Annotated in this window: 29 protein-coding genes and 1 tRNA gene (1 of these 30 running past the window's edge); 25 read left to right on the forward strand and 5 right to left on the reverse strand. The window is 61.3% G+C overall.

Annotated elements, in window-relative coordinates:
- Positions 1 to 361, reverse strand: the 5' end (the start) of a protein-coding gene (locus tag NBH09_RS06025; RefSeq protein WP_250787346.1) for a type III pantothenate kinase. It extends 413 nt beyond the left edge of the window; only the first 361 of its 774 coding nucleotides appear in the window; its start codon is at positions 359 to 361; the stop codon falls past the left edge of the window.
- Positions 362 to 558: 197 nt separating this feature from the next.
- Here NBH09_RS06025 and NBH09_RS06030 point away from each other — a divergent pair.
- From NBH09_RS06030 to NBH09_RS06070, 9 genes are all read left to right on the forward strand, one after another.
- Positions 559 to 635 (forward strand) — tRNA-Met (locus tag NBH09_RS06030).
- A 447-nt stretch (positions 636 to 1,082) separates the two neighbouring features.
- Positions 1,083 to 3,113 (forward strand): bilirubin reductase, long form, encoded by a 2,031-nt coding sequence (bilR, locus tag NBH09_RS06035; RefSeq protein ID WP_250787347.1) that lies wholly within the window; start codon positions 1,083 to 1,085, stop codon positions 3,111 to 3,113.
- Between the two features lie 449 nt (positions 3,114 to 3,562).
- On the forward strand, positions 3,563 to 3,958 hold the full coding sequence (locus NBH09_RS06040) for a helix-turn-helix domain-containing protein (protein WP_035136573.1): 396 nt from the start codon (positions 3,563 to 3,565) through the stop codon (positions 3,956 to 3,958).
- A 287-nt stretch (positions 3,959 to 4,245) separates the two neighbouring features.
- A complete protein-coding gene (locus NBH09_RS06045) occupies positions 4,246 to 7,128 on the forward strand; it encodes a proton-conducting transporter transmembrane domain-containing protein (protein ID WP_138113712.1) in 2,883 nt (960 codons plus the stop codon).
- Between the two features lie 12 nt (positions 7,129 to 7,140).
- The gene (locus tag NBH09_RS06050) at positions 7,141 to 7,761 is read left to right on the forward strand and encodes an NADH-quinone oxidoreductase subunit B family protein (RefSeq protein ID WP_138113714.1); all 621 of its coding nucleotides are present in this window, start codon (positions 7,141 to 7,143) and stop codon (positions 7,759 to 7,761) included.
- A complete protein-coding gene (locus NBH09_RS06055; RefSeq protein ID WP_138113716.1) occupies positions 7,761 to 8,480 on the forward strand; it encodes an NADH-quinone oxidoreductase subunit C in 720 nt (239 codons plus the stop codon). The genes NBH09_RS06050 and NBH09_RS06055 overlap by 1 nt, the downstream gene beginning before the upstream one ends.
- A 5-nt stretch (positions 8,481 to 8,485) precedes the next feature.
- On the forward strand, positions 8,486 to 9,574 hold the full coding sequence (locus tag NBH09_RS06060; RefSeq protein WP_138113718.1) for a hydrogenase large subunit: 1,089 nt from the start codon (positions 8,486 to 8,488) through the stop codon (positions 9,572 to 9,574).
- Positions 9,575 to 9,581: 7 nt separating this feature from the next.
- Complete coding sequence (locus tag NBH09_RS06065; RefSeq protein WP_138113720.1) at positions 9,582 to 9,923, forward strand: 4Fe-4S dicluster domain-containing protein; 342 nt, start codon at positions 9,582 to 9,584, stop codon at positions 9,921 to 9,923.
- 719 nt (positions 9,924 to 10,642) lie between these two features.
- Complete coding sequence (locus tag NBH09_RS06070; RefSeq protein ID WP_250787348.1) at positions 10,643 to 16,969, forward strand: Spy0128 family protein; 6,327 nt, start codon at positions 10,643 to 10,645, stop codon at positions 16,967 to 16,969.
- Between the two features lie 603 nt (positions 16,970 to 17,572).
- Here the strand turns inward: NBH09_RS06070 and NBH09_RS06075 are convergent.
- The gene (locus tag NBH09_RS06075) at positions 17,573 to 18,202 is read right to left on the reverse strand and encodes a response regulator (protein ID WP_250787349.1); all 630 of its coding nucleotides are present in this window, start codon (positions 18,200 to 18,202) and stop codon (positions 17,573 to 17,575) included.
- Positions 18,199 to 19,344: a sensor histidine kinase gene (locus NBH09_RS06080; RefSeq protein WP_250787350.1), complete on the reverse strand. Its 1,146-nt coding sequence runs from the start codon at positions 19,342 to 19,344 to the stop codon at positions 18,199 to 18,201. Before NBH09_RS06080 ends, NBH09_RS06075 begins: the two co-directional genes overlap by 4 nt.
- A gap of 210 nt (positions 19,345 to 19,554) precedes the next feature.
- Here NBH09_RS06080 and NBH09_RS06085 point away from each other — a divergent pair, with 210 nt between their 5' ends.
- From NBH09_RS06085 to NBH09_RS06110, 6 genes are all read left to right on the forward strand, one after another.
- Positions 19,555 to 20,493: an ABC transporter ATP-binding protein gene (locus NBH09_RS06085; protein ID WP_250787351.1), complete on the forward strand. Its 939-nt coding sequence runs from the start codon at positions 19,555 to 19,557 to the stop codon at positions 20,491 to 20,493.
- 9 nt (positions 20,494 to 20,502) lie between these two features.
- On the forward strand, positions 20,503 to 21,690 hold the full coding sequence (locus tag NBH09_RS06090) for an ABC transporter permease (protein WP_250787352.1): 1,188 nt from the start codon (positions 20,503 to 20,505) through the stop codon (positions 21,688 to 21,690).
- Entirely contained in the window at positions 21,677 to 22,882 is a 1,206-nt protein-coding gene (locus NBH09_RS06095; RefSeq protein ID WP_250787353.1) for an ABC transporter permease, read from the forward strand. The genes NBH09_RS06090 and NBH09_RS06095 overlap by 14 nt, the downstream gene beginning before the upstream one ends.
- 326 nt (positions 22,883 to 23,208) lie before the next feature.
- Positions 23,209 to 23,922, forward strand: coding sequence for an ABC transporter ATP-binding protein (locus NBH09_RS06100; protein WP_250787354.1), 714 nt, complete (start codon positions 23,209 to 23,211; stop codon positions 23,920 to 23,922).
- Between the two features lie 8 nt (positions 23,923 to 23,930).
- On the forward strand, positions 23,931 to 26,597 hold the full coding sequence (locus tag NBH09_RS06105) for an ABC transporter permease (protein WP_250787355.1): 2,667 nt from the start codon (positions 23,931 to 23,933) through the stop codon (positions 26,595 to 26,597).
- A gap of 109 nt (positions 26,598 to 26,706) precedes the next feature.
- Entirely contained in the window at positions 26,707 to 27,912 is a 1,206-nt protein-coding gene (locus NBH09_RS06110) for a DUF362 domain-containing protein (protein ID WP_250787356.1), read from the forward strand.
- A gap of 133 nt (positions 27,913 to 28,045) precedes the next feature.
- Here NBH09_RS06110 and NBH09_RS06115 read toward each other — a convergent pair whose 3' ends face one another.
- A complete protein-coding gene (locus NBH09_RS06115; protein WP_250787357.1) occupies positions 28,046 to 29,011 on the reverse strand; it encodes an alpha/beta hydrolase in 966 nt (321 codons plus the stop codon).
- Positions 29,012 to 29,197: 186 nt separating this feature from the next.
- Here NBH09_RS06115 and trhA point away from each other — a divergent pair, with 186 nt between their 5' ends.
- From trhA to NBH09_RS06155, 8 genes are all read left to right on the forward strand, one after another.
- The gene (trhA, locus tag NBH09_RS06120; RefSeq protein WP_006235740.1) at positions 29,198 to 29,881 is read left to right on the forward strand and encodes a PAQR family membrane homeostasis protein TrhA; all 684 of its coding nucleotides are present in this window, start codon (positions 29,198 to 29,200) and stop codon (positions 29,879 to 29,881) included.
- A 110-nt stretch (positions 29,882 to 29,991) separates the two neighbouring features.
- Positions 29,992 to 31,365 (forward strand): hemolysin family protein, encoded by a 1,374-nt coding sequence (locus tag NBH09_RS06125; protein ID WP_055285343.1) that lies wholly within the window; start codon positions 29,992 to 29,994, stop codon positions 31,363 to 31,365.
- Between the two features lie 24 nt (positions 31,366 to 31,389).
- Positions 31,390 to 32,235, forward strand: a complete 846-nt coding sequence (locus NBH09_RS06130) for a cyanophycin synthetase family protein (protein ID WP_250787358.1) — start codon at positions 31,390 to 31,392, stop codon at positions 32,233 to 32,235.
- A gap of 136 nt (positions 32,236 to 32,371) precedes the next feature.
- Complete coding sequence (locus tag NBH09_RS06135) at positions 32,372 to 32,761, forward strand: YtxH domain-containing protein (RefSeq protein WP_250787359.1); 390 nt, start codon at positions 32,372 to 32,374, stop codon at positions 32,759 to 32,761.
- Positions 32,761 to 33,516 carry a PRC-barrel domain containing protein gene (locus NBH09_RS06140; RefSeq protein WP_117776631.1) on the forward strand — a complete coding sequence of 252 codons (756 nt, stop codon included), beginning with the start codon at positions 32,761 to 32,763 and terminating at the stop codon, positions 33,514 to 33,516. Before NBH09_RS06135 ends, NBH09_RS06140 begins: the two co-directional genes overlap by 1 nt.
- 72 nt (positions 33,517 to 33,588) lie before the next feature.
- On the forward strand, positions 33,589 to 34,995 hold the full coding sequence (locus NBH09_RS06145) for a polysaccharide deacetylase family protein (RefSeq protein ID WP_250787360.1): 1,407 nt from the start codon (positions 33,589 to 33,591) through the stop codon (positions 34,993 to 34,995).
- Between the two features lie 328 nt (positions 34,996 to 35,323).
- Positions 35,324 to 37,168, forward strand: a complete 1,845-nt coding sequence (locus tag NBH09_RS06150) for a magnesium transporter (RefSeq protein ID WP_035136597.1) — start codon at positions 35,324 to 35,326, stop codon at positions 37,166 to 37,168.
- Positions 37,169 to 37,242: 74 nt separating this feature from the next.
- On the forward strand, positions 37,243 to 38,439 hold the full coding sequence (locus NBH09_RS06155) for an Nramp family divalent metal transporter (protein WP_138114439.1): 1,197 nt from the start codon (positions 37,243 to 37,245) through the stop codon (positions 38,437 to 38,439).
- Positions 38,440 to 38,955: 516 nt separating this feature from the next.
- On the opposite strand, the gene NBH09_RS06160 is transcribed toward NBH09_RS06155, so the two are convergent.
- On the reverse strand, positions 38,956 to 41,172 hold the full coding sequence (locus NBH09_RS06160; RefSeq protein ID WP_250787361.1) for an acyltransferase family protein: 2,217 nt from the start codon (positions 41,170 to 41,172) through the stop codon (positions 38,956 to 38,958).
- 186 nt (positions 41,173 to 41,358) lie between these two features.
- Between NBH09_RS06160 and NBH09_RS06165 the strand changes: the two genes are divergently transcribed.
- Both NBH09_RS06165 and NBH09_RS06170 read left to right on the forward strand, forming a co-directional pair.
- A complete protein-coding gene (locus NBH09_RS06165; protein WP_250787362.1) occupies positions 41,359 to 42,321 on the forward strand; it encodes a ribokinase in 963 nt (320 codons plus the stop codon).
- A gap of 30 nt (positions 42,322 to 42,351) precedes the next feature.
- On the forward strand, positions 42,352 to 43,326 hold the full coding sequence (locus NBH09_RS06170) for a nucleoside hydrolase (RefSeq protein WP_148332915.1): 975 nt from the start codon (positions 42,352 to 42,354) through the stop codon (positions 43,324 to 43,326).
- Positions 43,327 to 43,459 lie beyond the last annotated feature (133 nt).

The following is a 43,459-nucleotide window of genomic DNA, read 5'->3' on the forward strand; positions in this document are numbered from 1 at the left end:
CGTAGAAAGTCTCGGCCGCAACGGCGTTGGCGACGCGATCGGCACCTACGGCCTGGGGGCGCGCCGCGCGCAGCTTGGTTACGGCGGCCGTCTGCGGCCCGATGACGATGGCGTCCGCGGCAATGCGGTCGGCCACGGCGTGCCACTCGCGCGAGAGCTGCGGCACCACGCCCGCAAAGGCGATTGCGTCGACCGCGTCGAGCGAAAGGCCGTACATCTTAAAGAAACCCATCAGGCGCACATGGATCTCGTCGGCGGTATAGGAGCGGTCGGTGGGCATGCGCCACGACTGCACCAGCTCGTCTCCGTCAAACAGGCCCATGGCCGTCTGCGTGTTTCCCATATCGATAGCGAGCAGCATGTCTACTCCCGGTGTTGGCATAAAAGGACGCGCACCATTGTATACGCGCCGTCGACGGCGCTCGGCCGCGATTCGTTTACAGTGATAGGGGCTGAGGGGTTTTAAATATGAAGGAATTATGCTCTACGAGATTTTCCTTGCCGTTTACCGAACTCCCGCGTAATATTCTTTTTTGCGCACATGAGGCGCCCAGACATTGCGGGGTGGAGCAGTCTGGTAGCTCGCCGGGCTCATAACCCGGAGGTCGTAGGTTCAAATCCTGCCCCCGCGACCAAGAACTTGCAGCTCGTCGGCCTAGCCGGCGAGCTTTTTTGTTATTTCGGGACCGTGTTTTCGGTCCAATTCTCGGCCTCTCAAACAAAATCTCGATCTGTAACATCTAGACCCGATTTGGGCGGCTAGGTGTTACAGGTCGAGATATACCGGTGGGTTGGGTCGTGTTTGTCTAAATCTGTAACACGAGGGACGGATTTTGCCGAGTTGTTGTTATAGATTGAGATTTTCTAGCAGGCGGGTTTGGTTTGTCTCGATCTGTAACAGTAAGACCCAGTTTTACCGCGTAACTGTTACAGATTGAGACAAACCGACGGGCCGCCCCGCCCCATCCACCTGTCGCTACCTGCTGTCTGCCGATTTCCGTTGCGCCGCTGTGCCCCCATGCCATATCCTCTAGACAACTACGCGGCACCATCGCCGCCGCGTCTACAAGAGAGGAATGTCCATGACCGCACCTGCATCCAAGCTGCTCCAGCCCATTACGGTTGGCCCCCTTGAGCTCAAGAACCGCATTATGTTCCCGCCGCTGACCACCGGCTACGAGGAGCGCGACGGCTCCATTGGCGAGCGCAGCCTGGCTTTTTACGAGCGCCTGGCCCGTGGCGGCGTGAGCTACATCGTCATCGGCGACGTCGCTCCCGTTATGACCGCAAGCCCCACGCCCAAGCTGGCGACCGACGCCCAGATCCCCACGTTTAAGGCGCTGGCCGACGCCGTCCACAAGCACGGTGCCAAGGTCGCGCTGCAGCTGTTCCACCCCGAGTACGACGTGCCCGGCGTCGGCCGCATGGTCATGGGATCCATGGCCGCCGCCAAGGCCGCGCAGGAAGCCAAGGCCGCCGGCGACGAGGAGACCTTTGCCGCCAAGATGGCCGAGTCCAACGAGATCCGCAAGCAGGCATATGCCAAACTGCACCACGACATGCAGCACTTTGTGAACGAGGCGAGCGTAGAGCAGCTTACCCAGATCAAGGAGGCCATCGCCGCCTCGGCCGCTCGCGCGCAGCAGGCCGGAATCGACGCCATCGAGGTCCACGGCGACCGCCTGGTGGGTTCGCTGTGCTCGGCCATCCTCAACAAGCGCACCGACGAGTACGGTGGCTCGTTTAAGAACCGCGTTCGCTATGCGCTCGAGGTCGTCGCTGCCATTAAGGAAGCCGCGCCGCAGCTGATGGTGGAGTACAAGCTCCCCGTGATCATGGAGAACCCCGACGGCACGCCGCGCGGCAAGGGTGGCCTGCAGCCCGACGAGGCCTGCGAGTTTGCCAAGCTGCTCGAGGGCGCGGGCATCGACATGATCCAGGTCGCACAGGCCAACCACACCGGCAACATGGGCGACACTATTCCGCCCATGGGCGCCATGCCCTACAACTGGACGCTGCCGGTGGCCGAGCGCGTCAAGGCCCTGGTCTCCGTGCCGGTGGCAACCGTCGGCCGTGTTGTCTCGGTCGAGGCGGGCGAGAAGATCCTGGAAGACGGCTCGGCCGACATCATCGCCTACGGCCGCTCGCTCATGTGCGACCCCGACATTGCGCTGAAGGCCGCCACGGGCGAGCCCATCCGCGAGTGCCTCAACTGCAACAAGGGCTGCGTCGATGCGATTCAAAACCGCAAGTACATCTCGTGCGTGCTCAATGCCGAGAACGGCGACGAGGCGACCATCGCCATCAAGCCGGGCGAGGGCGACAAGAAGATCGCCGTCGTGGGCGGCGGTATTGCCGGCCTGGAGGCCGCGCGCGTGGCGGCCAAGCGCGGTTACGACGTGACCGTCTACGAGGCGAGCGATCATCTGGGCGGCCAGATTGTGCTGGCGGCCGCGCCTCCGCGCAAGGACGAGATCATGCGCTCGGTCGAGTATTACGAGAAGATTCTGCCCGGCCTGGGCGTGAAGGTTGAGCTCAACCATGCCGCTACCGCTGAGGACCTCAACGCCGCCGACGCCGCGATTGTGGCCGTGGGCGCACATGACGTGGTCATCCCCGTTCCGGGCGCCGACTCGGAGAAGGTCGTCTCGAGCTGGGACGTGCTGGCCGGCAAGGTGGAGCTTACGGGCCGCGTCGTCGTCATTGGCGGCGGCCTGGTGGGCACCGAGACTGCCGAGTACCTGCTGCAGCACGGCTGCGAGGTGGCGATTGTCGAGATGCTCGACAAGATTGCCGCGGGCGAGTCCGAGACCATTCTGCCGCTGATCATGAGCGACTTTGCCGAGCACAACGTGGAGCAGCACGTGAAGACCCGCCTGACCGCCATTACCGATGAGGGCGTGGAGGCCATTCGCACCACCGAGGACGGCGCCGAGGAGCCGGTGAAGATCGCCTGCGATTACGTGGTGATGGCCGTGGGCTCCAAGGCCAACGCGTTTGACCTTGATGGCGTGACGGTGCCCGTGACCTGCGTGGGCGACTGCTCGGGCGAGCGCACCGCCGACATTGCGAGCGCCATTCGCACGGCATATCACGCGGCCAACGAGCTGTAGTTGAACATCGCGGCCAGGCGGGGCGGTAGCACGGATCCGTCTCGCCCGGCTGTGTCCCGTTGGGTGTCAACCGGTGCGGGGCCTGCAAGCGCAGCAGGTCCCGCCCTTTTTGTTTTGCTCCGGTGGATGGCAATGCGCGGTAATCATGAGGAGTGAGGAGGTCTACTGTCCTGCAGATCACTCAAAATTATTGGGGGAGGGGTTAATAACTATATCCTCTATACCAAAGGACATAAAGAGATGCCAATTTTGTTGACAAGCGAATGACGATTAGCTGCGAGTCAGCTACCAGCGTAAATAATCGATAAAGAAATGTCGTAATTTGGTGCCAAATGCCCAGATAACGCCGCGTCTATTTTAATTAACTGCTTTGAGCAAACGCTAAAATGCTACTATCTAACTTGCACGTAAGAAAGCAGATTAACGGTTAAGGCTAAGAAGTGGCAGGTATGTCGGAAGCAACTAGGACTCGCACGCATGCGCCCGAGGTTAGGCAGCGCGCCGTCGAGATCCTTCAAGAGGGGGTCGGTCATCGCGCCCTCGCCGCGGAGCTTGGCATTCCCCAGGCCACGGCTCGTCAGTGGGCCCGCGCGTATGCCGTGGGCGGTGCCGACGCCGTTCTCAATGCCGGTTCGCATCATCACACCTATTCGTACGACGTAAAGCTCGCTGTGGTTAAGGACCGTCTGGAAAACGGCTTGACGGTTCGCGAGGCCATGATCAAGCACAAGATTCCCAGCGAGTCTTCGGTCAAGGCTTGGTGCCGTCAGTACCGCGAGAGCGGTGAGGCCGCACTGGTCGATAAGCCGCGCGGTCGCAAGCCGCGCGTTAAAAAGGCGGAATAGCAAACGGGATGGTGCGCCCACAGGGGCGCATTTTTCTTGCCGCGCCAACTTTTTGGACCGCCGCGAGCCTATCGGGACATCCTCCAAAATGGCCAATAAACCGCGCGCAGTGGCCCGCGCGCCTGTCGCTGCGATAGGGGGAGCGTCGCCCCTTTGCTCCAATGCGGACAGACTCCTTGCCCCGTACGCCTAAAACTCCCCAGTTGACCGAAAACCCGCTGCCGCTACTCATCAATTGAGCTATAACGTTAAACAATTGCAGCGTTTTTGCATGGGGGAGTGATGGTATGACGCTACTGTATTTCCTTACCCTGTTTCCGCTGGTACCGGCGCTGGGCATGCTGTTCGCGCGCGGCGACCGCGCCCGCGATGCGGTGGGGCTCATAGGTTCCGGCATTATTATGGCGGTGACGGTTGTAGTCGCCGTCATGTTTTTTGGCACGGGTCCGCAGAGCTTTGAGGTTGCCCCCGGTACCTCGCATGTGCTCTCGATCATCAGCTCCGTCATCGACGTCATCCTGTGCGCCGTCATCCTATACAACGCGTACAAATATAGGAACGCGCTCACCACGGTGCTCGGCATAGTCCAACTGGTGGGCTCGCTCGCCTTTGCAGCCATGACGCTGCCCGCGACCGAAGCCGTCACCGCAACCCCGCTCTACCTGGACTACATGAGTGTGATCATGGTGCTCGCCGTTGGCATTGTCGGCAGCCTTATCTGCGTGTATGCCCTGGGCTACATGAAGGACTTCCAGGCCCATGACGAGCACGAGGCCGCGCTGCGCGGGCAGACCGCGCCCGACCGTCGCCCGCAGTTCCTGGCGCTCATGTTCCTGTTCCTCTCGGCCATGTTCGTCATCGTGACGAGCGACAACCTTGAGTGGCTGTTCTGCGGCTGGGAAATCACCACCGTGTGCTCGTTCCTCATGATTGGCTACACGCGCACGCCCGAGGCCATCAAAAACGCCTTCACCCAGATCATCCTCAACATGCTGGGCGGCATCGCGTTTTTGGCGGGCCTTATGTTTCTGCACGTCAACGGCATGCCGCTGACCATCTCGGGCATGATCGAGCTTTCCGGCGCCGGTACCGCGCAGTCCGCACTGCTGGTGATGCCGGTCGTCCTGCTATCGCTCGCCGCCCTTACCAAGGCCGCACAGATGCCGTTCCACACTTGGCTGCTGGGCGCCATGGTTGCCCCCACGCCCACGAGCGCCCTGCTGCACTCGTCAACCATGGTCAAAGCCGGCGTGTTCCTGATGGTCAAGCTGAGCCCGCTCTATGCCATCTATCCCGTGACCGGCTTTATGGTCACGAGTGTGGGTGCCATCACGTTTTTGCTCGCTGCCCTCATGGCCATCTCGCAGAGCAACGCCAAGCGTGTGCTCGCGTACTCCACCATTTCCAACTTGGGCCTCATCAGTGCCTGCTTGGGTGTCGGCGCGCCCGAGGCCGTATGGGCGGCCATCTTCCTGATCCTGTTCCACACGGTGGCAAAGTCGTTGCTGTTCCTGTGCGTGGGCACGGCCGAGCATCATATCGGCAGCCGCAATATCGAGGACATGGACGGTATGTTCAGCCGCATGCCGCACCTGACGCGCCTGATGATGCTGGGCATCATGGGCATGTTTGTGGCGCCGTTTGGCATGCTCGTGTCCAAGTGGGGCGCCCTGGTGGCGTTTGCCCAGACCGGCAACGTGCTCATGATCATGGTTCTGGCCTTTGGCTCGGCCGCGACGTTTTACTTCTGGGGCAAGTGGCTTGCCAAGCTTTCGGGCGTCGACCCCACGGCTCAAAACGTTGAGGTCAATGTTCATAAGACCGAATGGATGGCCCTCAACACCATCGCCGCGCTGCTGATTCTGTGCTGCGTGGCGTTCCCGGTTATCTCGAGTGGTCTGGTGTCGCCTTACTTGGCCATGGTGTTTGGCCGCGTGCCGTACGTTATCGGCAAGGACGCCATGTATCTGATGGTGGTTATCGTGGCGTTTATCGCCGTGGTGCTGCTGACTTCATTCCGCGTGAGCAATAAGCCGCACGTCAACGTGTACCTTTCGGGCGTGGGAACCGATAAATATCGCCATTTCCGCGGCTCGATGGGACACGAGGTAAAGGCTGAAAAGCGCAATTGGTACTCGGAGGACGCCCTTGGCGAGAAGCGTATTGGTCCCGCGGGTAGCGTCGTGTGCTGCAGTATTATCTTGTTTGCGCTGCTGTGTTGCGCGTGGATTGGGCCCGAGCGGCTTGCCATGAGTGCGCCCTCGGTGCTGCGCGGCAAGTATTTTGAAGGCTCGGGCGTCGTGGGCATATTTATTGGTACCGTGGTGTTTGCCCTGCTGGCGCCTTTGGTTGGTGGCCTGATCGACGGCGTTGACCGCAAACTTTCGGCCCGTATGCAGGGCCGCGTGGGCCCGCGCCTGCTCCAGCCTTTCTACGACGTTGCCAAGCTGCTGCGCAAAGCCCCTGCCAGCGTAAACACCATGGACGATACCTATATGGCGTGCGCGCTCATCTTTACCGTCGTGGGCGGCGGCATCTTTGTGTCGGGCTCTAACACGCTACTGTGCGCTTTTATGGTGACGCTCGCCGCGATCTTTGTGGTGTTGGCGTCCGCCTCGACGCAAAGCCCGTTTGCCCAGGTTGGCGCCGATCGTGAGTTACTGCAGGTTATGAGTTACGAGCCCGCCGTTTTGCTGATGAGCGTGGGCCTGTACCTTGCCACCGACAGCTTTGATTCCATCGCCGTGACGGGGCAGTCGGCCCCCATCATCGTGTACAGCGCGCCCATTTTCCTGGCGCTGCTCGCGGTGCTTACCATCAAGCTGCGCAAGTCGCCGTTTGACCTTTCGTACTCGCATCACGCGCATCAGGAGATCGTCCAGGGCGTCGCCACCGAGATGAGCGGCGGCACGCTGGCCAAGATGACCCTTATGCACTGGTGCGAGACCGTGCTGTTTTTGATGTGGGTGGGCATGTTCTTTGTTTGGGACAACCCCGTGAGCTGGGTTGTAGCCCTGGTCGTGATGGCCGCGACGTATTTTGTCGAGGTCCTGATCGACAACACCTTCGCACGCAGCACCTGGCGCAGCTGCTTTAGGCTCGGATGGGGCGTGGCGCTGGTGTTTGGCCTGCTCAACCTTATGCCCATCCTCGTTGACGTGTTTATTTAGGAGGCGGCATCCATGGATCATAAAATGTCGCGCTCGCCGTGGGTCATTCATTACGACGGCTCGAGCTGCAACGGATGCGATATCGAGGTGCTGGCCTCGCTCACGCCGCTGTTCGATGCGGAGCGCTTTGGCGTGGTCAACACCGGCAACCCCAAGCATGCGGACATCTTTTTGGTGACGGGGTCGGTCAATGCCCAGAACCTGCCCGTCGTGCGCCAGATCTACAGCCAGATGCTCGAGCCCAAGTGCGTGGTGGCGTGCGGCATTTGCGCGTGTTCGGGCGGCGTATTCCGCGATGCCTATAACGTGATCGGCGGCGTGGACCGCGCGATTCCCGTGGACGTGTATGCGCCCGGGTGCGCCATTCGTCCCGAGACCGTGATCGATGCCATCGTGGAGGCGTGCGGCATCCTTGATCAGAAGGAGGCCGTGATGCGCGCCGGCGGTGACCCGCTTACCGTGGGCGGCGCTGCTACCTGGGATGGCGGCGTCGAGTTGGGCGAGGACGGGTTCGTGGCTGCAGCTGGGGCCGGGGCTGACGGTGCCGGTGACGCGCCTGCCGAGAAACCCGCAGCGCCTGCCGCTGGTGACGCACCTGCTGAGACGCCCGTCGCTGCAAAGGAGGCCGAGTAATGCAAAAGGCTATCTATACCACCGTCGGGCTCGACGAGCTCCTGCCGCATGTGCAGGCGCTCAAGGGCGTCGGCGCGCGCTTTGTGCAAATGCACGCCGAGCGCTGTGTGGACGACGGATCGTATCGCCTGGTCTATACGTTTATCAACGTCCGTGCTGCTCAGGAGCAGATTGCGCAGGACGGCAGCTATGCGATCGAGAACCTGGTGGTTGAGGGAATTAATCAGTACCAGGAGATTCCGTCCATCAGCTCGTACTATCCGGCAGTATTCCCGTTTGAAAACGAAGCGCACGACCTGTTTGGTTTTGCCATTACCGATATGCAGATTGACTTTAAGGGCTTTTTCTACCAGGTCTCGACTGCCGAGCCCATGAGCGTTATCACGCCCGAGGTGAAGGCCGCGCGCGAGAAAGCCATGAAGGTCCGTGCCGCTGCCGAGGCCAAGGCGCGCAAGGCCGCGGCCGAGAAGGCTGCTACTGCCACGGCCGCTGCGGGGGAGGGCACTGCGGGCGCTGGCGATGCTGCGGGCGCTGCCGTCGCTCAGCCCGCTGCGGCTGCCGGCTCCGATGCTCAGCACGATGAAACTGCTGCGAAGGCCGCGCTCAAGGCTGCCGAGATGGAGGCAAAGCTCGCCGCCATGGATCCCGAGAAAGCGGCCAAGGTCCGCGCGGCGCTTGCCGCCAAGGCCGCCCGCGACAAGCAGAAAAAGGAGGCGTAAGGTCCATGGCACATCGCTCCGTTATTCCGTTTGGCCCGCAGCACCCGGTGCTGCCCGAGCCGCTTCATCTGGACCTGGTAATCGAGGACGACCGCGTCATCGAGGCAATTCCGCAGATCGGCTTTGTGCACCGCGGGCTCGAGAAGCTCGCCGAGAAGCGCGACATGCACCAGTTTGGCTACATCGCCGAGCGCATCTGTGGCATCTGCGCCGTGGGCCACAGCTACGGTTATGCCAGCGCCTGCGAGCGCATGCTCGACATCGAGGTGCCCGGCCGCGTGCAGTATATCCGCACCATTTTGCACGAGCTTTCGCGTATTCATTCGCACCTGTTGTGGCTGGGTCTGCTCGCCGACGCCTTTGGCTTCGAGGCACTGTTCTATCGGTCGTGGACCCTGCGCGAGCAGATTCTCAAGATCTTCGAGAGCACGTGCGGTGGCCGCGTGATTCTGTCGATTAACGAGATCGGCGGCCTTAAGCACGATATCGAGGACTCCGAGCTGGCCGGAATTGTCCAGACGCTCGATGCCATGCGTCCCGACTACGAGGCCCTGGTGCATACGTTTTTGGACGATGACAGCTGCGGCGAGCGCTTGCATGGCGTGGGTGTGATCAGCAAGAAAGATGCGCTGGATCTGTCGATGGTCGGCCCGTTTGGGCGCGCCTCGGGCGTGGATTACGACGTGCGCATGTTTGGCGACGGTGCCTATGCGGATCTGGTTGCGTTTGAGCCCATCGTTGCTACCGATGGCGATTGCTATGCCCGCTGCCAGGTGCGCTGTGCCGAGGTCACGCAGGCCATGGACATCATTAAGGAGCTTGTGGGCAAGATTCCGCACGACGGGATAGGCGGGCGCACCAAGCTTACACCGGCCGACGGCGCACGCGGCGAGGTTGTGATTGAGCAGCCGCGCGGCGAGGCGTATTACTATGTGCGCGGTAACGGCACCAAGAACCTGGACCGCTTCCGCGTGCGCACGCCGACGTCGCAGAACCTGGCGGGTCTGACACATGCGCTGCAGGGCGTGCTCCTTGCCAACGTGCCCATGATTATCCTGACCATCGACCCCTGCATTAGCTGCACGGAAAGGTAGGCGCGGCATGAGTTTACTGACATTTGCCAAGACGGCCTTAGGTTCTATGGTCAAGCAGCCGGTCACGGTGCGCTATCCGCAGGAGAAGCTGACGGCACCCGAGCGCTTGCGCGGGCATATCGTCAACGACATGGACGTGTGCATCTGCTGCGGCATGTGCGCGCGCCGCTGCCCGGCGGGCGCGCTCGCGGTCGATCGCAAGGGCGGTACCTGGTCGATCGACCCGTACGCTTGCGTGGTGTGCGGCGAGTGCATCGAGAGCTGTCCTAAACACTGCCTGACTATGGACACTGCCCGCACTCCAGTCGCGGCGGACAAGACTCCCACGGTAGAAACCAAGCCGGAGTAACGCTGGGATAGAACTGGAATAGGGGCCGGTGGGGCAATTTTGCCCCACCGGCCCCGCACTTAAACGCGCGGTTGGGCCGCCACGAACAAAACTATGCCGGATTACGGGGCTGGATAGCGGACCCTCGGCCATACCGAAAATCGCAAAAACAAAACCGCAGGTAGATAGCCTGCCGTTTTTCAAAAAATGAGGGTATGGATGAGGGTTCCGACTTTAGCCCCGTAATCCGGCATAGTTTTGAAATGGCACCATATCCGTAACAGCCCTTGATCTCCCGGGGACGGAGGAAAACGGGTCATTTTGGCCTTGCGAGGGCTGCCACGTGACCCGTTTGCCACGAAATGGGCCCATCTACTACGTTTAGGCTGCTACCCTCAACCATGGCGAACAACGCAAAAACAAAACCGCAGGTAAATTGCCCGCGGTTTTTCATGAAACGCGGCTATGGTCAGGGGTATCGGGTCAAACGTAGTAGACGGGCCGGTTTCGTGGCGAGCGCCATCGACTGCCCCCTTTGGGGACGGAGGAAAGCGGATCATTTTTGCCTGATGGCTCCGAGTCGCACCCGTTTTCCTGCGAAAACGCCGTGTCTCAACTTTGGTGAGACATTTGTCTCACGCCCAAAACAGAATCTGGAACATGTGTCACCTGCCCAAATTGTGTCTCATTTCGTAACTTTAGGCTGTTGCAAGGTCTGAGACCGCGAGAAGGGAGACGCGATGAGTAAGTACACGAGGGGTCTCTTGGCGGTGATACTGGCCGTAGTGCTGGTGTTGCCAGCCGCAGCATTCGCCATGCTGCCCGAGGCCAACGCCAGGTCCAGCACAGGAATGGACGGACCGATAATGACCGGAAAGGTCGCCGACCCCGACACCAGCGGTCGCTGGGAAATCTGGGCGGCAGGCCACGGTGGCAATAAGGTAACGACCCAAAACGTCGGCCGAATCTGGACCGACAAGACGGTCGAGGCAACTGAGGAAAACGAAGAGTCGGATTTTCTGACCACGCTTTCGGCCATGTCCTCGACGTCTAATTCAACCGTGACGGTTACTACGCCGCTCGACATCGTGATGGTGCTGGATGCATCTGGCTCGATGGATGATCCTATGGGTGGCGGAGATCGCACTAAGCGTATCGATGCACTGAAGAACGCTGCGAACAGCTTTATCGATACCATCGCCAAACAAAACGAGAGTATCGAGGGTGTCGATAGGCAACATAGGGTTGCCATTGTTAAGTTTGCGGGCGAGAAGTCCAACAATATCGGCAACAATATGTATCGCGACGGAGGGTACTCCTACAATTACACCCAGGTTATGAAAGAATTGACCTACTGTTCCGGCAGCAATGCGGATGATCTCAAGAAGAATACAATTAATAAAATTCAGCCTGCCGGCGCCACGCGCGCCGACTATGGCCTAGAGCTGGCCGAGAAAATCACTACCACTTATGGCCGCAAAGATGCCAAGAAGATTATTGTGTTCTTTACCGACGGTACGCCAACAAAGCAAAATAAATTCGATGCGGGTGTCGCCAACGCTGCCGTGACAGCTGCTAAGAATATGAAGGACGGCAAGGCCACCGTTTATACCATCGGCATCTTTGATGGCGCGAACCCCAAAGCCAGTGTCCAAGATTCGAAGACAAGCCAAGAGAACAAGTTCATGCAGGCCGTTTCGAGCAACTACCCCAATGCCACGGCATGGGATGCTCATGGTGCACGCGCGGAAAACTCCGACTACTACAAGTCGGCGACCGATGCCGAAGAGCTCAAGAAGGTCTTCGACGACATCTCACAGGCCATTACGTCAGAGGCGCCTTATCCGACCGAAATTGATAAGGGCTACGACGCGACCAAGTCCGGCTACATCACGTTTACCGACGAGCTGGGCGACTTTATGCAGGTCGACAGCTTCACCGAGGTCGTCATCAACGGCACGCCGTTTACCAAGACGGACAAAACGGTCAATAAAGAAACCAATACCGACACCTACGAGTTCACCGGCAAGGCAAAAGACCTGCTCATTACCGTGCAGCGTGCTGGTGATGACAATCCCCAGAAGGGCGATGTCGTAACGGTCAGCATTCCTGCGTCGTTGATTCCGCTGAGCCACTTTAAGACCGTAGACGGCAAGCTTTCGGTCGACAGCGCTCAGCCTATCCGCGTGAAGTACACCTCGAGCGTGAAGAGCACTGCACTCGACAACCTGTTTACGCCCGAGAAGGTAACGGGGCTCAAGGATTACATCGAGAACAATACGACCGTTGCCAACGGCGCCAAGACCGTGAATTTCTACGCGAACAAGTGGGCTGCCGGCGATCTGGGCAATACGGTTGCGACCTTTGAGCCGGCCGACACCAACCGCTACTACTACTTCCAGAAGCAGACGCCCATTTACACGGACAAGGGCTGCACACAGCCTGCAAAGAATTCACTGACAGATACCGGCACCTATTACTACAAGGATGAGTTTGAGGAGCGGGGCGAAAACGGCGAGGCCAAGCCTGCCGCCGCCGTCATCGAGTTTATCGGCGGCGACGCTGCGAAGTTTGACGGCGCTATTGTTGCTGACGAGGGTGGCAACCTTTCGTTTAGCGTGGGAACCGCGCGCCTAGCCTTTATCGACGAGCTTCACACCACCAAGGAGAGTGTGGGCGGCAACAACACTGGCACCGCGACCGACGTTCTTAATCCCAAGTGGAACAACGTGTCCGCCAAGGCGACCGCGACGCATGTCAATTCCTACCTGGGCAACAACGGCAAGATCAGCTTTAACGTGACGCCGACAACGGTGGATACCAAGGCCAGCTTTGGCCTGACCAAGGTGCTCGAGGGCCGCAGCTGGACGGATGCGGACGAGTTTAAGTTTGAGCTCTCCGCGACGCCCAAGAATGACGCTCCGATGCCTGCATCCACGGACACGACCGTGCACAAACCCGACCCGGACGGCAAGGCAGCCATCGACTTCGGCGAGATCACCTACAACAAGCCGGGCGAGTACACCTATGAGGTCCGCGAGGTCAAGGGCGACGCCGGTGGCATTACCTACAGCAAGAACGTTGCCACGTTCAAGGTGACCGTGGCGGTTAATGCCACGGGTGGGCTTAAGGCTGACGTTGAAAAGATCTCGGGCGAGACCGAGTTCAAGAACACCTATAGCGCCAAGATGGAAACTCCGCTGACCCTTGAGGCAACCAAGACGCTCACGGGGCGCCCGATGGCTGATGACGAATTTAAGTTTGCGCTGAGCTATGCGGGGCACGACGAGGTTCTGCTGGATGCAACCAACAAGGGTGGCAAGGTTGAGTTCGGTCCGCTGACGTACACGACCAAGTCGCTCGCCAAGCTGGTCGAGGAAGACAAGGCATCGCTTGATGCTAGCTCAGACAAACCGACGTGGACCATTCATTACATTGCTGCCGAGCAGACCGGCAAGCTGCCTGCGGGCGTGAGCGCCACCGTGTCGGCAATTGACGCATGTGTAACCGTTGTCGACAACGGCGATGGTACCCTGACGGCGACGGCTGTCTACGGCGATGCCGGCAACGAGTTCGTGAACACCTACACTGCCGCGCCTGCCGAGGCATCGCTTGTGGGCAAGAAGAATCTGCAGGTTCCTAAGGGCCTGACCCCGGCTGACATTGCCGGCAAGTTCACCTTTACCGTGACCGGTGAAGATGGTGCACCCATGCCCGCGAACGCGAGCGTGACCAATCATGCCAAGGGCAAGGTCGACTTTGGCAAGATCACCTTTACACTCGACGACCTTAACAAGGCTCTGGGCGAGAAGCCCGAGAAGCGCGAGCACACCTTCACCTACACCGTGACCGAGTCCGGCGAGGTCGCTGGCGTGACCAACGACGCCAAGCTGTCGCGCGAGGTTTCCTTCACCGTGATTGATGACGGCAAGGGCAATCTGAGCGTATCCCACAAGCCGGACGGCGATGTGGCATTTACGTTCACCAATACCTATAACGTGACGCCTGTCGAGACGAGCGTCACCGACCAGATTACCGCGAACAAGGTTCTGATCGGCCGCGACCTCAAGGAAGGCGAGTTCTCCTTCGAGCTCGTCGAGGGCAACAAGGTCGTTGCCACCGGCATCAACGACGCCGAGGGCAACATCACGATGAGCGCCGTGAAGTACACCGAGGCCGGCGAGCACACCTACACGCTGCGCGAGGTCAACGGCGGAACCATCAGCAAGGGCATCACGTACGGCGACGCCAAGTACACCATCGAGACCACCATTACCGACAAGGGCGATGGCACGCTCAAGGCTGAGCATGTCCTGAAGGACGCCAAGACCGCAACCTTCAAGAACACCTACAGCGTGACCCCGACCGATGCAGACCTCGACTTTGACCTGAGCAAGGCCATCGACGGTCGCGAGTGGACGGATGGGGACGAGTTCAGCTTTACCATTACCGCCCCCGATGGCGCCCCGTTACCCGATCCTGCAACCGTAACCGTGAGCAAGCACGATGCGAAGGACGGCATTGCCGCCATCAAGTTCGGCAAGATTCGCTACACGGCTGCCGGAACCTACAAGTACGAGATCCGCGAGAACGCGGGCAATACGGTCGGCATGACGTATGACTCCCACGTCGCGACCGCCGAAGTAACCGTGACCGAGAACGGCGATGGCAACCTGACCGCCAACGTCACCAAGAAGGAAAACGGACGCTTTACCAACAAGTACCGCACTGAGCTTAACTACACCGCGGCCGGCGGTCTGTGGCTCAGCAAGTATCTGGACGGCCGCCCCATGACCGAGGGTCAGTTCACCTTTACCGTGACACCTGCTGACGACGCTTCGGCTCGCGCGCTCGGTCTGCTGCCCGGGGCTAATAGCTTCAAGTCCCCCGCAGCGGCAGAGGCAACGGTCGGACTGATCGACATTCTGGCTGGTCATGAGGTTATATTTACGCAGGCTGACGCCGGCAAGACCTTTACGTACACCGTGGCCGAGAAGAACGACGGCCAGCCCGGTTACACCTACGACGACGCCGTGCGCACGGTGACGATCGCCATCGCCGACGACACCGCCGGCACGCTCACTGCTACGACGACCGTTTCCGGCGGTCCCGAGGGCACGCATGAGACGGTCCACAAGAGTGGCGAGAACAAGGTCGAGAAGGCCCTGGTGCCGTTCCACAACAGTTACAGCGCTACGACCAACACGCCTGGCGGCACCGCCGCTCAGGTCGTTGCCACCAAGACTCTGGCCGGCCGCCCGATGGCCGACGGCGAGTTCTGGTTCGGCATCGCCTATCAGGGTGAGCTTGTGGCATACGAAAACCTCAAGCCCAATATCGGCGGGCACGTGAGCTTTGATACGCTGCACTACGACACTAAGATGCTTGCTAATCTTGAGGCTGCTGGGCTTGCTTATCGTACCGATAAGGACGGTAAGCTTGCCTGGACCATTAACTACACGGCCTACGAAGATTTATTCGGGCTGCCGAATGGCGTTTCCGCTACAACGTGGAGCTTTGGCTTTAAGGTTATCGTCGTCGACAACGGTGACGGTACCCTGACGGCAACGGTCGACTACGGCGGCGTCGAGCCCTTGTTCGAGAACGTCTACGGCGCCGAAGCCGTCGATGCCGCGCTCACCGGCACTAAGAAGCTCCAAGCTGCCGAGGGCCTGACCCCGGCTGACATCACGGGCAAGTTCACCTTTACCGTGACCGCCGACGAGGCTGGTGCCCCGATGCCCGAGCGCACGACCGCAACCAACGACGCGGCTGGCAACGTGGACTTTGGCAAGATCCACTTTACGCTCGAGGACCTCAACCGCGCTCTGGGCGTGACGGACGATGCGACCGATAAGGCCGAGGCAGACGAAGCTGACGAAGCCGAGGCCGACGAGGCAGAGGCCGACGAGGCAGAGGCTGAAGAGGCCGACACCGATGCCAACGCCGACGAGCCCAGCGACGAGCCCGAGCCCGCAGCCCCCACCGCTCCGCGCTCGCACACCTTTACTTACACGGTGACCGAGTCCGGTAGTGCCCCTGGCGTGACCAATGACACCAACGCCACGCGCAAAGTTTCCTACACCGTGTCTGACGACGGTGCCGGGCATCTGAGCGTCAAGCGCGAAGGCGACGACGGTGCTGCCTTCACGTTTACCAACACCTACGGCGTGGCACCTACCGATTCGTCCGTGACCGATCAGGTCAAGACAGTCAAGCGCCTGACTGGACGCGACCTTGCAGCAGGCGAGTTCACGTTTGAGCTGCTCGAGGACGACGTGGTTGTCGCTAACGGCACCAACGACGCTAACGGCACCGTGACGCTGAGCCCGATTCGCTACGAGGCACCCGGCACGCACACGTACACGCTGCGCGAGGCTTGCCCCAACGCGCTCGGCCTGTACAAGGGCGTCACCTATGACGGCACGACCTACACCGTCGTGACCACCGTCTCCGACAACGGCGACGGCACGCTGACCGCGACGCACAAGCTCGAGGGAACCACCGAGTCGGCTGGCTTTACCAACAAGTATCACGCCATGCCTACGCAGATTTCCATCGGCGCTATCAAGGTGCTCGAGGGACGCGAGCTCAAGAAGGACGAGTTTAGCTTTAAGCTCGTTGGCGAGGACATCGAGTCTACGGTTACCAACGATGCCGACGGCAAGATCAACTTTGACAAGTTTGAGTACGACGAGCCCGGTACGCACGCCTACACCATCAGCGAGGTCAAGGGCGACGAGGTCGGTATGACCTACGACAAGTCCGTCTTTACCGTGACCGTCAACGTGGTCGATGACGGCGAGGGCAACCTCAAGGCGAACGTCGCCTTTACCAAGGGCGACAAGAGCGTCGAGGGTATCGTGTTCAACAACACGTACAAGAAGCCCGAGACGCCCGTGCTGACGCCCGATCCCGGCACGCGTAAGACCGTGACGAACATCGTCAAGACGGTCAAGGGTTTCCTGCCCACCACAGGCGACCAGCAGGCTGCCGCATTGCTCATGGCATTCGTCATTGCCATGGCCGGCGTCGGTGCCCTGGTCTGGGGTATCCGTAAGCGCTAGGCACGCTGGCAGCGCCCGGGGCCAAAAGGCCCCGGGCGGCCGGCAGGGCTAAATCCCGACCTACTCCTACCCCCAGCCGCCACGGAGGCATCTCCCTCCTCCGTGGCGGCGCTTTTGTGCGTAGGCGAGAAGGGCCTGCCACGAAACCGGCCCATCTACTACGTTTAGCCCCTTACCCCCAACCATGCCGAAAAGCGCGAAAACAAAACCGCAGGTAGAACGCCTGCGGTTTTGTTCAAAACGAAGGTATGGTCAGGGGTATCGAGTCAAACGTAGTAGATGGGCCGGTTTCGTGGCGAGCGCTGCCAAATGATCCCCCGGGGACGGAGGAAAACGGATCATTTTGGTCCCGCGAGGCTTGCGGAGGTACTCGTGCAGGGCCGCCCGAACAAAACTATGTCGGTTTACTACGACGAATTCGACATTCCCGACCATGGCTGCATTTTTCTAAATATTGCAAACGTTCTACCTGCGGTTTTGCAAGCGCGCAATTTGCTGTGGTCGGAGACGGGCGATTCATCGTAGTAAACCGGCATAGTTTTGAAATGGCATTAAATCGGTAGCAGCCATTTTACTCTGCTGGGGCGGTCGGTCTTCGGGCAACTACCCTCGCAGGTAGGCGATGGCGATTTGGGTGCGGTTGCGCAGGCCCATTTTGGCAAGGATCGAGCTGATGTGGTTTCGCACGGTGCCTTCGCCCATATAGGCGGTGGCGGCAATCTCCTTGTTATCGAGACCGCGGGCGATGAGCTCGGCGACTTTGAACTCGCGGTCGGTCAGGCTGGCAAAGGCCGCGGGCCGGCGGGTCGTGCCGGCCTCGACGCCCGCCCCATCAAAGTCGATATCCTCGATCGCCTTACCCTCGAGCATGCGTTTGCCATCCATGACCTGCGCCAACGCCGGCGGAATGGCGGCGACATCGGTTTTAATCAGGTACCCGCGCGCACCCAGTTTCAGCGCCGACACAATGTACTCGTCATCCGAGAATGTCGTCAGAAACACCACGCGCGCCGCAGGGTCGCGCTCAAGGATTTCGCGTGCCGCCGAAAGTCCGTCGCGCCCCGGCATCTGAATGTCGAGCAGCGCGATATCGGGTGCGTGTTCGGCATAGAGCGAAACCGCGTCGTTGCCGTTGGCGCCGGTGCCCACTACCTCGATCTGCGGCTGGGCGCCCAGGATAATCTTGAGCGAATCGACCACCAAGCGGTCGTCGTCGACAACGATGAGCCTCATCGGCCCTCATCTCCTTGCTGTTTGGGAACGGTGGCAAACACACGCCAGCCGCCGGTGCCGGCGCGCGGGCCGGCGGTGAAGGTGCCGCCAAGCGCCTCGACGCGCTCGCGCATGGAGGCGAGCCCCATGCCCTCCGCAGCGCCGCGGCCGCTTGCTTGGACCCCGCCCGCGCCATCGTCGGTAACGACAAGCTGGTAAAACGACGGATGTTCCATGCATCGTACGGTGACGGTTTGGGCGCAAGCGTGGCGCATGGCGTTGGAAAGCGCCTCGCGCAGCACCGCCGCAAAGCAGTTGGCGACGTTGGCGGGCGCATGCTCGGCCAAAACCTCAAGCTCAATCTGCGGACCGCTGTCCGAGCGTGCGCCTTCAACGATGCGCTCGAGCTGCACGGAGAGGTCAGTTGCATTGTCGTTGAGCGCGTGGACGCTGGCGCGCACGAGCTGGAGCGCCTCGTCAACCGTGCGTTTGACGTCGGCGAAATCGGCGGCGACGCCGGGCTCATCGGCATGGACCACGCGCAGGGCCTCGGCTTGAAGCGAAGCGCGCGTGAGCTGGTGGCCCACGTTATCGTGGATCTCGCGCGCGATACGGGCGCGTTCGGCGAGCGTCGCGAGCTCGACTTCGTAGTCCTGGCGGTCGGCGAGGTCGCGGTTGCGTGCCTCGAGTGCCAGGGCGCGTTCTTGCAGCTTGTCGCGGGTGCGACGCATGCGTTCCTGTTCGCGCTCCAGCTGCGCGGTGCGCAGCGACAGCAACGTGGCGGCGACCGAAAGGATGGCGGTTAACAGCAGCGTTCGGGTGGTGAGCACGCCACCACGAAGGTCCGCGACAAGCGCGCAGACAAACACGGCGCCAATCGCCAGCGCGGGCCAGATTCGTTCACGGCGAACGCGTCGCGCGATGTCATAGAGAGCGAGAGGCGCAAACGGCACAAACGGCGGCACGAAGACAGCCGCGATGATGCAGGCGTAGCTCGCGGCCTCGCTCACACGGCGGGCGCGGTTTCCCTGTACGACCTCGGCCAGCGAGGTGGCAATAACGCCAAGGCAAAACGCCGCGACCAGGCGAGCGTCCACAGCAAGACCCATGGCGGCCGCAATACAGCACGCCAGCACGATCGATTTGTCGAAAAGCCTGTTCATACGGGTATTGTACGCGAAGGCGCGCGCGGTGGAGGGGCTGCCTGCGCAACCGTGACATTCCTCCCGCGCGGCAAAGCGGCGTCGATCGCTCGCGCGAGCGGGGGTTTCACCTCTGCCCCCTCGCACTCGTGACAAAGCTCACTGGCGTGCGCCGGCGGCTCCTGCGATGATGCAATCGTACCGGGCCGCAATCAACGGAAGGGCCGCCTCATGACAGACATCGTCCACGTCGAAAACCTCGTCAAGCGCTACGACGATCTTATTGCGCTCGACCACTTTAATCTGAGCATCGCCCCCGGCGAGATCTTTGGCCTGCTGGGCCCCAACGGCTCGGGCAAGACCACGTCCATCAACTGCATTCTGCAGCTGCTCGCCTACGACAAAGGCACCATCGAGCTGTTCGGTGAACCCATGACGCCCACGCGCTACGACCTCAAGCGCCGCATCGGCGTGGTCCCACAGCAAGTTGCGGTGTTCGACGAGCTCACGGTGCGCGAGAACATCGACTATTTCTGTAGCCTGTACGTCAACGACCGCAAGCGCCGCCGTGCGCTGGTAGACGAGGCGATCGACTTTGTCGGGCTGGGCGACTTTGCTAAGTTCCGCCCTGGCAAGCTCTCGGGCGGCCTGGCGCGTCGCCTCAACATCGCCTGCGGCATCGCGCACAAGCCTGAGCTCATCTTCTTTGACGAGCCCACGGTGGCGGTCGACCCGCAGAGCCGCAACGCCATCCTGGAGGGCATCTGTCGCCTGCGCGATGAGGGTGCCACAGTGGTGTATACCAGCCATTACATGGAGGAAGTCGAGCAAATCTGCAGCCGCATCATGATCATGGACGGCGGGCGCGTGCTGGCTCAGGGCACCAACGACGAGCTCAAGCGCATGATTCAGATGGGCGAGCGCGTGACTGTCGAGGTTGGCGCCGTAGAGACCGCCACGGTCGAGCGGCTGCGCGCCCTCGAGCACGTGCTTTCGGTTGAGCTGTCCGGCGGCGAGCTCATCTGCACCTGCGAAGCGAGCCCGCACAATTTGGTCGACATCCTCGACACGCTGCGCGCTGCCGACGTTGCGCTCGGCCGCGTGTGGAGCGAGCCGCCGACCCTCAACGACGTGTTCCTCGAGATCACCGGCCGCGAGCTGCGCGACTAGGGGGCAGCCATGTTCAACACCATCATCACTACGGTCAAGACGCTGCTGCGCCGGCCGAGCACGTGGGTCTGGGGCGCTCTCTTTCCCATCGTACTTTCCACGATGTTCATGTTTATGTTTGCGAACCTCAGCTCCGACGGCACGGTCGACCCGGTGCCGGTGGCCGTCGTGGCGGACGAGGCTTGGGACGCTTCGACCTTTAAGGGCGTGGCGACGTCGCTTGCCAAGGAAGGCGGCGATCAGCTGCTCGAGATCCACGAGCTCGACGACGCAGCCGATGCGAACCGTGCGCTTAAGGCCGGCGAGGTCGCGGGCATCTATACGGTCGACGATGCGGGCACGCCCAAACTCACGTTGCTTTTGAGCTATGGCAGCTCGCGTGCGACGTCGGTGCTCACCGACCGCAGTATTCTGGAGACGGTGGCAAGCTCGTATACACAAAATGCCAAGCTCATGTCCCAGATTGCCCAGGACAACCCGGCGGCGCTCGCCGACCCGGAGGCGGTTGCGCGCGCTCTATCGCTCGAGGGCGGTACCCGCCGCGTAAGCCTGACACGCACCACGCCCGATGGCACGGTCATCTACTATTACGCGCTTTTTGGCCTGGTCGCGATGATGTCTGCGGAGTTTGCCGCCTTGAGCGTCGTCGACCTGCAGCCCAATCTGTCGGGCCTTGGCGCACGTCGCTGTGTGGGCGGTCTTTCCAAGACGGCATCGCTGACCGGCATCTTTGTCGGCTCGTGGCTGGTCTCCTTTGCCTCGATGACGATCGCGATCGGCTACGTGCGCCTGGTCGTGGGCGTCGACTTTGGCGGGCGCGAGGGGCTGTGTCTGGTGGGTGGCGCCGCTTCCGCGCTTGCCGCCACGGGCTTGGGCCTTTTCGTGGGCACACTTCCCGTTAAGGGCGGCAAGGCGTCCAAGTCCGGCATCCTCACGGGCTTTGCTACCACGTGCGCCCTGTTCGCCGGCCTCTACGGCGAGCCGGCGATGGCGCTTGCCGACGACGTCGCCCGCGCCTGCCCGGCCGAGTGCTGGCTCAACCCCGTCAAGCTCATCTGCGACATGTTCAACCGCCTGTATTTCTTTGAGGACCTGGGACCTTTTGCCGTTCGCGCTGGCGCGCTGGTCCTCATGACGCTGGTGTTTGTCGCCGCCGCTACGCTGATCTTTGGAAGGAGCCGCTATGAGCACCTTTAAGACTGCGCTTCGCATGGCGCTGGCGCACCCGTTCTACCTGCTCATCTATACGGTGTTCATCTCGCTCATGGGCGTATTCATCGCGGCATCGGTGAGCTGGAACTCGTCGCAGCTTACCGAGTACAAGCCCTACGATACCAACGTGATTGTGGTCGACCGCGACGGCAGTGATCTTTCACGTGCGCTCACCAAGCACCTGGGTTCGCGTTTTGACCTGGTCACGGGCATCGGCGACGACGCGTACGACCTTGCGGTCGCGCTCTCCAAGAGCAACAGCGCTAAGGGCAGCGCCGACTGCGTGTTCTTTATCCCGGAGGGGTTTGAGGGCGACCTGGTCGCGGCCGCCCGCGCGGGGGAGTCCCTGCCCAAGCTCGATGTGACCTACGGCGCCGGCACCATGGCGGCGGCGCTTTCGTCTGCCGAGGCCTCGCGCTGGATCTCGCTCGCGGGCGCTGCGGCGGCCCTAGAGCCCGCCGTCTCTAATGGCAGCGTCGCCAAGGCCGCCGAGCATGCCGCCGCCAAGCGCGCCGAGGTCCAGATCGAGCAGGTCAAGGTTGGCTCGACTGCCGCCGCCACGCTCAAGTCGTATTTCAACTTTGGCGCGTACGCGATTATCTCGTCGGTCATCGTATCGGTGGGGCTGGTGTTCTCGGGCATGAATGAGCCCGAGCGCGTGCGCCGCATGGAAGCCGGCCCGCTCTCCGAGCGCCAGCGTTCACTCGCCGTGTTCGCGGCTGCCGCGGTGCTCACCGTCTGCATTTGGCTCGTGTCGAGCATGATGGGCGTCGTGGGCTTTGCCGGCGCGGTTGCCGAAGTCGGCGTGGGCCGTGTGTGCCTGGCGCTGGCGGCGACGTTTGCCCTGGCGTGCACGCCGCTGGCCGTTGGCTTTGCGCTGTCGAGCCTGGGTGCGCGCGAGGAGCTGCTCAACGGTGTGGGCAACCTGCTTGGCATGCTCATGACGTTTTTGGGCGGCGCTTGGATGCCGCTGTCGCTGATGGGCCCGGCCGTGCAGACCGTGGCGCACTTTGTGCCGACATATTGGGTGAACGACGCGATCGGCAAGGCGCTCGCGTCGGACCTGACGTCTGCCATGTTGGGCGACATCGCCTGCGACCTGGGCGTCACCGTGCTCTTTGCCGTGGCCATCGCCGCCGCAGGCCTGGCCCTCTCACGCACCAAATCCCACGCCTAGCCACCTAGTCATCGGGTACTCATTGGGGACAGACTTAAACGACCAAGAGTGGTCATTGGGGACAGACTTAAACGACTAGTCATTGGGGACAGTCTTTGCCGAACCGCCGGCTTGCCGGCCGGGTTGCCAAGGACTGTCCCCAGCTGCCGGCAGAAAGGGAACGTCCCTAACTGCCGGGTGGCGAAAGAGTGTCCCCAACAGCTAGTCATTTAAGAACGTCCCCAATGACTAGCCTTGAAACAAATCCCCACTCTCGCCCCAAAATAGTTCGCCAAGGTTTACTATTACGTTCATAAAGTAGTACGAGGCTAACAATGGGGGATGCCATGGCAACGCAGAAAGCCTATGTCCAGGTCAAAGGGCTCAAAAAGCACTACGGCGACGGTGATGCGCGCCTGACGGTACTCGATGGCATCGACACGTCCATCAACCGCGGCGAAATCTGCGTCATGCTGGGTCCCTCGGGCTCGGGCAAGTCGACCTTTCTCAACCTGATCGGCGGCCTGGAGGATGCCGACGCCGGCTCCATCATGGTGGACGGCTGCGACCTCACGGTGCTCAAGCCCGCCGACCTGGGCGAGTATCGCCGCCGCGAGCTGGGCTTTGTCTTCCAGTTCTACAACCTGGTGCCTGATCTCACCATCAAGGAAAACATCGAGGTCACGGCGCACCTGTCCAAAAACCCGCTCAGCGTCGACGACCTGCTGCGCTCGCTGGGCCTCTACGAGCACCGCAACAAGTTCCCGTGCCAGGTCTCGGGTGGCCAGCAGCAGCGCTGCGCCATCGGCCGCGCACTCGTCAAAAACCCGGGCCTGCTGCTGTGCGACGAGCCCACGGGCGCGCTTGACTATAAGACGTCCAAGGAAATCTTGCAGCTCATGGAAGATGTCAATCACGAGTACGGCTGCACCATCATCATTGTCACCCACAATGCCGCCATCGCGCGCATGGCCAATCGCGTGCTGCGCCTGCGCGACGGGCGCATCGTCGAGGATGAGCTCAACGAGTCGCCCGTCTCGGCCGCCGAGCTCGATTGGTAGGCGGCGCCATGACACCTCTCGCAAAACGTCTCCCACGCGAGCTGCGCCGCAATACCGGCAAGTACCTGGGCATCTTTTTGCTTATGTGCGGAAGTATCGCTCTCACCTCGGGCTTTTTGCTCGCGGCGCATTCCATCGGCTGCCTCATCGATGACATGCGCGATGCGTACACGATTGAGGACGGCCGCGTGACCACCTCCTTCGAGGCGACCGAGGAGCAACTCAAGGCAGCCGAGGACGCGGCCGACGACGTCGGCGGCGTCACGCTCTACAAGAATTTCTCCATCGACGCCATCATCAAAAAGACCGCCGGCGACGACGGCACCAAGCGCACGCTGCGCACCTATGCGCACCGCACCAAGGTCGATATCGCGTCCTACTGTGAGGGCAAGGAGCCCAAGACGGACGATGAGGTAGCCATCGACCGTGTCTTCGCCACCAACAACGACCTCGCCGTGGGCGATAAGGTTGAGCTTGAGGGCCGCACCTACATCATCTGCGGCATCATGACCCAGCCCGACAGCCAGGCGCTGTTCCTCAACAATTCGGACTTTACGGTGAACACCATCACGTACGGCGTGGCCGAGGTCACCGATGGCGGCTTTGCCGCGCTCGAAGATGCCGGCGGCGCGCCCGCCTACACCTACTCCTTCACCTTTACCGATCGCGACCTCCCCACCGCGGACCGCATCGACGCCGAGCAAGATATGGTCGAGGCACTGACCGACGCCGATGCGCGCGTGGACGATCTGATCGACGCCGATTCCAATCAAGGCATTGGCTATGCGCGCGATGACGTGGACGGCGACTCTATGATGTGGATGACGCTGCTCGACATCATCATCGTGATCATGGCGTTCGTCTTTGTGGTCCTTACCGACGCCACCATCGAGGAGGAGAGCGCCATCATCGGCACACTGCTCGCCAGCGGCTATCGCCGTCGCGAGATCGTACTGCACTACCTCGCGCTTCCCGCCATCGTGGGCATGCTCGCGGCGCTGTTGGGCACCGCGCTCGGCGTTGCGTTCTTTACCGAGCCCATGCGCGGCCTCTATTACGGCTCGTACAGCCTGCCGCCCTTCCAGGTGTACTGGAGCTGGGAGATCTTTGTGAAGTGCGCCGTGGTTCCCGCCGCCGCGCTTATCCTCATTACGCTGGTGGGCCTGCTCCGCAAAATGGGCAAGACGCCGTTGCAGTTCCTCCGTCACGAGGCGGGCGGCAAGTCGGGCACCAAGCGCGGCCTGCAGCTGCCGGAGCGCATGGGCTTTGTCTCGCGCTTCCGCCTGCGCATCTTCCTGCGTAATCTGGGCAACTTCGCCACGCTTTTCGTGGGCATTGCGTTTGCCTCGCTGCTACTGCTCTTTGGCCTGGCGATTCTGCCCACGATGACGCACTACGCGGACAACCTCGAGACAAGCCTGGTCGCCGAGCACCAGTACACGCTCAAGGCCCCGCTGGAACTCGAGGGCACCGCCGAGGAGCGCGAGCAGTGGTCGGCACTCGAGCGTTTGCAGTCGGTTGACGGCGCACTGCTTTCTGCCGCTCAGGATGCCGATGACGAGCTTGACGACGCGGCCGATGCAGCGCAGGCAGCAGCCGATGCCGCGACCAGCGCTCCGTCTGCCGAGAGCCTGGCCGCGGCGCAGGACGCGCTCGCCAAGGTCCAGGACAAGAAGGATGCGCTTTATGCGCGCCTCGATGACCTTGCCGATGCCCTCGGCTGCGACCGCGACGAGGCTATCGACCTGATCGACAAGGCCTCTAAGATCGACACTGACAACGATGATATCCACCCGGTCAATACGACCGACAACGGCGCGGGCGCAATCGCGCAGGCCGAGAAATATGCCGTTTACCAGCTGCAATACGACCGCGGCGATAGAAATGGCGAGGAGACGATTTCCGTCTACGGTATTTCATCCGATTCGCGCTATTGGAAAGACCTCAACGTCGGCGATGGGCGCGTTGTCTTTGGCGGTGGCCTGCTCGACAAGTTTGGCTGGAGCGAGGGCCAGAAGGTCACGCTCCGCGACAAGTACGAGGGCGAGCATTATTCCCTTGAGTACGCGGGCGAGGACTGTGCCTGGGGCTCCAAGTCGGACATGAATATCTATATGAGTATCGACGACTTTAACGAGCTGTTCGACAACGACGCCGCCTACTTTAACGGCTATGTGAGCGACGAGAAGCTCGACCTCGATTCGCGCTACTTTGCCGGCGACACCACGCCCGACGACATGCGCGCCGTGGGCGACCAGTTCATCGGTATGATGAGCAAAATGATCGGAATGATGATTGGTCTCGCGGTGTTTATCTTCCTGCTGTTTATGTACCTGCTGACCAAGGCTGTGATCGATCACAGCGCCCGTTCGATCAGCTACATGAAAGTCTTTGGCTATCGCGATAGCGAGATCTCGCATCTGTATATCCGCTCGATCACGCTGTGCGTGGCGGCGTCGCTCGTGTTGAGCCTGCCGGTCATTATTGGCTCGCTCACGGCCATCTTCCGCTCGATGCTGCTCGCCTACAACGGCAATATCGAGATCTACGTGCCCGCTTGGTCCATGGCTGCGTGCGTGGGCATTGGCTTTGCGACCTACCTGGTCGTGGCGCTGCTACACACGCGCTCTATCAAGCGCGTCAGCCTGGCCGAGGCCCTCAAAGTCCAAGAGTAGTCATTTAAGTCTGTCCCCAATGACTAGGTGCCGCGCTTGACATTAACTCTGCTTTAACTGGTACCATCCCTTATGTCTGTAACGCCATATAGACCGAGGGGATAGATCTATGACCGCAACTGCACCCGCAGCACCCGCTAAGGTGTACTTCACCAACCTGCGCACGCATGCTCGCGAGAGCCAGCTCGACAAGCTCAAGCGCCTCATCCGTCACGCCGGAATTGAGCAGATCGACTTTGAGAACAAGTTCGTTGCTATCAAGATTCACTTTGGCGAGCTGGGCAACCTGAGCTTTTTGCGCCCCAACTACGCCCGCGCCGTCGCGGATGTCGTCAAGGAGCTGGGCGGCAAGCCCTTCCTCACCGACTGCAACACGCTCTATGTCGGTAGCCGCAAAAACGCGCTCGAGCACATCGATACCGCCTACCAGAACGGCTTTACCCCGTATGCCACGGGCTGCCAGATCATCATCGCCGACGGCCTTAAGGGCACCGACGAGGCGCTCGTCCCGGTCGAGGGCGGCGAGTACGTGCACGAGGCCAAGATCGGTCAGGCGCTCATGGATGCCGATATCGTGATCAGCCTCACCCACTTTAAGGGCCATGAGCAGGCCGGTTTTGGCGGCGCCATGAAGAACCTGGGCATGGGAGGCGGCAGCCGTGCCGGCAAGATGGAGCAGCATGCCGCCGGCAAGCCGAACGTCGCGACCGAGCACTGCGTTGGCTGCCATGCCTGCGAAAAGATCTGCGCGCACAACGCTATCTCGTTCGACGGCACCCGCGAGCGCGAGCTTGCCAGCGGCGCTACTCGCACGGTGCACGTGGCTGCCATCGACCACGATCGCTGCGTGGGCTGCGGACGCTGCATTGCGGCATGCAACCAGGACTGCATCAAGCCCGGTTATGAGGCCGCGGCCGACGTGCTCAACTGCAAGATCGCCGAGTACACCAAGGCCGTCGTCGACGGCCGCCCGAGCTTCCACATCTCGCTTGCCATGGACATCAGTCCCAACTGCGACTGCCATCCCGAAAACGATACGCCTATCGTCAACGACATCGGCATGTTCGCGAGCTTCGACCCGGTCGCCATCGACCAGGCCTGCGCCGACGCCGTCATGGCGTCTGAGCCGCTGCCCAACACCGAGCTCACCGATAGCGCGGCCAAGATGGAGCATAACCACGAGCATCTGGAGGGCGAGCAGGCCAAGGATCCCTTCTGCATCACGCATCCCGACACCGACTGGCGCGTGTGCATCGCGCATGCCGAGAAGATCGGCCTGGGCACGAGCGAGTATGAGCTCATCGAGGTCAAGTAGCACCTAGCTATTAGACAAAACAAGCGCCTTTGTAGCACAACTGTTAGCAAAAGCCGCCCGTGAGCACAGTGCCCACGGGCGGCTTTTCGGAAGTGCTAGGGGGTCAGATAGGCCAGTAAACCGTACTATTTGCCTAAAAATACTCGTCGAGGAAGTCGTCGACCGTGTTCCAGTAGAGTTTGGGGTTGACCTGCGCGCTCTTGGCGTGGGTGGCGCCATGGACGGTGAGCTTTTGCTTGACCTTGCTGGCGCACGCGTCGTAGTTTTGGTCGAGCATGCTGTACGGCACAAAGGTGTCTTGGTCACCGTGGATAAACAGCATGGGAACCGTCGCGCGCTTGAGCTGTTCCACGCTGCTCGCCTTATGAAAGTCGTAGCCCGCGCGCACGTTGCACACCAAGTTTGCTACATCGAGCAAGGGAAAGCTGGGCAGGCCGAACACGTCCTTGAGCTGCAGAGAAAACTCGTCCCAAACACTCGTATAACCGCAGTCCTCGATAATGCATTTCACGTTTGCGGGCAGAGATTCCCCTGCGACGTTCATGGCGGTCGCCGCGCCCATGGATTCGCCAAAGACCAGGATGCGCGCCTTGGGGTCAGCCTGAACGATTCGCTCGATCCATGCGACGATGTCGAGGCGCTCGGGCCAGCCCATGCCGATATAGTCGCCGCCGGAGCGCTCGTGGGCGCGGGCGGCGGGTGCGAGTACGTTCATGCCACGGTCGTGGAAGCGTTTGGCGTATCGGGCCATACCGATGGGCTCGTTGGTATATCCATGCAGGCAGACGGCGTAGTCGTGCGTGCTCTCCGACGCAGCAAAATACCAGGCGGCAAGCTCGGTCCCGTCGTCCGCGGTGAGGTTGCTGCTCTTGCGGTTCTCTTTAAACCATGCCCGCGCCTCGGTATCCTCGGCATCCGGCTGCTCACCTTCTTTGTCGTTCTTGCTATCCTGCATCATCTTCATGGTGTATGGCGCGCGGGGATTCAGCGCGAAGTCAAACAGAAAGTTGCCGGCAAATCCGAGCAGCGCAACGACAACCACCAGTGCAACGATGCCGGCTATCTTGAGCTTTCGATGGGAACGTGCGTTTTGAGCCATGCGGTATTCTCCTATAAGATGTTAATACATCAACATTTAATGCAAGCGCATTATGGACGTTCGCCGTTGATGCGTCAACAGGCAAAGAATGGGTAAACAAAGGGTCACGTATGGTGCAAATTTCGCACGTACCTAGACGCTTTGATATAGTGTTGAGAACTCTTTACGTTGGAGGATGTAACCGGCATGTCCGATTCGAGCGACAGTTCTAAGCCGCGACCCAAGACCGCGGTCGTTCCACACTACACAGTGGGCGAGGAGATCATGAACTCCGTCACCCATGGTGTCGGCTGCCTGCTGGGTATCGCGGGTCTGGTGCTCCTGATCGTATTCGCCGCCCTGCGCGGCGGAGGCCCGGCCCATATGGCCGCGGCGATTGTCTATGGCGTCAGCATTATCCTCGAATACCTAGCCTCCACGCTCTACCACGCGATTCAGCCCGCGCGCGCCAAGCGCGTGTTTCGCATCATCGACCACAGCTGCATCTACCTGCTCATAGCCGGCAGCTATACGCCGTTTTGCCTCATCACGCTCGCAAACGACGGCGGCGCTGTGCTGTTCTTTGCCGTATGGGCCATCGCCATCATCGGCATCGCCCTCGAGTGCTTCCTACGCGAGCGCCAGCCGCATTGGGTAAGCGGCCTGGTCTACCTGCTGATGGGCTGGCTCGTTGTCTTTAAGCTGCCCGAACTTGTTGCGCTGCTCAACCCCGTGGCACTTGCCCTGCTCGCCGTCGGCGGCGTGTGCTACACCGCGGGCGTGCCGTTCTATATCGCCAAAAACGTGCGCTATCTTCACAGCGTGTTTCACCTGTGGGTGCTCGCCGGCAGCATCTTCCAGTTCATGGCGGTGATTCTCTTCGTAATCTAGCGACCACGCCTGCGCACCCGCGTCCTTGTTTGGGCGCCGGTGCAATTGCCGTATCCGCCGTCAACGTTTTAATCCGACGTCCCGAATCTTGGAGGTTCGAGAAACTCCCGATGGACATAACCATCTCCCTTATCACCACCCTCGTTTTGACCCTCATCAACGGTTACTTCTCTATGTCAGAGATGGCGCTCACCACGGCCAAGCGCGCCGTGCTGGAGCACGAGGCCGAGGAAGGCGACAAACGCGCCGAGCGTGCCATTAAGCTGGCTGCCGACTCCGACCAGCTGCTCGCCACCATCCAGGTCGCCATCACGCTCGTGGGCTTCGCCTCGTCCGCCGTCGCCTCGACGAGTCTGTCCGACCCGCTCGCTACGTGGCTCATGAGCTTTGGCATCGCGCCGCTCTCCGCCATCGCGCGCGGCCTGGCGCCGGTCATCATCACCGTCGCGGTCGCCTTCGTGTCCATCGTGATCGGCGAGCTCGTCCCCAAGCGCATCGGCCTGGCCAATGCCGAGGGCGTGTCCAAGCAGGTCGTGGGACCGTTGTCGTTTTTCCAAAAGATCGCCCGTCCGCTCGTGTGGCTGACCGGTGCTTGCTCCGATGGCCTGGCCCGCATCCTGCGCATCAAGAGTGCCGACGACCGCCAGAACGTCTCGGAAGAAGAGATCAAGTACATGGTCTCGGAGCAGGACGACCTGCTCGACGAGGAAAAGCGCATGATCCACGAGATCTTCGACCTGGGCGACACCGTTGCCCGCGAGGTCATGGTGCCGCGCGTGGACACCACCATGTGCGAGGACGACGAGACGGTCGCCGACGTGCTGTCCACCATGCGCCAGACCGGCTTTAGCCGCATCCCCGTCTATCACGAGGATCCCGACAACGTCGCCGGCATCGCGCACATCAAGGACCTGATTCAGCCCGCGCTCGACGGCAAGGGCGACCAGCCCATCGCCGGCTTTTTGCGCGACGCCACCTTTGTGCCCGACACCAAGGACATCCTGCCGCTGCTGTCCGAGATGCAGACCTCGCACGACCAGATCGTGGTGGTCGTGGACGAGTACGGCGGCACGGCCGGCATCATCACCATCGAGGACATCGTCGAGGAGATCGTCGGCGAGATCGAGGACGAGTTCGACCCCGACAACAAGTATCTCACGCGCCTTTCGCGCCGCGAGTGGCTCGTTGATGGGCGTTTTTCGTGCGATGACGCGATTGAGCTTGGTTGGCCGCTTGAGGAAAGCGATGATTATGAAACCATCGCCGGCTGGATTTTGGAGCTTTGCGACTCGGTGCCCGACATCGGAGAGGTGTTTGAGGTCGCGGGGTACAAGTTTAAAGTGCAGTCGATGCGTGGCCAGCGCATCTCGCTCATTCGCGTGATCGCTCCGGCCGAAACCGATAAGAAGGATTCCGAGTCTTCGGTAGACGAGCCGACGACGTCGGGTGCGGGTTCCGCGAATCCGCACGACGGCGACGAGTAGGACAAGGAAGAGTAGGGGAGAGTTATGGCAGGCCTGTTTAACATCCTTAAGGTCACCGTCAGCGAGGACAAGATCTGCGCGCACGTGCTGGTGAACCCTGGCATGCCGCTCATGACCTCGGAGGATATCGAGGCCACGGCGCGCGTGTATTACCTGGTGCCGGCGATTGCCAAGCACCTGTGCCTGGGTGATTCCGGTCGCGAGTTCCAGGACTGCATGGGCCAGACCGAGCTTTGCCATCTGCTTGAGCATGTGACGGTCGAGCTCATGAACGAGACCGGTCTTGCCGGTAGCATCTCGTGCGGCCGCACGCGCGTAAGCGAGCACGACGAGCGCGTCTTTGAGGTTGAGCTTTCGTGCCCCGACGACGCGCTGGCCATCGGTGCGCTGTCTTCGGCCACCTTTATGATGGACTGGGCCTATCTGCACGCCGACCAGCCTGCCCCCGACGTGGAGGGCACGGTCGCGGGCCTGCGCAACCTGGTGCTGGGCATGCGCGCCGAGGCCGAGGGTAAGGATCCTCACGAGGCCGTCGCCGCTGCGAACGGCGAAGATGCTGCCGAGGACGAGGGCGCTGACGAGGGCGCTGACGAGGGCGATGCGCCGGTCGACGCCGAGCCCGTTTCCGATGCGACCGCCGAGCCCGTTTCCACCGAGCCCCAGGGTGTCCCCAACTTTGACGACGAGCCCCAGGTGGCGATTGATACCGAGGGCGCGGTTGCCGAGAACCACGAGGCCTCCGCTGCCGTCTTTGGCGGTGCGGCGACGGTTCCGGCAGGGCCTGCGCATGAGGGCGGCCTGCCGCTCGTGGACGGCGCCGGCGAGGACCCGGGTGCCACGGTGGCCATGCCGGCTATGCCCCAGGAGTAGGCCTACGCGTTTATCACCATCACGTACCTGCGCCTTTGCCGTACGCAGATGAGCGGAGCGGCAAGTGATGCGCTGCGGGTATAATGGACAGCATTCAAACGGTGGGCACCGACGTGCCCGCAGGAGAGGAATGATCATGGGTAAGACTTTCAGCTTTGTCTCCGGCGCACTTTTTGGTGCCGCTGCCGGCGCTATTGTCGGCGTTGCTCTGGCCCCGCGCTCGGGCGCCGAGACCCGCGCCATGGCTGCCGATATCGCCAACGACGCCTGGGACAATATGCGCGACACCTACGAGCACAGCGCCGAGGAGGCCCGTGCTGCGGTGAATGACTTTGGCCCGATGGTCGACGCCAAGACCGACGACCTGCGCGCCAAGGTCGACCTGGCCCGCGAGCGCATGGACCAGCTGCGCGAGCAGCTCAACGACGCCATTTCGGGCAGCAACGTGACGCCTGCCGCCGACGTCGTGGTCGAAAACGCCGTCGAGGCTGATACCGAGGCTGCGGAGCCCTCGACCGAGGCATAATGCGCGCCGGGGATTTTGTCGGCGCCAAGATCTATCGCAAGCCTACTGAGGACAAGCGTACCAAAAAGGACGGCACACCGCGCAGCCCTAAAAAGCTCGGAAAGATTCACTTTCCGGTCTTTACCCCGGGCGGTACGCGCGTGGTCGGCTTTATGGTCCGCCAGTCCGATATCGCGGGTATGATCGAGCGTCCCGACCGATTCGTAGCGCTCGACGCCATTGGTGTCTACGAGGGCGCCATCGCGGTTGACGACGTCAAGGGCACCTACGATACCGCTGCGGCCAAGCGCCTCGACATCAACCTGGACGATTGCATCATCTGGGTCGGTATGGACGTGCGCACGGAATCGGGCGACGTCGTGGGCTATTGCTCGGACGTTGAGTTCAAGCCGCGCTCGGGCATCGTGCAGGCATTCTATGTGACCGCCGGTGCTGCTTCGAGTGTTTTGGTTGGTGACACGCAGGTGCCGCCGACGATGCTGCGCGGCTACGAGAACGGCGCGATGGTCGTCTCGGACGAGGTCAAGTCGCTCGGGTATTCGGGCGGTGCGGCTGCCAAGGCCGCCGAGGCCAGCGTCGTGGTGGGCGACAAGGTCAAAAAGGGCGCCAAGGTGCTCGACGACAAGGGATCGGTTGCCGTGGACAAGGGCAGTCGCGCACTGGGCAAGCAGCTCGGCAAGACGCGCGGTATGTTCAAGGCCTTTAAGGACGAATATCAAAAGGCGAGCGGGGGCTCGTCAAAAGCTAGCAAATAGCGACGTACCAATTGATGGGAGGCAAGCCGGAGACCTGTTGCTCCGGCTTGCTGCCTTTATGGGGGAGGGCATATGCGCCAAAACGGATCTAACTTAAACGGGCGCTCGGGTGCGCGTCCGACGGCGCGCCGCGACCTGGGGCAGCTGCCCAGCGGTCAGCGCAAGCGTCACCGTAAGCCCGGCGCGATGTATCTCAACCATAGCCGCGGCTTTAGCGACCGCAGCGCTCGCATCGGCAACGGCCGCACGCCCCGTCGTCCGTCTCGCCTGCCCTATGCGCTCATCGCCGTGGGCTGCGCGCTCGTGCTGTTTGTCGCCGCCGTTGTGGGCTACGTCAACCGCAGCGTGGATGTCGTCCTCAACGGCCAGGAGACTGCAGTGCGCGTCGGCTCTACGCTGCAAAATCTCATCGACGACCAGGAGCTGACCGATACCTACGACGCTGGTGATCTGCTGGCCGTTGACGACAGCGTGCTGACCCGCCATGGCGGCGAAAAGCTGTCGGTAAAGGTGGACGGCAAGCGCATAAAACAGGGCAAGTGGAAAAGCCGCGAGCTTACGGGTGGCGAGAAGGTGACGGTCAAGGACGGCCGTGACACGTATGAGAAGCACGAGGTCCAGGCGACGGTTATCGAGCCCAAGCTCAAGGTCGAGGGCACGGGTGCCATCGAGTACGTCAAGACGTGGGGTATCCAGGGCCGCTCCGAGGTGTGGGTCGGCGAGCAATCGGGCAAGACGCAGGACCGCGGCGAGGTCGTGCCCGCCACCGATTGCGTGGTCGAGTGCGCGAGCGTGGCACCCAAGGGCAACGAAAAGTACGTTGCGCTGACGTTTGATGAGGGTCCGAGCGGAGCGACCAAGCAGATCTTGCGGGTGCTTAAGGAAAAGGGCGTCACCGCGACGTTCTTCCTGTCGGGTGATGCGGCCGAGGCCTCGCCCGCCACGGCCAAGGCGATTGTCGATGCCGGCTGCGAGGTCGGCTCCAACAGTTACAGCGACGAATCGCTCAAGGGCCAGGACCGCGATGCGGTGCGCGAGCAGGTTTCGAAGGGCACCGAGGCGATCAAGTCCGCGACCGGAACGTCGACGATGCTTTTGCGTGCTCCCTACGCAGCCTTTGACGAGCAAAACTGGATTGATGCGATGGACCTGGTGTCTGCCGTGGTCTCGTGGAATATCGATTCGGGCGACTGGCTGCTCAACGGTGCCGACGAGCAGGTCTCGACGGTGCTCGATTCGGTGACGCCGGGCAACATTGTGTTGCTGACCGATAACGATGAATGCGCCGAGCAGACGCTCGAGGCGCTGCCGCAGATTATCGACGGGCTTATTGCCGACGGCTACAAAATCGTGACATTGAGCGATCTGGTCAAGACGGATACATCGCTGAGCAAAAAGCTCACCTCGCTGACGAAGGCCGCCATGCCCAAAAACGCCGTGTTCCCCCAACTTGCCGAGGACGACGACACCACAGAGTAGTCATTGGGTAGTCGTTTAAGAACGTCCCCAATGGCTATGTCACGGATGCGTCAGCGTTTGGTATGCCTGCAATGTGCAGCGCATAAATTCGATGCCGCAGGGCGATGCTGATGCTATAGTTACTGCGGTTAATGAGGGTCAAGAGAAAGGTTACAGGTGAAATCCAAACCTCGACCATACAGTCGATGACCCCATGCAGGTGCTTTTTGCGCATGCACGGGGTGTAAGCGTCGAGCGGCGTGCCGCCCGCGCATGCGTATACATATCCAGAAGCCCCCGGACGCCGCACATGCGGCCGCGTTCGGAGGAATAATGATGGGGAGCACCATTGAATTATCTGAGTGAGATGCTCAAATTGCCGGTCTTGGACGTCGATGGCGAAAAGCTCGGCGTGGTCAACGATTTTGGTATTGCTACCGGCGAAGTTTTTCCACACGTGACGTCGCTCGCGTTCCGCGGTCCCGGCAAGACGCCGTTTATGATCAGCTGGCGCAAATGGGTCGACCGTATCGACGAGACGGGTGTACACCTTAAGACGTCGGCCACCGAAATCCGTTTTTCGTACCTGCAGCCGACCGAACTCTTGCTTGCCCGCGACGTGCTCAACAAGCAGATTGTCGACACGCAGGGCATGAAGGTCGTGCGCGTAAACGACATCAAGTTTTCCATGTCGGGCGAAAACCAGCTGCGCCTGCTGGGCGCCGAGGTCGGTGCCCGCGGTCTGCTACGCGCCATCAGCCCCGCGCTCGAGCATATCGTCGAAGGCTTTATGAAGCACCTGGGCAAGCCGCTCAGTGAGGACATCATCGCTTGGTCCTACATGGACCTGCTCGACCGCTCGACCAAGAACATTCAACTCTCGGTGTCGCACAAGACGCTCGGCGAGCTGCACCCTGCCGACATCGCCGACATTATCGAGCAGCTCGACCCGCGCCTGCGTGCGCAGGTGTTTGCGCAGCTCGATACTGCCCAGGCCGCCGAGGCCATCTCGGAGTTCGATGACGATGAGCTTATGACCGAGATGCTCGAGGGCCTGTCCGACACGGACGCATCGTCGATGCTGGCCATGATGGACCCGGACGACGCTGCCGACCTGATCGACGAACTCGATTATGAGAAGGCCGAGAAGCTCCTGCGCCTGATGGGCGTCAAGGAGGAGAAGGCGATTCGTAATCTGCTGGGCTACGAGGACAACACCGCCGGCCGCATCATGACCTCGGAGTTTGTCTCGCTGCCCGCCACGGCGACGGTCGGCGACGCCATCGAGGCGATTCGCAAGCTCGACGAGGACTTTGAGAGCGTCTATTACGTCTATACCGAGGACCCGAGCGGCATGCTGACGGGCGTGCTTTCGCTGCGCACGCTGATCGTGGCCGACCGCGACGCCACGCTGGGCCAGCTCGCCTATCGCGATCTGGTCTACGTGTCACCCGACGAGGACCAGGAAGACGTGACGGACGAGATGACCAAGTACGACCTGGTTGCCATCCCTGTCTGCGACGAGAACCGTCATATCCTGGGCATCGTGACCTTCGACGACGCCATGGACGTTATTGCCGAGGAGCATCAGGAGGACCTGCAGATCGCCGGTGTCGGCTCGGGCGATAGCGCGTCGGACGACTCGACGAACGTGCTCAGCTGGTTCGTGCATCGTCAGTACTGGGTCGTCGTGTGGGGCATCGCCTCGTGCATCATGGCAACGGTGCTGGGGACGGCGCTGGGCTCCGCGCATTTGGTGGTGTTCCCCATGTGCGCCATGCCGCTCGTGTTGCTGGCTGCCTCGCGTATGGTGTCGTTCGTCAAGAACTACTTCTTGGAGTATGACGGTCACGACGACGAGCCCAAGCCATATCTGGGATTCTTCTTCCAGAGCACGGGCATGGGCCTGATTCTGTCACTCGTGACCTATCTGTGCGCCCAGCTGGTGCGCACCGCCGCGTTTCCCGATGCGCCCATGTTTGAGGAGCAGCTCTTTACCGGCTGCTTTAATATCGCTGCCATCATTTGCCTGGTTGGCAACATGAGCGCCGTGATTTACCTGATGGTGCTGTTCTGGCGTGACGAGCATGACCTCAACACGTCGGGCACCGCCATGAACGTTATTGCCGTCATGATCTCGTGCATAGCGTACTGCGCCGCTGCGGTGCTGCTCACCATGTCGGTCATGGGTTAGGTGGTCGCGTGCAAAATACCAAGCAAAAGTCGGGCACCAAGCAAAAGTTGACCATCGCGGCCATCTTTGGCGCTATGGGTCCCGGTCTGCTGGCGGCGCTTTCGGGCAATGACGCCGGCGGCATTGCAACGTATTCCAGCGCGGGCGCCAGCTATGGCTACAAGATGCTCTGGATGCTTCCCGTCATGACTGTGCTGCTCATCGTGACACAGGAGACCGCGGCGCGCTGCGGCTGCGTCACGGGCAAGGGCCTGGCATCGCTCATTCGCGAGCGCTTTGGCGTGCGCAAGAGTGTACTTGCTATGGCGGCGCTGTTGATCGCCAACACGGCTGTGACCATTTCGGAGTTCGCGGGCATCGCCAGCGGCCTTGCTCTCTTTGGCGTGCCGGCGAGCATCTCGGTGCCGTTGGTAGCGCTGCTGGTGTGGATGCTTACCATGTCGGGTAGTTTCCAGCGCATCGAGAAGATTCTGCTGCTGGTGAGCTGCGTGTTCGTGACCTATATTGTCGCCGCGTTTATGGCTGGCCCCAACTGGGGTGAGGTCGCGGTCGACCTGGTCGTGCCTAACATTCAAAATGACCCCAGCTACGTGTCGCTCGTGGTCGCAACGATCGGTACCACCATCGCGCCGTGGATGATTTTCTTGGCGCAGAACAACGTGGTCGATAAGAACGCGGGCGAGGACGATATCGTGCTGCAGCGCATCGATACTGTGAGCGGCTCGCTTGCCGCCGATATCATTGCCGGCTTTATTATCATCACGACCGGTACGGTGTTGTTCCCGGCGGGTATTCAGATTAGCGATGCCGCCGATGCTGCCCGCGCGCTGGAGCCTATTGCGGGTCAGTGGTCCACGGTACTGTTTGCCTCGGGCCTGGTCGCGGCGAGCTTCTTGGCCGCCTGCGTGCTACCGGGCGTTACGTCGAGCGCTATCTGCGAGGCATTTGGCTGGGAGCGCGGTGCCGACCGCAGCTGGGACGAGGCCCCGGTTTACCGCGGCATCATTACGGCCATCATCGGTATCTCTGCCGTGCTGGTGCTTATGCCCGGCGTTGATCTGTTCCAGATTATGATGACCTCGCAGGTCATCAATGGCGTGCTGCTGCCTGTAGTCTTGGTATTCCAGGTGGTTATCGCGGCGGATCGCCACATTATGGGTGCCAACCGCAACGGCCGTGTGTGGAACGTGCTCACTTGGGCGACTATCGCCGTGATTACGGTGCTGACAGTCGTCATGTTTGTGCTGCAAGCGATGGGCTACAGCGCTTAACGCCCACTTTTGCTTCCGAACAGGCCGCAGCGATGGGCTGCGGCCTGTTTTTTGTCTGCTATAGGGTGTTAGTTATATAGCAATGGACAAAAATGCCAAATATGAGTACTGTTGCTAAGTGAATAACATTTACATCCTAAAAGATAATGAACATAGCATTTAGTATGTTCATTAAAATTGGCTCCAATACGCCTTAAACCAGTCAGGTTGGCTGCTTTAGGGGGTTGTAGGGGTCGCTCGGACGTCATTTTGGGTGGTTTTGCCTGCTACTAAAATGGTAACAGTACTCATATTTGCCCTTTTTTGCCCACAGACCTTTGAGGGTGCGGCGAAAAGGGCTTGTTTTGATTGTTTGGGGCAGGCACGAGGCGCGGAAACGATGTCTGGAGCGACGGAGCGGCCTGGAATTCATCCGTAGAGGTCTTCATTGGCTGCGCCAGGAGTGTCCCTAACTGCCGGAGGGGGTGTCTGCCGTGGCAGACACCCCCTCCGGATGTGGGAAGTTTGCGCTGCAGGTTACTTGTCGGTGCCCAGCTTGTGCGGCTTGAAGGCAAGCGCGTTGACGAGTGCGTCGGTGGCAGACTTGACGGCTGCCGGCTGCGGATCGTTGACGTGATCCTCGGGGTGTACGGGCAGGTCCTTCTTGACGGCATCGTGGATCAAGTTGAGGTACTCAGTCACGCCAGTGGTCGATAGATGCGTGCCATCGCCATCGAACAGGTCGTTGCGGTTGGCACTGTATCCGTACCAGTCGATAACGCGTACGTTCTTGTAACGCGTAGCGGCGTTGGCGATGGCCTGGTTGGTAGAGCCAACCCACGGCTGCGGGCTGCGCGTGTTCACAAACACCACAATACGCTTATCTCCTGCATCGGCCATGATGGCGTCGATTTGGTCGTCGGTTACCAAGCCGTTGGTGCCCAGCGCAAAGACCACGATCTTGCCGGCAAGGTTCTGTTGAAGATAGCCCTCAAATGTCGCACGGCCCGCATCAAACTGGCGGCCCTTTTCGGCATCGATATGGCTGTGCGGGAACACGCCGTCAAAGGTGTCTACGGCACGCAGCGACACGGAGTCGCCGATCATAAGCAGATCGTAGGAGCCATCGGGGAAGCCGTCGTTGTCCTTGTCGGTGTCGTCGGCCGCCTGCTGGTCGGTGGGCGCGGTGTTCTTGGCTTCCTTGTTCAGAACTTCGGCGCCCTCGCCGCTCAGCGCAGACGTCTCGGGCACAAAGATCAGGCCGCCCAGTGCAACGACCAACACGACAGCGCAGGCTGCGCAGACAGGGATGTGCGTGCGTGCCCAGTTGGCGGGCGTGGTGGTGCCATCGCGGAATTCGGCGACGGTGCGCCCAAAGGCGCCCTTCCTAAACGGAGTCTCGATAAAGCGATAGCAGCACTCTGCCACGGCGACCACCAACAACACCTGCAAAATGTACTGCCACCACGGCGTATCGTTGATGTTGGCGACCGGGTTCATGAGGAGCAGCAGCGGATAGTGCCACAGGTAGATGCTGTAGGAGCGCTTGCCAACCCACACGAGTGGCTCGGCGGATAGCGCGCGGGCAACCATTCCCTGGGGCTGCACGCAGGCCGCGATGACCATGAGCGTGAGGATCGAGCACAGCAGCGTGCCTCCGCGATACTGGAAGGCGGTGTAGCCGTTGGTGAGCGCGACCATGGCGGCAAGGCCAACCAGACCCACGACGCCCAACACATCGATGGATGCGGGCGAGGACCAAAAACGCACGAGGGCGCTCGGCTGTGCCGGGGCGGTCTCGGCTGCTTCGTCGGCCTTCTCGCCAGGTTTGCCCTCGGCGTTCTTGCCGTGCTTGGCGGCGCCGGCCAGGCGATTGAGCCCCAAACGATGAGCGAGACGCACCGGCGCCAGGTCGCGATCGGGGATAAAGGCCATCCAGGCACCCAGCAGCAGCGAGAACACGCGGGTGTCGGTGCCGTAGTACACGCGGCTGGGGTCGGCGGCAGGGTTGTAAAGCACCATCATGGCGAGGGCAGATACCGCGGCAAGGCCCAGAACCACGCGGCGCGTGTTGGGCTTGCTCACATGCATGGATACCATGGCAAACAGCAGCGGCGGCCAAATCAGGTAGAACTGTTCCTCGATGGCAAGCGACCAAAAGTGCGTGAGCGGTGAGGGGTCGCCCAGAGCATTGAAGTACGAGACGTTTTGAGCAATCTGCCACCAGTTGTTAAAGAACAGCAGCGACGGCAAGATGTCGGGGCGCATCTTGGTGAGCATCACGTGGTTGAAGACGGTGCACAGCGCACAGGTCACCACCACGACGGTTACCACGGCGGGGACCAGGCGACGGATGCGGCGGATCCAGAAGCTCTTGAGGTCGATGCGGCCGGTCTTAGCGACTTCGTTGAGCAGCAAGCGCGTGATCAGATAGCCCGAAAGCACAAAGAAGATCGTGACGCCAAGCAGGCCGCCCTGCGCCCACGTGAGGTTAAGGTGATAGAGCACCACCGCGACGACGGCGAGCGTACGCAGGCCGTCAAGGGCAGGGATGTAGCGGGATTTGGGGCGAGCAGGCGTCTGCTCCGCGGCGGGAGTGTTGGCGCGGCCCGCGTTGTTGGCAGAAGCGCGATGGGGGCTCGTGGTGCGTCGCGGCTCGTTGGCACGGCGTTCGCTCTTCACGCGTTCGTGCGGCGCCGGCTCGTTGCCCGTGCGGCGTCGACCGCGCGAGCCCGATTGCGAGAATTGTTCCATAAAACATCATCCAATGACGAGAATAATCAGCACGTATTCATTGTAGCTGCCTGCTCCTGTGAATGCTTGCTGCTGGCGCAACCTCAAGGGTGCGTTCACATCAAAGTGAACTAAAGTTATAGAGGTGCGAAGGCGCGCAATCGACGGTCGACGGTGGGTGCAAAGCCCGCAGATGAGGAGGTTTCCATGGCAGATCGTGGCATCGTTGCGGTGTTCGGCAGCATGAACATGGACCTTTCGGTGGCGTGCGAGCGCATACCGCGTGCGGGCGAGACCGTCGGCGGCAGCGGGTTTATCACCAACGCCGGCGGCAAGGGCGCCAATCAGGCCGTAGCTGCCGCGCGTATGGGCGCGTGCACGCACATGATCGGCGCGGTCGGTCGCGACGCGTTCGGCGCATCGCTCGTGGTGGGGCTCCAAGACACCGGCGTGGACTGTGACTTTGTAGTGCATCGCGATGACGTGGAGACGGGAACGGCGACCATCATTCGCTGCGAGGGCGACAACCGCATCGTACTGTCACCGGGCGCCAACCATGCGCTTGCGGGCGCGGACGTTGCCTGCGCGCTGAGGCGTCTGGTGGCCCATGAGCTCGACGGCGACGCCAGCGAGATTGCCCCGGCTGCCGGAAGCGTCTTTATCGCCCAGGGCGAATGTGACCTTGCGGCGACGGCCGAGGCGCTTGTTTGCGCTCACGAGCTGGGGTTCTATACGGTCTTTAATCCAGCGCCTGCCTGCGAGCTGCCTGCGGAGGTCTGGCCTGCGGTCGACCTGGTCTGTCCCAACGAGACCGAGTGCCAAGTGCTGACGGGCATTCTGCCCACGGATGATGTGAGTTGCGTCACCGCGCTCAATGCGCTGCTCGACAAGGGTGCCGGGGCTGCGGTCATCACGTTGGGCGGTGCCGGCTCGGTTACGCTCGGCGATGGCGGTGAGCTGCTGCGCATGCCGGCACTTTCGAGTACGGTAGTCGATACCACGGCCGCCGGCGATACGTTTATCGGCGCGTTGGCGGCGGCTCGCCTAGAGGGCCTGCCGCTCTTTGAGTGCATGGCCGCGGGTGCTCGCGCCTCGGCAGTGACGGTGTCGCGCCTGGGCGCTCAGCAATCGATTCCCACGCGCGCCGAAGTTGAACATTGGTTTGGTTAAACGATAAAGACGGAGAAGCGGAGTAGAACAATGACAACCAAGAAGCTGATCCTTGATCTGGATATGGGTGTGGACGATGCGATGGCGCTGGCCTATGCCATCGCGAGCCCCGAGGTGGAGCTCGTGGGCATCACCACGTGCTTTGGCAACGTGCGCGTCGAGCAATCGGCGCACAACTGCCTTGCGGTGCTCGATCTGCTGGGTCGCCCCGAGGTTCCGGTGTACCTGGGTGCCGACCGTCCTCTGCAGGCGACTGAGCCCTATACGCCGCCGGCGTCCACCGCGCTCATTCACGGCAAGAACGGCATCGGCGGCGCGAGCGTGCCCGCGTCGCCCTACGAGCCGGTGGGGGCGACCTCGGCCGACGGCAACGCTGCGGTCGATTATCTGATCGATGCCGCGCGCACCTATGGTCCCGATCTGGTCTACGTAGCGACTGGCCCGCTCTCCAACCTGGCGCTCGCCCTGGAGCGCGATGCGGCGGCGATGATGTCCATCGGCCGCGTGGTCGTGATGGGCGGCGCCCTTACCGTGCCCGGCAACGTGAGCGCGGGCGCCGAGGCCAATATGGCGAGCGACCCCGAGGCAGCCGACGCGGTGCTGCGCTCGGGCCGTAAGCTCACCATGGTGGGTCTGGACGTGACGCATCGCGTGGTGCTCACACGCCGCGACATTGCCGGCTGGACGGGCTCGGGCACCATGGCGGGCTGCGCATTTGCGAGCATGGTCGAGCACTACATTGGCTCGTACGAGATGAACGCACCCTACCTGGGTGGTTGTGCGCTGCACGATCCGCTGGCCGTTGCCGTGGCGATCGACCCCACGCTCGTAGGTGCGCTCGGCTGCAACCTGCGTGTTGATCTGCTGGGCGAGTACCGCGGTCGCACCATCTGCGATGAGCGCCGCCTGTCCGATCCGGACAAGAGCGCGCTTGTGGCACTGACCGTGGATGCTCCGCGCTTCCTGTCCGAGTTCAAGACGCGTATGGCCCGTGTCCTTGGCTAAGTTGTCTTTTTGGGACGTGTCTCTATAGTTTTGTCAACCGCGTGCTTCGCGCCATTTCGGCATGACGCATCCGGGCGCCTGGCGCCCCCGCTTGGTTTCCTCTTCGGTTGATCCCGCCGCCCGCTAGGCCGCG

The organism is Collinsella sp. BG-O-102, from assembly GCF_023656745.1.
Classification (GTDB): Bacteria; Actinomycetota; Coriobacteriia; order Coriobacteriales; family Coriobacteriaceae; genus Collinsella.

What these genes read in the sequence shown, in the direction of transcription:
- NBH09_RS06090 (WP_250787352.1), top strand. Translation starts at nt 20,503, where the DNA reads ATGTTCAACACCATCATCACTACGGTCAAGACGCTGCTGCGCCGGCCG.
- NBH09_RS06135 (WP_250787359.1), top strand. Translation starts at nt 32,372, where the DNA reads ATGGGTAAGACTTTCAGCTTTGTCTCCGGCGCACTTTTTGGTGCCGCT.
- NBH09_RS06160 (WP_250787361.1), bottom strand. Translation starts at nt 41,172, where the DNA reads ATGGAACAATTCTCGCAATCGGGCTCGCGCGGTCGACGCCGCACGGGC.
- NBH09_RS06145 (WP_250787360.1), top strand. Translation starts at nt 33,589, where the DNA reads ATGCGCCAAAACGGATCTAACTTAAACGGGCGCTCGGGTGCGCGTCCG.
- NBH09_RS06115 (WP_250787357.1), bottom strand. Translation starts at nt 29,011, where the DNA reads ATGGCTCAAAACGCACGTTCCCATCGAAAGCTCAAGATAGCCGGCATC.
- NBH09_RS06170 (WP_148332915.1), top strand. Translation starts at nt 42,352, where the DNA reads ATGACAACCAAGAAGCTGATCCTTGATCTGGATATGGGTGTGGACGAT.
- bilR (WP_250787347.1), top strand. Translation starts at nt 1,083, where the DNA reads ATGACCGCACCTGCATCCAAGCTGCTCCAGCCCATTACGGTTGGCCCC.
- NBH09_RS06100 (WP_250787354.1), top strand. Translation starts at nt 23,209, where the DNA reads ATGGCAACGCAGAAAGCCTATGTCCAGGTCAAAGGGCTCAAAAAGCAC.
- NBH09_RS06045 (WP_138113712.1), top strand. Translation starts at nt 4,246, where the DNA reads ATGACGCTACTGTATTTCCTTACCCTGTTTCCGCTGGTACCGGCGCTG.
- NBH09_RS06095 (WP_250787353.1), top strand. Translation starts at nt 21,677, where the DNA reads ATGAGCACCTTTAAGACTGCGCTTCGCATGGCGCTGGCGCACCCGTTC.
- NBH09_RS06155 (WP_138114439.1), top strand. Translation starts at nt 37,243, where the DNA reads ATGGGTCCCGGTCTGCTGGCGGCGCTTTCGGGCAATGACGCCGGCGGC.
- NBH09_RS06140 (WP_117776631.1), top strand. Translation starts at nt 32,761, where the DNA reads ATGCGCGCCGGGGATTTTGTCGGCGCCAAGATCTATCGCAAGCCTACT.
- NBH09_RS06085 (WP_250787351.1), top strand. Translation starts at nt 19,555, where the DNA reads ATGACAGACATCGTCCACGTCGAAAACCTCGTCAAGCGCTACGACGAT.
- NBH09_RS06065 (WP_138113720.1), top strand. Translation starts at nt 9,582, where the DNA reads ATGAGTTTACTGACATTTGCCAAGACGGCCTTAGGTTCTATGGTCAAG.
- NBH09_RS06050 (WP_138113714.1), top strand. Translation starts at nt 7,141, where the DNA reads ATGGATCATAAAATGTCGCGCTCGCCGTGGGTCATTCATTACGACGGC.
- NBH09_RS06040 (WP_035136573.1), top strand. Translation starts at nt 3,563, where the DNA reads ATGTCGGAAGCAACTAGGACTCGCACGCATGCGCCCGAGGTTAGGCAG.
- NBH09_RS06125 (WP_055285343.1), top strand. Translation starts at nt 29,992, where the DNA reads ATGGACATAACCATCTCCCTTATCACCACCCTCGTTTTGACCCTCATC.
- NBH09_RS06075 (WP_250787349.1), bottom strand. Translation starts at nt 18,202, where the DNA reads ATGAGGCTCATCGTTGTCGACGACGACCGCTTGGTGGTCGATTCGCTC.
- NBH09_RS06105 (WP_250787355.1), top strand. Translation starts at nt 23,931, where the DNA reads ATGACACCTCTCGCAAAACGTCTCCCACGCGAGCTGCGCCGCAATACC.
- NBH09_RS06060 (WP_138113718.1), top strand. Translation starts at nt 8,486, where the DNA reads ATGGCACATCGCTCCGTTATTCCGTTTGGCCCGCAGCACCCGGTGCTG.
- NBH09_RS06110 (WP_250787356.1), top strand. Translation starts at nt 26,707, where the DNA reads ATGACCGCAACTGCACCCGCAGCACCCGCTAAGGTGTACTTCACCAAC.
- trhA (WP_006235740.1), top strand. Translation starts at nt 29,198, where the DNA reads ATGTCCGATTCGAGCGACAGTTCTAAGCCGCGACCCAAGACCGCGGTC.
- NBH09_RS06130 (WP_250787358.1), top strand. Translation starts at nt 31,390, where the DNA reads ATGGCAGGCCTGTTTAACATCCTTAAGGTCACCGTCAGCGAGGACAAG.
- NBH09_RS06070 (WP_250787348.1), top strand. Translation starts at nt 10,643, where the DNA reads ATGAGTAAGTACACGAGGGGTCTCTTGGCGGTGATACTGGCCGTAGTG.
- NBH09_RS06165 (WP_250787362.1), top strand. Translation starts at nt 41,359, where the DNA reads ATGGCAGATCGTGGCATCGTTGCGGTGTTCGGCAGCATGAACATGGAC.
- NBH09_RS06080 (WP_250787350.1), bottom strand. Translation starts at nt 19,344, where the DNA reads ATGAACAGGCTTTTCGACAAATCGATCGTGCTGGCGTGCTGTATTGCG.
- NBH09_RS06055 (WP_138113716.1), top strand. Translation starts at nt 7,761, where the DNA reads ATGCAAAAGGCTATCTATACCACCGTCGGGCTCGACGAGCTCCTGCCG.